The following is a 56,140-nucleotide window of genomic DNA, read 5'->3' as shown; positions in this document are numbered from 1 at the left end:
AAACCCTGCTGGCCATGCTGGCAGAAGCCGCCCAGGTGCGGCTGGAGAAAACCCGCCAGGGTTAACGGCTGCGCCATCATCCTTCGGCCAGAGCATCACGGATGCCTGCCTGTCATGGGAAGACACCGAGACCCTGCTCGCCATGCTGGCCGAAGCGGCCAAGGTACGTCTGGACAAGCTGGGCTGAACAGCGAATATAAAGCAAAGGGGCCAGTATTCCTGATACTGGCCCCTTATTCTTGCAGGCGGCCGATTACGCTTCGCTAATCGACCCTACAAACGCTATCTCTCCTCTGCGCCCCGTTCTCAAAGACTCGGCATAAACCAGGTGCGGCCGGCCGCCTCGATACGATCGGTACGGATCTGGAACACCCGCTCCAGCAGCGCCTCGTCGATGATCCCGACGTCCCCTTCCCCCACCACGCGGCCCTGTTGCAGGCAGAGCACGCGATCCGCCCAGTCGATGGCCAGATTGATGTCGTGGATGGCCACCACCACCAGCAGTCCCTGCGCGGCCAGTTGCTTGAGCAGCCGCAGCAGCGCCATCTGGTGATGCAGATCCAGCCCCGCCAGGGGTTCGTCCAGCAACAGCACCCGCCCGGTCGGATTGAGGCTTGGCCACAGTTGTAGCAGGGTGCGGGCGATCAGCACCCGCTGCTGCTCCCCCCCGGACAATCGGCTGAAGTCCCGTGCCAGCAGAGGCGCCAGTTCCAGGGCGTCGCACACATCCGCTACCGCCTGCGCCTGGGCATCGGGGCCCCCCTCCTCCAGCCCCAGGCTCAGCACCTGGAACACCGGGATGTGGAACAGCTGGGGCTGGCGCTGGGGCAGCATGGCGCGCCGCGTTGCAAGCTCGGGCCAGCTCAGGGTCGTGATGACCTCTCCTCCCAGCAAGACGGCGCCATCGGCGGGCAGCAGGCCCGCCAGGGCCCCGAGCAGGGAGGACTTGCCGCTGCCGTTGGGGCCGAGCAGGGCCACCAGCTGACCGCCGGACCAGGCGAGATCCAGGGGGGCGAGGCGATGGGGGATGGCCAGGGCGCGGGCCTCCAGCCGCCAGGGGGCGGGATCAGCGGGACACATCGGCATCTTGCCTCAGCAGCAGATAGATAAAGAGCGGGGCGCCCACCGAGGCGGTGATGACCCCGATGGGCAGTTCACCGGCGTGCAGCGCCGAGCGGGCCACCAGATCGGCCCCGAGCAGCAGGGCGCCACCCCCCAGCGCCGAGGCGGGCAGCAGGAAGCGCTGATCGCTGCCACCGCACAGGCGCAGCAGGTGAGGCACTACCAGGCCGACGAAACCGATGACGCCGCACAGGGAGACCGCCACCCCGGTGAGCAGGCAGACCGCCAGCACCAGGCGTACCCGCATGCTGTCCACGTTCAACCCCATGAGGCGGGCCTGGGTCTCCCCCAGCAGCAGTTGTTGCAGTGCCCGCCCCTGCCAGCAGAGCCAGCCGAGGGTGAGGGGCAGCACCAGCCACCACCAGGCGAGCTGCTGGCTGCCGTAGGCGAGGCTGCCCATCATCCAGAACATGAATTCCCGCAAGGCGCCGTCGTCGGCGAAATACATCAGCCAGGTCATGGCCGCATTGGTGAGGATGCCGATGGCGACCCCGAACAGCAGCAGCCGCCCATGGCCGAGCCGTGCCCGGCGTGCGAGACGGATGAGCAGCATGGTCACCACCAGGGCGCCGCCAAAGGCCGCCAGCGACAGCCCCCAGCCCGGCAGATAGAGCCCGAGCCCCTTGGCCACCGCCATCGCCACCATGGCGGCCAGTCCAGCGCCGCTCGAGACGCCGAGCAGGCCGGGTTCCGCCACCGGGTTGTGCAGCATCACCTGGAGCACGGCACCACCGCAGGCAAGGGAGGCCCCCGCCAGCAGGGCCAGCAGGGCGCGCGGCAGGCGCAGCTCCAGCAGGATGCGCAGCTCCAGATCCCCCAGCGGCTGCCAGGGCAGCAGCACGAACTCCCCGAGGGCGAGGGAGAGCAGGAACAGGGCCAGAGTCAGCAGCGACAGCAGGAGCAGCCAGCGGCGCTGCCAGCGCTGCTGGCGACGGATGAGAGCGAGATACACGGGATCCCCAAGAAGCGAGGCCCGCCGGGGGGCAGGCAGGAAAGCTGCATGATAACAGCGCGTTACCACCCAAGGTCAAGGCTGGTAGGGCTTGGCCAGCGCCGCTATCTCGCCGCTCTCCACCATGGCTTGCAACGCCTGCGCCAGCTTGGGGCCCAGCTCGTGGTGGGGTGAGTGCTTGCTCATCCCGAGGTAGAGCACCACCGGGTTGGGGGGCTGGAAGGGCGCCTTGACGAGGCCGGCGTCGTTGTGCTGGCTCAGGGCGTAATCCACCTGGCAGTCGGTCCCTATCATCAGGGGCAGGTGGCCCCGCTCCACCATGCGCTGCAACTGGTCTTCGGTAGGAACCCCGTGCTTGTCTAGCTGGGTGTCGCCATCGAAGGGGGGGAAGTAGGCGGAGTTGAGCACATAGCCTATCTCGCGGCCTCGCAGATCCTCGTAGCGCCTGAGACCTGCCACGGCGGCGGGCTTGCCATAGAAGGCAGGCCGGCACTGGTAATAGGACGGCTGCAGGTAGTCGATGAAGGCGGCCCGCTCCTCGGTGTGAGCCAGCCCTATCATCAGATCCACCTGACCGGTCTGCATCTGTTTGAGTGCCCGTCCCCAGGGCACCCGTTTGAGGGTGAGCACAATGCCGCTGCGTGCCTGCAACTGGCGCAGAATGTCGATATCCAGCCCCTGGAAGTCGTCGTTCTCTGCCAGCATGCGAAACGGCGGCCAGACATCGGTGGCCACCGTCAGGGTCGGCGCACCTTGCGCCCAGCAGGCAAACAACAGACAAAGCGCACCCCAGCTTGTCTTGCCCATCCAGCTTTCGCCTTCTTTTGTTACATCCTTGTGAGCTAAAAATACCCTCAAGCACCACTTATGAAAACCCATGGAGTCGAGATAAAATGCATTGATTTAAAAGGAGAACCTAATGAACCCCATCATGACCAGTATCGGCCTGCTCATCTGCAGCAACGTCTTCATGACGTTTGCCTGGTACGCCCATCTCAAGAGCATGAATCACAAACCCTGGATCATCGCCGCCCTGGTGAGCTGGGGGATAGCCCTGTTCGAATACCTGTTGCAGGTGCCCGCCAACCGCATCGGCCACACCGTGCTCTCCGTCGGCCAGCTCAAGATCCTGCAGGAGGTGATCACCCTCACCGTGTTCGTTCCCTTCTCCATCTTCTATCTGAAAGAAGATCTGAAGTGGGACTACCTCTGGGCGGGTCTGTGCATCCTGGGCGCGGTCTTTTTTGTGTTCCGCGAAAAACTGACCGGCGCCTGAGGCTGTACACTCAAGCCATTCATCATCCCCCAGCCCTTTGAGCGACGAGGCCCCTCATGGAATTGAGAGACATGCTGCAGATCCTGGCCAAACAGGATGGTTCCGATCTCTATCTCTCCACCGGCGCCCCCCCCTGCGCCAAGTTCAACGGCGCCCTGCGCCCCCTCACCCAAGAGCCCCTGGGGCCGGGCGAGGTGGCCCGCATCGCCTACGACATCATGGATCTCGAGCAGAAACAGCAGTTCGAGAAAGAGCTGGAGATGAACCTCGCCATCTCCCTGCCCCAGATAGGCCGTTTTCGGGTCAACATCTTCAAGCAGCGCAATGAAGTCTCCCTGGTGGCGCGCAACATCAAGACCGAGATCCCCCGCTTCGAGGATCTCAAACTCCCTCCGGTGCTCCTCGACACCATCATGGAGAAGCGGGGTCTGGTGCTCTTCGTCGGCGGCACGGGGTCCGGCAAGTCCACGTCGCTCGCGGCCCTCATCGATCATCGCAACCGCAACAGCGGCGGCCACATCATCACCATCGAGGATCCGGTGGAGTTCGTCCATCGCCACCAGAAGAGCATCATCAACCAGCGGGAGGTGGGGGTGGATACCCGCAGCTTCCACGCGGCCCTGAAGAACACCCTGCGCCAGGCACCGGACGTCATCCTCATCGGCGAAATCCGCGATCGGGAGACCATGGAGCATGCCCTCGCCTTCTCGGAAACCGGGCATCTGGCCATCTCCACCCTGCACGCCAACAACGCCAACCAGGCGTTGGATCGCATCATCAACTTCTTCCCCGAAGAGCGCAGACCCCAACTGCTCAACGACCTTGGCAACAACCTCAAGGCCTTTGTCTCCCAGCGGCTGGTGAAGACCACGGACGGCGGGCGCCGGGCGGCGGTGGAGGTGATGCTCGGAACCCACACGGTGCGCGATCTCATCAAGCGCGGCGAGTTTGGCGGCCTCAAGGAGATCATGGAAAAATCCAGGGCCCTTGGCATGGTGACCTTCGACAGCACTCTGTTCGATCTGGTGGTCGAGGGGGTGATCGACGAGGAGGAGGCGGTGAAGAACGCGGACTCCCAGAACAACCTGCGCCTCAAGATCAAACTCTGGCGGGAGAAGGGCCAGATTGGCAACAGCGCGGCGGCGAGCGGCTGGAGCCTGGAGCCCACCAAGGACGAGGGCGACCTCTTCTGAGACGGGCCCGGCGGCCACGAAAAAGGGAACCCTCGGATTCCCTTTTGCATATGGGCAGGCATCACCCCTTCTGGATCAGCCCTATCTGGCCGGGCTCGCACCACTCGAACGTCACCTCTTCGTGCTTGCCGCAGCAGGAGCCGCCACACAGGCGGCTCTCCCGCTTGGCGACGCGCCCCTTGCGCATCCAGACCCCGAGCATGGCCTCTACCGCATCCTCGGAGGTGTGAAAGTGGCGGGCCAGCGCCCGCCGGCTCACCTTCTTGTGAAGGGCCAGATAGTCCCCCAGTTCACGCAGGATCACAGAATACCCTCCCTCTCGGCGCACTCGCCCCTGACCATGAGCCCCTTCACAGGGTCACCACCTTGCGGGCGACGATGTCGCCGTGACGACGCCCCAGCCACCAGAGCAGCACCAGGGAGAACAGATAGCTCAGGCTCCAGACCAGGCTCTGCGCCGGGTGGGCGGCGAAGGTCGCCAGTTGATAGAAGAGAGTGGCGCACAGGAAGGCGACGTAGTTGCACCAGGCGGCGGTGAACAGGGCCCACTGGCGACCGGTCTCTCGCACCAGAGCCCCCATGGCGGCGGCGCAGGGCATGTAGAGCAGCACGAACAGCAGGTAGGCAAAGGCTCCGGCCACGCCGTCGAAGTGGGTCTGCATGTTGCCGTAGGTGGAGGTGTCCACCTCCTGGGCCTCGGCTGCCGCCTGCTTGTCCTCCAGATCCCCCACCTTGAGCCCCATGGGATCGGCGGGGTCGATGTCCGCCAGGTTGGCGGGAATGGTGGCCAGCGCCGCTTTCAGGCTGCCCAGCAGGGAGTATTCACTCTCCTCCTCATCACCGGCGCCGCCGGCGTAGAGGCTGTTGAGGGTAGCGACCACCGCCTCCTTGGCAAAGATGCCGGTGAGGATGCCCACCGTGGCCTGCCAGTTGTCGTCCCGCACGCCTATGGGATGCAGCACCGGGGTCACGGACTGGCTCAGCTTGCTCAGCACCGAGTTCTCCTGATCTTGGTTGCCGAAGCTGCCGTCGGTGCCCAGCGAATTGAGCACGCTCAGCACCGCCACCATCAGGACAATGGTCTTGCCCGCGCCGAAGATGAAGCCCTTGAGTTTCTGCCAGGTGCGCAGCCCCACGTCCACCGGACGGGGCCACTCGTAATCGGGCATCTCCATCACCATGGAGTCGCTCTTGCCCGGCAGCAGAGTGCTGCGCAGGAAGAGGCCGGTGAGCACCGCCACCAGGATGCCGAACAGATAGAGGCCAAACACCAGGTTCTGCCCCGACTCGGGGAAGAAGGCCACCGCGAACAGGGCGTAGACCGGCAGACGGGCACCGCAGGACATGAAGGGCGCCATGGCCGAGGTCATCAGCCGCTCGCGCTCCGACCCCAGGGTGCGAGTCGCCATCACCGCGGGCACGGTGCAGCCAAAGCCCATCAGCATGGGGACGAAGGCCTTGCCGGGCAGGCCGAGGCGACGCATCAGGGCGTCCACCACGAAGGCGGCGCGGGCCAGATAGCCGGAGCTCTCCAGCACCGCGAGGAAGAGAAAGAGACAGCCCACCACGGGGATGAAGGTCGCCACCGTCTGCAAACCGGCACCCACGCCGTCCGCGAGCACGGCTCCCAGCCAGTCGGGGGCATTCATCAGCCCCAGCAGGTGGTGCACCCCGTCCACGAACAGGGCCCCTCCGAGGATGTCGAAGAAATCGATGAAGGCGCTACCCACCTTGATGGCGAACATGAACATCAGGTACATCACCAGCAGGAAGAAGGGGATGCCCACCCAGCGGTTGAGCAGCACCCTGTCCAGCCGTTCGCTCTGGGCGACCGTGAGCTTGTCCTGATGGCGGCACGCCTGCTGGCACCAGTGGTGGATATGGCCGTAGCGCAAATCAGCGAGTTGCAGGTCGATGTCCTGGGCGTGGTGGGCGCGACTCACCACGTTGTCGGCCGCCGCCTGCTGCCCCGCCGCCAGGGTCTCCTGCATGGCGATGTCTTCTTCCAGCAGGCGCAGGGCGCGGCCACGGCGATGCAGATGATGGGGGGCGAGCAGGGTCTCCAGCTCGGCGATGTCCCCCTCGAGGGGCTGACCGTAGTCGAGCACGAGGGCGGGCTGGGACTGGCCGATAAACTGGTGGATCCCCTCTTTGAAGGCCGCCACCTGCTGGCGATTGTGGGCCGAGAGCGACACCACGGGGCACCCCAGCGCCTTGGCGAGCAAGGCCTCGTCGATGGTGATGCGCCGCTTTTGCAGCAGATCCATCTTGTTGAGCACCACCACCATGGGCAGCCCCAGCTCCCGCAGTTGCAGGGTGAGGTAGAGGGAGCGCTCCAGGTTGGCGGCATCGATGACGTTGAGCAGCAGATCCGGTTGCTGGCGCTGGACGAAGCGACTGGCGATCTGCTCGTCCAGGCTCGCCTCCTGGTTGGCCAGGGCATAGATGCCGGGCAGGTCCACCAGAGTGTATTCCTGCCCGCGGGCAGCAAAGGCCCCCATCTTCTTGTCGACGGTGACCCCGCTCCAGTTCCCCACCTGCTGGCGGGAGCCGGTCAGGGCGTTGAACAGGGAGGTCTTGCCGCTATTGGGATTGCCCACTGTGACCAGGTTGTAGCTCATACCGGCTCCACCTCGATTTGCTGGGCCAGACTCCGCTGCATGGAGAGGCAGATGCCCTGGCACTGGATCTGGAGCGGGTCCCCCAGGGGGGCGGCCCGCAGATAGAGGATCTCGGTCTGGGGCAGCAGCCCCATCACCATCAGCTTGCGCCGCAAGGCGCGGCCAAGGTGGTTCATATGCGTGATGCGAGCGCTCTGTCCCGGCGACAGCTCTGTGAGTACCATGACGGGCTCCTGAAGTTAAACAAGAATAATTCGCTTTTAATGGGGGGATTATAAGCTGTGCCCTCAACATTTATTTGCGTAAAATCAAACTCCGCTTAGCTAACCGACAAAGTATTGCCATGAGTCACGACAACAACAGCCGCCTGGTCTACAGCACGGACGGCGGCATGATCAAGGAATCCGCCCCCGCCCAGCACGCCTCCCCCTTCCCCGCCGACGGGGTCGTGCGCATCCGCCGCGAGACCAAGGGACGCAAGGGCGCCGGGGTCATCAGCATCCACGGCGTTCCCGTCGACCAGCAGAAGGCCCTCGCCACCCTGCTCAAGAAGAAGTGCGGTACCGGCGGCGGTCTCAAGGAGGGGATCATCGAGATCCAGGGGGACAAACGGGACCTTATCAAGGCCGAACTGGAGAAGGCCGGCTTTCAGGTCAAGCTGGTGGGGGGATAATTCCCCATCCCGCGCCTTGCCTCACCGGGGGTTTTTCCCTAGAATGCCCGCTCCCATCGAGGGGGAGTAGTCTCGCCACGGACCCGTTTCGTGCGCGCTCCTGATCAACATACTTGGTGCCAACTCACCATGGTCAGGGTGATCCGGGCAATGCCGGATTTGACAAGACCTTTGACGGGCCAGTGCCAAAACCGGGGACGGATGGCGCAGGCTTGTCTTTGGTTTATAACAATTCCGTCCCCCGGTCATTATTATGGAAGCCTTGTTAACCTCCACCATCAGCGTTGCCATCGCCGAGATCGGCGACAAGACACAGCTGCTGGCCCTGTTGCTCATCTGTCGTTTTCGCAAACCCTGGCCCATCATCGCCGGCATGCTGGCTGCCACCCTGCTCAACCACGCGGGTGCCGCCTGGATAGGGGAATTCATCAGTCGCTGGATGGATCCCAAGGTGATGACCTGGCTTGTCGCTGGCGCCTTCATCGCCATGGCCGCCTGGATCCTGGTGCCGGACAAGATGGACGATGAAGAGAGTTCCCTGGACAAGTACGGCCCCTTCATGGCCACCTTCGTGCTCTTCTTCATCGCCGAGATCGGTGACAAGACCCAGATAGCCACCGTGCTGCTGGCAGCCAAGTACGACTCCCTGATCCAGGTGATCACCGGCACCACCCTCGGCATGATGCTGGCCAACGTGCCCGTGGTGCTGCTCGGCAAGCTCGGGGCCGACAAGCTCCCCCTCAAGGGGATCCGCATTGCCTGCGCCATCCTCTTTGCGGGGCTTGGCATCTCCACCCTGATCTTCGCCTGACCTCCATAGAAGCCGGCGGGGGATCAGCGTGAGCACTGATCGCCACCGCCGCCCCGGACGTCCTTCAGGCCCCCTCCTCACGGCGGGGGCCTTTTTAGTGCAAAGACATGGCCCCGTGCCGCGACCTGTGTCGCAGCGCCGACGGCGCCCCTGCCCCGAGACGCGGCGCCGTGCCATAATGCCTTATCTTTCAGGCATCACGGCTTCAGGAGCCCCCATGCACCTCACCTCAAGACAGACCCTGCTCGACTGGGTCAGGCGCGGCCGCCTGCCACGGGCCTCGCTGCCTGCCGCCCTGGCCCTGTGCGATCTGCCCCCCGGCCCTGCCCGCTGGCAGTGGCTGTTCGACAGGCTGCTGCTCTGGCTCGGCTGCCTCTGCCTTGGCGCCGGCCTCGTCTTCTTCGTCGCCTTCAACTGGCAGGCCCTGGGGCGCCTCTCACGTCTCGCCCTGCTGGAGCTGCCGTTGCTCGCCATGCTCCTGGTGCTCTGGCGCAAACCCATGAGTGACACCCCGCGCCAGGCCCTGCTGCTCGCCCTGGCCCTCAACCTCGGCGCCCTGCTCGCCCTGGTGGGCCAAACTTACCAGACCGGCGCCGACCCCTGGCAGCTCTTCGCCACCTGGGCCCTGATGCTGCTGCCGCTGGCGGCCCTTGGCAGAAGCCCGCTGCTCTGGACCCTGGCCTGGCTGCTCGGTCAGCTCGCCCTGGTGCTCTACTGGCGGCTCGGTCTTCTCGATCTCTTCTTCTCCTTCAACGAGGAGGCCCTCGGCTGGTGCCTGACCCTGCTCAACGCCGCCCTCTGGGGTCTGCTCATCCTGGTGCCCGCCCGCTACGCCCTGATGCCCTCCTGGCTCGCGGGGCTGGCCGCGGGGCTCGGCATCACCCTGCTCACCCTGCTGGCCCTGTTCGATGCCGCCTCTCCCTGGGTCTGGCCTGCCTGGCTCGCCTGGCTCGGCGCCGCCTACCTGCGCTGGCACCACAGGTTCATCGCCGGGCTCGCCATGGGGTGCCTGAGCCTCATCGCCGTGATCCTCGCGGCCCTTGGCAAGTGGATGGAGCCGGACATGAACGGCTTTTTGCTGCTGGCCCTCATCGCCATCGGCCTGTCGGTGATGGCCAGCCGCTGGCTGCAACAACAACGGAGGCAGCATGTCTGATCTCACCCCCTGGGAGCGCCTGCGTGCAGCCCAACTTGTGGAAGGGGATGCCCCCCGGGATGAACAGCCCCACTGGTCGGGCCGTTTTCTGCTCGGCATGGTGGGCTGGATAGCCGCCCTCTTCCTGCTCTTCTTCCTCTTCATGGCCTTCGAGCAGCTGACCCGCGACCCCAACAACGCCCTCACCATGGGGATGGTGCTGATGGCCGCCGCCCTCGGTCTCAACCGCATGGCGACCCGCAGCGATCTCTGGGATCAGTTCGTGCTGGCGCTGGCGCTGGCGGCAGATGCCTGGCTGCTCTACGGCCTGCTGGACAGGCTGGATCTGAACGTCGCGTGGCTCTGGTTCGGTCTGACCGCCTTCTCCCTCGGGGTGGCCGCCCTGTTCGAGCACTGGCTGATCAGGCTGTTCCACAGCTTCGCCGCCGCCATCCTGCTCACCCTCGCCCTCGCCTGCCTCGGCCTGCACCTGCTGGCCCTGCCGCTGGTGATGGGCGCCGTCGCCCTGTGCTGGCTGCAGGCGGAGCGCGATCCCGCCCGCCATCTGCTCTATGAATCCCTCACCCTGGGGCTGGCACTCTCCCTGCTGGTGCTGGGACGGCTGCACCACCCCCTGTGGGAGGGAGGCACCAGCGTGCTCAATGAGCTCGGCAGCTCCCGCCTGCCCCTCTGGCTCAATCCCCTGCTCTGCGCCGCCCTGCTGCTCGCGGTCATGGTTCGCCTCAGGCTGCCGCTGCGCTACGGGCTGCCGCTGGTGGTGATCAGCGCCATCATTCCCGGCATGGGGGCTGGCGCCCTGGTGCTGGTGCTCGGCTTCTACGCCGGCAGCCTGGCCCTGATGACCCTGGCAGGCCTCCTGCTGCTCGGCTTTGGCTCCCTCTATTACTACGATCTGGGGCTGACCCTGATGACCAAGTCCTGGCTGCTGCTCGCCTCGGGGGCCCTGCTGCTCGGTACCCGTCAGTGGCTCAAGCACCTTCACCACAGGAGCCCCTCATGAGACGCCTCGCCTTTTTGCTGACCGGTCTTGCCCTGCTCGCCGGCATCAACGCCACCGTCTGGCGCTTCGAGCACGCCATGAGCCAGGGGGAGGTGGTGCTGATCGAGCTGGCACCGGTCGACCCCCGCTCCCTGATGCAGGGGGACTACATGCGCCTGAACTACGCCCTCGCCCGCCAGCTGGCGGTGCGCCAGGCCGCCGCCAGCCCCCACACCCTGGTCGTTCGCCTGGATGAACATCAGGTGGTGCACTGGGTGGAAGGGGGCAAGCCCGAGGCCCCGGGCCCGGGGGAGCGCCTGCTCAAGGTGCGCCAGCGCGACGGCCAGTGGTTTATCGGGCCTGACGCCTTCTTCTTCGAAGAGGGCACGGGAGATCAGTATGAGTCGGCCCGCTACGGCGAGTTTCGTCTGCAAGAGGATGGCAGCACCCTGCTGGTAGGGCTGAGGGACGAAGCGTTCACCCTCCTGGGTCACACCCGCCCGGCCTGGTAAAAAGAGGGCGCCGACCCGGTTGTGAGTGGCGAGATGATGACGGCCCCGACGGATAACGTCTGCGCCGGGTGGCGAAACGCCGTGACTTGGCAACACTTGAAACTGGGCACTCGGCAGCAGGACGGTCAGGATGAACATAGACATTGCAGTCCCCCTTCGCAGACTGGTCGCCTGCGCCGCCCTCGCGGCCATGGTCTGGGGCACTCCCGCGACCCAGGCCAGCCCGGCGCTCGCCAGCCTGCACTACCTCACCGAAGAGTACAAACCCTACAACTTCACCGGGGAGGATGGCGCCCCGACCGGCTTTGCCATCGACCTGCTGCACCTGGTGTGGCAAAAGACCGGCACCCCTGTCCAGCCCGTCAGCATCCTGCCCTGGGCCAGGGGTTACTACCTGCTGACCCAGAAACCCAATGTGGTGCTCTTCTCCACCGCCCGCACCGAGGCGCGCAATCCCCTGTTCAAGTGGGCCTGCCCCATCGGCTATGCCGAGATAGTGCTGATGGGGCTCGCCAGTCGCCCCCTGACCTTGACCCGCCTGGAAGATGCCCAGCGCTACACCATAGGCGCCGTGCGATCCGACGTGGGGGAGCAACTGCTGCTCAACGCAGGCTTCGACGAGCAGAAGATCATGACCGCCAACCGCCTCTCCCAGGCCCTGCGCATGCTCACCTCGGGCCGGGTCGATCTGGTCTCCAGCAACAAGTCCACCCTGCTGGATCTCATCAAGACCCAGCAGCTGGATCCTGCCCAGTTCGAGGTGCGCTGGATGTTGAGCTCCGAGCAGTACTGTTTCGCCTTCAGCCACCCGGTGGACGATGCCCTGGTCAGGGAGTTCCAGCTCGGCCTGACCCAGGTGCTGGCCAGCAGCGACTTCCAGCAGCTCCAGCACAAATACTTCCCCTCCCCCTGACCCCTTCCCCCGCCGGGGCCGCCAAGGCCCCGGCCCGCCTTTGAGCCAGCGCACGAAACCCGTTTAATGTTCGCCACTTGCAACGACAAGGGGTGACGCAGACCGCCTCGGGTCCGTAATATAGGGCGCAGGAGCCTGTTGGCCCCTTTTTCACGGCAAGGGGCAGGGCGCACGGTGGCAGCGACAGTCAGGGGCGGCAGCGTGCCCGCTGGCCGCCTTCATCGGGCAGCGCCGCGCTCACGCCCTTCCCCGCCATCTCTCCGATCTCTTGGGAACACACATGCACAACACAGCGAAATGGTTGATGAGTCTCTCGGTCTGCGCCCTTCTGATGGCCTGCGGCGGTGACAAGACCACCGGCAAGGCCTGTCTCGGGTCAAACAACGACACCCTGGTGGAGGGGATGCAGGACAAATGCAAGGCGGGGGACATTGTCGCCACCAAGCACCCGGCCTATTTCTGCGATTTCAACTACGCGGTCACCTTCAACAGCTACAACTCCGCGATTTGCGTCTACTCCGGCGGTCTGAAACCGGAGAGAACCACGGAAAAATCATAACTGGCGACCCATTTGCCCCGTCTGACACGAAGAGGGCGGCAGGATATGTGGTCAATGCCCGGGCGGCGGTGCCGCCCAGGCCATCCGGGGGCGGCTTCGCCCCTATTTCACCCGCATCAGACGGTGATGCTGCCCGGCGCACTCGAGCTGGAGCACCTGGGATCGGGCCATGGCTTCCACCCTGGCCAGCATCTCGGCGCTGTAGCCCTTGCGGCGCATCCATTGCAAGGGCTCCTCAAAGCCCCCTTCGTTGACCACGAAGGTATCTGTGTAGGACTCCTTGACGATGCTGACCACCCAGATGCGCTGCTGAAACTCGCAGAGTCCGGCCACCAGGGTGGCCGCCCGCCCGGCCAGGGCGCGCACACGGCGGGCAAGAAGATGAACCATGGTATGGGCTCCGAACTGATAAAGGGAAAACAGACTGGCACCCGGGTGGACGCGCCCCCCTGTGCCCTCTCAACCCGCCCCGCTCCTATCGCGGGGCAGACACCTGACTGGAAGGGGGCGGGTTACCGCCCTCCCCTGCGGCCCGGCGCTCGCGCTTGACCGCATACATGCTCGCATCGGCCCGGTTCAGCGCCTCCTCGACGCTGACCTCGGCCGGCATCACGGCCACCGCCCCCACGCTGGCACCGGGATAATGGATCACCTTGTCCCCCACCGGCAGTGACAGCACGCTGTGCTCGAACAGGCGCTGGCGAAACGCCGCCACCGCTACGTCCAGCGTGTCGGCGTCCGGGAAAGGCCCCATGCCCACGGCCACGAACTCGTCCCCCCCAAAGCGGGCCAGCAGATCGCCGCCGCGCAGGGTCTCGCTCAGTTGCCGCGCCATGGCGGTGAGCAGCCTGTCCCCCGCCTCGTGGCCATGCTCGTCGTTGATGGCCTTGAAGCCATCGAGATCCACAAAGGCGATGAGCACCGGATGCCCCGCCCGCTCCGACAGGGAGAACAAGCGGGTGAGCTCCAGCATCAGGGCGCGGCGGTTGGGGAGCCCGGTGAGGGGGTCGGAGAGGGCCAGGCGCGAGAGCTCGTCGTTGGCCTGCTGCAATTGCCGCAGCAGTTGCTCCCGCTCCACCTGTTCGGCAATCAGGTGCGCGAAGAAGGCGATGAGCTGCTGCGCCCCCGCCACCGCGGGCTTTTGTTCGGTACTGGCGCCGCACAGGGTGCCATAGAGGGAGCCGGTCGAGGTGCGCACCGGGCTGCTCAGATAGGAGCGAATGCCGAGCTCGCTGGCCGCCTGGGAGTCCCCCCACTGGGCGGCGACGTCGTCGGTGTAGCCAATCTCATCGTCGATGGCACGGCGACACAGGGTATCGCTCCACTCCACCGTCATCCCCTCGGGGATCTGCAGCCCGGCCGCATTGCGGGCAAACAGAACATGCTGGCTGCTTTGCCCGAGGTCAATCTCGGTGAGATAGGTCGACTCCAGCCCGGTCACAGACTCCAGCATCTCCAGCAAAGGGCGGGTCAGGCTCTCCAGATCCCGCGCCTTGATCACTTGCTCCGAGAGCGCCAGCAATAACTTGTCCATGCCTACCTCCACAACTGCGTGCATGTAATTGGCGACCACCTTAGCCAACTCGGGGCGGGCCCGACAAGCAGGAGACCGCGATTGACCGGGGGAAAGATCGATTTGTTCACATTTTGGCATAACCGGCCCCCAAGCGGCGTCGCCATGCGGAACACAGGGACACAACCCTGCCCTCGCCCCTGGGTGCCGGCTCGATTCCCGCCGCGTATTCGCCCACGGTAATCATCCCCTCGCCCCTTGAGGGGAAAGGGTCAGAGGTCACTCACCGTCATTGGGCATGGCTACGCCGTAGGGTCGGTAGGGTCGGTAGGGTCGGTAGGGTCGATTAGCGAAGCGTAATCGTCCGCGGTAACCATCCCCTCTCCCCTTGCGGGAGAGGGTCAGGGTGAGGGGGTCGGTAACGTCATTGCCTGGCGAATGCCGCCCCACGCCTCAATGGCACGGCTTCGCCATTCAGGACGCGAGGATGCCATCCTCGACGGGGTTTCGCCCGCCAACCTCGGCGACTTCGGTTTGATCCCCTCTCCCCTTGCGGGAGAGGGTTAGGGTGAGGGGTCGGTAACGTCATTGCCTGGCGAATGCCGCCCCACGCCTCAATGGCACGGCTTCGCCGCGCAGGACGCGAGGACGCCGTCCTCGATGGGGTTTCGCCCGCCAACCTCGGAGACTTCGGCTTGATCCCCCTCTCCCCTTGGGGGAGAGGGCTAGGGTGAGGGGTCGGTAACATCATTGCATGGCGAATGCCGCCCCACGCCTCAATGGCACGGCTTCGCCGTGCAGGACACGAGGACGCCGTCCTCGACGGGATTTCGCCCGCCAGCCTCGGAGACTTCGGTTTGATCCCCTCTCCCTTTCGAGAGAGGGCTAGGGTGAGGGGTGGGTAACGTCATTGCCTGGCGAATGCCGCCCCACGCCTCAATGGCACGGCTTCGCCGCGCAGGACGCGAGGACTCCGTCCTCGATGGGGTTTCGCCCGCGAGCCTCGGCGACTTCGGTTTGATCCCCTCTTCCCTTGGGGGAGAGGGTTAGGGTGAGGGGTCGGTAACGTCATTGCCTGGCGAATGCCGCCCCACGCCTCAATGGCACGGCTTCGCCGTGCAGGACACGAGGGTGCGGCCCTCGACGGGGTTTCGCCGCCGCTGCGCGGCTTGGCGAGTGACTTTTCTTTGCGTGGCCAAAGAAAAGTCACCAAAAGAAAGGCCACCCCCACTTGTTCGCCCTCCTGCGTCGGGTTCCCTCGGTTCCCCCGTTTGTCCCACGGCACGCGCCGATGGGCCATCCATGGCCCAGCGGCGCTCGCTCGGCGTCCTGCCTCGCGGCCTGGATAAACGGGCTCACCTCGGCGAACAACAGGGGGAAGTACCCAACCCGCAACACCGAGGCCAGTTAATTGACCATGGCCTTGTGTTTGCGGGGTCAGGGTCGGGAGGGCTGTTCTCTCAGAGCCAACCCCTCGCCCACCCCATGGCGAGACCAGATTGTCGCACCTATGCAACAGACATCATCGACATGGTTGCATAGGTGAAAGAATCATGGCGGGTACAGCTGCAAGCGGCAGATATTCCTATCGGGAAACGGCTTTATATTGAAGACCCGATAGTGAGAACTCCACCGTTATAACACCTTATTTCTCGAAGGTCCGATTACGCTTCTCTAAGCGAACCAACGGCCATAAAGAATTTGCAAAGACTTTACACTCAAAACTAACTCACACTACCAATTCATTATTTAGAGAATAACCATATTTAATATGTTAGTCATATGGGCTCAGAAAAAGAGAGGTCAAGTAACATGTCAACACATATACTTTACCCTCTCGATTTTACTCTTAGACATGATGTATAATAGACAATATTTATACTCATATGGCATGCAATCAGAGGGATAAATGCAAAACTATCATTCTATTTTTGATTCCACCAATGAAAAAACTCTGCTTGATTTTTCACTATCAGATATCAATATCGGCAAAGAAAATTATAGCTGCGACCAGCTGTTAGAAATGCTAGCAAACAACGAAATAAATCTTGACACGATTTTTCAAAGAAAAAAAGGACTTTGGTCGCCATCTCAAAAAGGCCGTTTTATAGAGTCAATGATGCTTAGGTTTCCGATTCCGCCACTGTACTTTAATGTCTTATATAAAGATGAAAAAAAAGAATTCCCTTTTTGGGAGGTAATCGATGGCTTACAGCGTCTTTCCACAATAGATGAATTTGTACACAAAGGCCTTGTACTTAAAGGACTTGAATTCTATCCAGAATTAAATGGTAAGAAATTTGAAGAGCTTCCTCGCCATTTAATAAGAACTTTTAAATCATGCCAACTACAATTACATCTTGTCTTTCCCAACACTCCAACTCAGGTAATTAGACGGATTTTTGAAAGAATAAATACTACAAACCTCAAGTTAACCGATCAAGAGGTTCGCAATGCGATATATCAAGGATATATAACAAAATTATTGAAAGATGATGCAATTTATTTATCAAATTTTAAAATACCAACTAATGATAATCGATGCAGTACGCAAGAGTTAGTTCTTAGATTTTATTCATTTTATTGCTTTGGCATAGAGAAATATACAGACACTGATCGCCTAGATGAGTTTTTAGATAAATCAATACGTGCTCTCAACGAATTTGAACGGGCGTCATTAGATATGATCTCTGAAAAATTTAAAGATGCCATAGATAAATCATATTTATTACTTGGCGATAGTGCATTTAGAGGCATAAAAAATAGATTTAACCGTTCTCTTTTCGAAGTAATCACGGTTTCAATCGCAAACCTAAGTGATGATGAGTATTCACAGGCAATACAAAAATCGGAAAAAATATCAAATGATTATATTCAGTTAGCAAGTGGAAAAAGCGATTCAAGATTCACCAAATCAATATCTAACGCAACATCTCGAGAAGACAATGTCAAGTATAGATATAGCACAATCAAAAAACTCATTAAAGGATCACTGTAATGATCAATCACATTAAAATTAATAATTTCAAATCATTCTCTTCCGAAAGCATTAATTTTGGCAAGATAACACTATTGACCGGTCTGAATAGTTCCGGTAAATCAACTGTTATTACATCACTCTTACTTCCAATGCAGATGGATGATAACGTCCTTAATATGAACTCTGATTATTTCCAGCTAGGAACTTTTGGGGATATATTACATCAGTGGGCAAATACTGATGAACTTAAAATTGAATACTCTACATCAGAAGGCGACTCATTCTTGCTATTCAAGTATAATAGCGTACTTGAAAATGAATCCCAAATTACTTGTGACGCATCCAGCAACTTAAATTTAATCACCTACCCAAACATCGTTTATATCTCAGCTCAAAGAATAGTTCCAACATTATATTATGAACGAAGCAATATAACCTCTAAAAACAATACATCCGACATTCATGGTTCAAACTCAATTTCATTGCTTGCTGCAAAAAAAAATAATCAAATAGAAAATAAACTAATGCTTCATAATGAGGCAGATAAATATACATCAGGAAAATTAAGCTTGATATCCAATATTAATGCGTGGATGAATAAAATATCTCCTGGTGTAACATTGAATGCGGAAACTCTATTTAGAGCAGGAATCTCGACATTAGAGTTTGGCTACAAAAATGAAAGCATAATGAGACCAGTAAGTTGCGTTAACGTTGGTTTTGGATTGACGCATGTTCTTCCAATAATATTAAATGGTTTGCTAACAAAACCTGGCGATATATTTATAGTAGAAAATCCAGAAGCGCACTTACATCCCGCAGGGCAAACTCATATGGGTTTATTCCTTTCAAAACTAGCATCTTCTGGTGTTCAAGTCATCATAGAAACTCATAGTGACCATATATTTAATGGCATTAGACTATCAATAAAAGATAAAATATTATCCCATGATGACGCGAAATTCATATTCTTCGATAAGCGTTCAGAAGGTGAGGGCTCAACACTTAACATTCAATCTAAAATGCATGAAGTGCTAGTTTCAGATAGTGGCAAGTTAATAAGTGCGCCTGTAGGTTTTTTTGATGAATGGGAAGAGTCTCTCTATAAACTACTATGATTAAAATATTCATTAACACAGACTCTATCACCGAAGACGCTGGTGATTTAAATGTAGATGAGATCTTGATAGATTTTGCCAAAAGAATGCGAGGATTAAGACTTATAGTTGGCGATTTTAATTTGGCAGGCTTTGTCGAAAATGTACATAACATTACTTTGAAAAATCATGTTTTGAAAGAGCACATAAAATCATGCCCCGATTACGAGGCAAGGGGTTTATTATTATCAAAAATTTTTAGCTTTGAAAGAATAGATAATACAGAACATATTGAAAATATACTTAACACCCCAATTTCATTGTCATTCCAGACACATGAAAAATACAATGAGTGTGACATAACAATTGATGGAACAGCATTTAAAAACTATCCATGTTACTATACAGGCACTCTTTCATCTCGAGTGACACGAGGTGAGATTCTATATGACTCTATAATATCTGGACACACTGACCCTGTAACCAGCAATAAAGAAAATTATTATTTGCAGTCTTCATTTGCATATTTACTATACAATGAAAGCTATCATACCGCATTCACTGAAGTTACTCGAACATCAAATCCTGAAAAACGCTCGTTAATAGCATCCACGGCTGATTTTATTGCCAGAATAAATGGATTCTCTAAAGATCAGACACTAATAAATAAGAACAGAGGGTATACGATATACTCTAAAAAACATACTGATTATTATTTATCCGTTGATTTTCTACATGGTTGCTTTGAAGTTTTAGGTATGAATGGAAAGCATATTTGTGAAATTAATTTCAAAGATGAGTTAACTTCTGAAAGAGATGAATCAGGAAGCCATGACATTCATACATAGACCAAATCATCTTCCCTAAAATAAATTTAATCTTTGAGCTGAAATTTTTATTTCTATTCCCAAACACTTTTTCACTCAGGCTAAAAAACTATTTCCCCAACCCCTTGCACTGTTTGTACAGATCTAGTTATCACCTGACACCGGCCTCAAACCGGTGTCTTGTTTACGCTACTTTAGTGCGCACTTCCTTCGGTATCAATTTCAGACCCTTTTTGAACATGCTGTAGGGAGTCTGTCCTTCCATCATCCTGCCTTGATGTGGCCGCTGGGTGTTGTAGTGATCCAGATAGCTGTCCAGGTCTGTCTGCATCTGCTCTACCGACTCATACCAGGTTGTCCTCCCCTTGATACGGAAGTGTTCATCCAGCAGGGTGCGATGTAGCCGCTCGATAAAGCCGTTGCTCTGCGGCCTGCGTACCTTGGTGGTCCGGTGCTCAATCCCCTCCAGTTGCAGGAACAGCTCGTAGGGATGATGGTCAGGGCGGCCGCAGAACTCGCGCCCGTTGTCCGACAGGATGGTATAGACCCGCGCCTCATGGGCTTCGAAGAACGGCAATACCGTTTCATTGAGCACATGAACCGAGGTCACCGGCAGCTTGCTGGTGTAGAGCCGTCCCCAGGCGTGGCGGCTGTAGCAGTCCAGTACGGTTTGCAGATACACCTTGCCCACCCCCTTGAGTGCGCCGACGAAGAAGGTGTCGACCGCCACCAGTTCCCCGGTGTAGTGGACCTCAATCTGGCGTTCGCGAAACTCGGGGCTGAAGCGTTCTAACAGGCGAATCTGCTCGTCATTGAGCTCAATGGTCTGCTCCCGGTGGGTTTTCTCGAGGCGCAACAAGCGGTCGTGTTTGGAGAGCAAGTCGTGACGTTGCCACACGCCACGCACACCACCCGCACTGACATTGATGCCTTGCAGAGCCAGTTCTTGGGCGACCCGCAGCGGGCCATGAGTTGGTCTGGTGAGGGAGTAATCGAGGATGGCCTGTTCAATCTCAGGAGCGACCCGATTGGGATGAGCCCCTTTACACCCGGGCAATTTGTCGAGCAATCCCTCGGCGCCATAGGTCTGGTAGTTACGGCGAATTTCGTAGAACTGCTGACGGCTGTAGCCGATGAGCTTGCAGGCTTTGCTGACATTATTGAGCTCTTTGGCGAGCTCGGCGTTTTTCAAGATAGTTGTCGCGCAAAGCTGTTTTAAGCAGCCTCTTTCTGCTCCGGCTCGGGTTTCTCGGGCCGCTCCGGATTTAGCATCACGGCACCGATAGGTGTCCAGTCTCGCGTCTTGCCACTCCACCTCGCTGGGTGTTGTGCTCGGGCGGCCTGGTACACAGCATCCCGTTTCGCCAGCAGGGCTTTATCGTCACCCCGATGCCGCTCGTTGGGTGTGACGAAGCGGATACGGCTATGCCGGTGCTCTTCGTTATACCAGGCCATAAAGTCGCGCACCCACTCCCTGGCCGCTTCCAGACTGGCAAAGCCGTCTGATGGCCACTGCGGACAGTACTTCAGCGTCCTGAACAATGACTCCGAGTACGGATTATCGTTGCTGACCCGAGGCCGTCCCCGCGAGGGCGTGACACCCAGGTCATGCATCTTGGTCAGCAGCGTGACTGACTTCATTGGCGCGCCGTTGTCCGAGTGCAAGACCAGCGGCTGCTTCCAGCACTGCTCGCGGATGATGCTCCGTTGCAGCAACGCCGCCGCCCGTTCACCGCACTCTTGCTCATGCACTTCCCAGCCCACCCCTTTGCGGCTGTAGATGTCCTCTATCAGATAGAGGTAGTAATACTGGCCGCGCACGAGTGACGGCAAGTAGGTGATATCCCAGGACCACACTTGATTGGGCCCAGTCGCGGTATGGCTGGTTGGTACCGGCACATGACGCGGTGGCTGGCTCCGGCCACGCCTGTGCTGCTGGTCAGCCGCCAGCAAGATGCGATAGAAGCTCGACTCACTGGCCAAGTAGCGCCCCTGGTCGGCCAGCCGTGGCACAATTTGACTCGGCGGCAACGAGGCGAACTCCTGGCTATTGCAGACGTCCAGCACGGCCTGCCGCTCCTCTGGGCTCAATGCATGAGCAGGTATGGAACGAACCGCATCCGGTCGCCTATCGGCACTCAGCTCAGGCCCGGCCAACCAGCGCTGGAGCGTGCGCAGACTCAGCCCCAACACCTCGGCCGCAGGATGCTTGCGGGCGCCAGCTTCAAGCGCTTCGCGCCACCATGCAACGTATTGCTGCCGCTCTGGCAACGAGGTCAGTTGTCCTCGTCGACGTTGCTCCAGTAGGCATCGAGCTTTTTTTGCAATATCAGCAGAGCTGCCGCCTCGGCCAGGGCCTTGTCTTTGCGCCGCAGCTCTTGCTCCAGTTGCCGGATACGCTTCTTGTCCGCTTTGGCCTGTGCCTTCTCCGCCTGTTGTAAGGTACGAGCGGATTGCTGGCCCAGAATACAGGCTTGGCGCCATTGCTGGACTTGCTCGGGATAGAGACCCTTACGGCGGCAGTACTCACTGAGTTCAATCTCGGAAAGCGCAGCGGTTTCCAGCACGACGGCGAACTTGGCCTCGGCGGGCCATTCATCGGTCAGTTTGTTGTCCCCGGGCACAGGAGACCCTCCGTCTTTGGCGTGTTTGCGCCAATTATACAGAGTGACCTCGCTGATGTTTTCCTGCCGAGCCAACTCGGCCACCGACATATTGATGGGCGGCAGCAGCTTCTTGAGCAAAGCAGCCTTGCGCTCACTTGAATAACGAGCCATTCGACACTCTTTATCCGCCCCCGGTCTTCACATTTAGATTATTCAGATTAGGCGACAACTATTCTGACACCGGGGGAGCTCTAGCAGGCTGAGTTTGCGACGTGCTACTTTCTCGTTGGTGGTCATACGGTGACTCCGGATAACACGGTAGGGGTACCGTTTTGTTATCCGGTTTGAAGCCGTATGACCACTCCCTTTTGTGGGCAACTGTCAGGTGAATACCATCTCCATACACACTGTTCTCCTCCTGCGGCGGGATAGGCGGTGAGCATGTCGTAGAGAGCGGCGCGCAGGCTGCCGGATTGGCAGAAATCGCAGTTGCCGCCAGCGTCGATATCGGTGATGCGGGTGCCTTGCGGCCCCTCCTTCATCAGATAGGTGCTGACAAAACGGTAGGTGCCGCTGGGGGCGTCGAGCGGGGTGCCCGGCTCGCCAAAGGTGAAACGCACCTTGACCTCGCTGCGATCCCGGCTACCGTCGATGGCGTGCGACGAGAGGATCTCAGAGCCCAGCAGGTGATCCCAGGCATTGGGCAGGAAGGGGTTGCCCTCGACGAAGGGGGGCTTCTCGTCCGGAGCTTCGCGGGTGGCTATCTCGCGCGCCTTGGAGGCAGCATTAAGCAGGCAGAGCAGCTCGGGGGAGACGATGCCTGGCAGTGCGCCGCCGAGATCGCTCTGATAGAGGCCGCTCGGTTTGACTTGGCGCTCCCAGACCAGAAACTCGGCCACCTTGGCCCGTACTTGGGCCTGCATATCGGGGGCAGTGGCGGCCACAGACAGCCCGGACACCAGCAGAGGCAGGGCCAGAAACGGCCCCCAGTTCAACTTCATGACGTCATCTCCTTGTTATTCTTGAAAAACAGAGCCGCCATCGGGCCGGTTTATGCCGTATATTGGCCCTCTCCCGACCACAAAGGAACTGCCTCTTGAGACCCTATCCCGCCCTGCTGCTCTTGCTAGCAACCACTGCCGTTCAGGCCGAACAGGATTGTACTGCGCCGGTGACACAAACCGACATGAACATCTGTGCGTTTCAGGATTACCAGCGAGCCGATGCCAAGCTCAATGCCGCCTATAAAAAGCGGGTTGCCTCCCTGGAGAAGGCACAGCTGGAGAGGCTGAGAACTGCGCAACGGGCCTGGATCGCCTTTCGCGATGCCCAGTGCCGTTAGATTGGCCCCTTGAAGATCCAGACACTTCGCCCCTCTTAATTTAAGAGGTAGTCTTGGAACTATGTTCAGTACTAGTCGCAACGAGAAAATGGTCGAAGTGTTAACAGGGGCTGAGCGCCGTCGACGCCGGACTCCGCAGGAAAAGATCTCCATCGTGCAGCAGACCTTTGAGCCCGGAATGACCGTATCTCATGTCGCTCGCTTGCACGACGTCAACGCCAACCAGCTTTTCAAATGGCGTAAACAATTCCAGGAAGGCTCTCTCACGGCGATCACCGCCGGTGAGGATGTTGTTCCAGCCTCCGAGTTGGCTGCTGCCATCAAGCAGATCCGAGAGCTCCAGCGTCTGCTCGGGAAGAAGACCATGGAGAACGAGATCCTCAAAGAAGCCGTGGAGTATGGTCGAGCAAAAAAATGGATTGCGCATGCGCCCTTGTTGCCGGGGGACGACGATTAAGTGCTGTGAGCCAGGCCCTTAATGTATCGCGTGCGCAGCTATCCGTTCGTGTTCATCGCAAACCAGGTTGGCAAGATGGTCGTCATCATCGCCAGCGTGATGATGCAGCCTTACTTGGCCGTATCATGGAGGCGATGGCAGAACTTCCCTCCTATGGCTATCGCCGGGTCTGGGCGCTGTTACGGCGTCAGTCAGAGGCAACAAGACAGCCTGTAGTAAACGCCAAACGGGTATATCGCGTCATGAGAGAGCATGGCCTGCTGCTGGAAAGAAAACCGGCTGCACCATTGGCCCAGCAGGCACATAAGGGGCGTGTTGCCGTCAAAGATAGCAATCGACGTTGGTGCTCGGATGGCTTCGAGTTTCGCTGCGATAACGGTGAAAAACTACGAGTCACGTTCGCCATGGACTGCTGCGATAGGGAGGCGTTGGACTGGGCTGCCAGCACCGGGGGTTACGACAGTGACACGGTGCAAGATGTCATGCTGAGATCTGTCGAACGACGCTTCGGGGATGCGTTGCCGGCATCACCGGTGGAGTGGCTGACTGATAATGGCTCGGCGTATCGAGCCCATGAGACCCGCGCGTTTGCACGAGAAATCGGGTTGGAGCCCAGAACGACGGCGGTGAGAAGCCCACAGAGCAACGGTATAGCGGAGAGCTTCGTGAAGACGATGAAGCGAGACTATATCGAGATGATGCCGAAACCAGATAGCCGAACAGCGGTAGGCAATTTGGCCATCGCGTTTGAGCATTATAACGAACACCACCCGCACAGCGCCTTGGGATACCGTTCACCTCGGGAATTTCTGCGCAGTCGGGTATCACAACCCTAAGCGGGAAAAAGTGTCTGGATCTATGGGGTCAAATCCAGCCGTTACGAGGCCGGCGTCTATGAAGGGGGATCAATGGCGCCCATGGTCCACAGTAGTTGTCTCACCCAGTTGACCGAGACGCGCACCAAAGACCTGAACACACTGCCGGACCAGCCATGATCAGAGGCGCCAACCAGGTCAGGTAGGAACTGGGGGCAAGCAACAGACGGCTTGCAGGCACTCCGGTGAGTCATGATGCGAGCCCCCCTCACCCTGACCCTCTCCCCCAAGGGGCGAGGGGATCAGACCGAAGGATGCCGAGGCTTAAGAGGTGTCGAGGGAAAAGCCACAAACAAAAACCGCAGCCCAAGGGCTGCGGTTTTTTTATTAGGTAAACCTGTTGGCACTAGGCACCAACAGGGCCACCGCCCTTAGGCACGGCGCCAGCTGGTTTTGCCGGCGCTGTCTTCCAGCACGATACCCATCTCGGTGAGACGGTTACGGGCGGCATCCGCCGCGGCCCAGTTCTTGTCGGCGCGGGCCTGATTGCGCTCGGCGATCAGGCGCTCAATCTCGGCGACCTCTTCATCCGCTTCATCACCCTTCAAGAACGCATCCGGATCCTGTTGCAGGATGCCGAGCACGGCACCGAGCTCGCGCAGACGGGCACCGAGGCCGGCGGCGACAGCGATGTCTTCGGCCTTCTGGCGGTTGATCTCGCGCACCAGGTCGAACAGGGCGGAGTAGGCTTCCGGGGTGTTGAAGTCGTCGTCCATGGCATCAACGAAGCGAGCCACCTGCTCGTCGCCACCGGCAGCGGCCGTCGTCGGCAGATCGCGCAATGCGGTGTACATGCGCTCCAGGGCGGCGCGGGCTTGCTTCAAGTTATCTTCCGAGTAGTTGAGCTGGCTGCGGTAGTGACCGGACATCAGGAAGTAACGGACGGTTTCGGCGTCGTAGTGGGCCAGCACATCGCGGATGGTGAAGAAGTTGCCAAGGGATTTGGACATCTTCTCTTTATCCACCATCACCATGCCGCTGTGCATCCAGGTGTTGACGTAGTCGCCGCCGTGGGCGCAGCAGGACTGGGCTATTTCGTTCTCGTGGTGGGGGAACTGCAGATCGGAGCCGCCGCCGTGGATGTCGAAGTGGTTGCCAAGGTGCTTGGAGTTCATGGCGGAGCACTCGATGTGCCAGCCAGGACGGCCCGGGCCCCAAGGGCTTTCCCAGGTCGGTTCGCCTGGCTTGGACATCTTCCACAGCACGAAGTCGAGCGGGTTGCGCTTGGCATCCACCACGTCGACACGGGCGCCGGCCTGCAACTGCTCCAGATCCTGGCCCGAGAGCTTGCCGTAGTCGGCGTAGGACTCGACGATGAACATCACATCGCCGTTGTCCGCCACGTAGGCGTGCCCTTTTTCCAGCAGGGTTTCAACCAGGGCGATGATCTCGCCGATGTGCTGGGTGGCGCGGGGTTCGATGTCCGGACGCACCATGCCGAGGGCGTCGAAATCCTGGTGCATGTCGCCGATGAGGCGCTCGGTGAGATCGTCACAGGTCACGTGCGTTTCGGCGGCGCGCTTGATGATCTTGTCGTCCACGTCGGTGACGTTGCGCACATAGGTGAGGTCGTATCCTGCATAACGCAGGTAGCGAGCGACGACGTCGAAGGCGACGAAGGTACGGCCATGGCCGATATGACAGTGATCATAGATAGTGACGCCACACACATACATGCCCACCTTGCCCGGGTGGATAGGTTTGAATTCTTCTTTTTGACGAGTGAGTGTGTTGTATATCTTCAGCATCTTATAACCACTGCCTGTGAGTAAAATGGCCTGCCATTCTAACCGCATCCGGTATAGAAAACGAGGCAGAAAAAGCCCCCTCTCCCCCCTGCCATCTATGCCGCAGGGCCTTGATGGGCTAGAATTGCCACCACTTTATGCCATACACCTGCGGGCACCTTGCTGCCCGCGTCAAAATGAAAGGACAACTCATGGTTACTCTGCACACCAACCACGGCGACATCACCCTGACCCTGAACGCGGAAAAAGCCCCGGAAACCGTGGCCAACTTCCTGCAATACTGCCGTGACGGTCACTACGACAACACCATCTTCCACCGCGTCATCGACGGCTTCATGATCCAGGGCGGCGGCTATGCCCCGGGCTTCGAAGAGAAAGAGACCCGCGCTCCCATCAAGAACGAGGCGGCCAATGGTCTGTCCAACAAGGTCGGCACCATCGCCATGGCCCGCACCATGGAGCCGCACTCCGCCAGCGCCCAGTTCTTCATCAACGTGAACAACAACGACTTCCTGGACTTCAAGTCCGCCACCACCCAGGGCTTCGGCTACTGCGTGTTCGGTGAAGTGACCGCCGGCATGGACGTGGTCAACAAGATCAAGGGCGTGAAGACCGGCAACTACGGCCGCATGCACCAGGACGTTCCGACCGAAGACGTCGTCATCACCAAGGTGACCCTTGCCGAGTAATCCCTGCCGGCCAGGCTCTGATACCACTGCGGCCCCGGCCGCAGTTTTTCCATCTGCCGCCCCCAACTGGCGCCGCCTCGACTATCTGGCCCAGGGCAACGAGCGTCAGCGCTCGGCCCACGCCCTGCTGAGCGGCGGCCTGTGGGATGAGCTTGGCCCCCTGTGCAACGATCTGGCTCTGGTGAGCACGATCGCCATCGGGCTGGATAGGCCCGGCAGCGATCTCGACATCCTCTGCCAGCATCCGGCCCCGGCCTTCCTTGCCGCGACACTGGCAGCACAAGGCTGGCAGGTGCGAAGCAAGGGCGAGCAGGTCTGGATCGCCGAGCAGCGACGCCACGGGCCAGATGGCCAGTGCTGGCCAGTCGAGCTCTACCTCACCCCTGATCCCCTCGAGGCGTGTCATGGCTGGCGCCACCTCAGCCTGATGGCCGCCCTGCTTGAGCGCTTTGGCGCCCCCTTCCACCGGGAAGTGCTGCGCCTGCGTGTTGATGAAGGGCTCAAGGGGGAAGCGGCCATGTGCCGCCTGCTGGGTCTGTCCGGCGACCCTTACGAGGCGTTGCTGACCCTGGAGGGCGTCAACCTTGCGGGGCTCTGCTGCCCTTCCCTCCCCCACCCGCTCGACGAGCAAGGTCACAGGCCTTGTCCGCACCCAGGCGGGACTCTCTTACCATGATGCCCAGGAACTCATGAGCACCCTCTTTATCAGTGACATTCACCTCAGCCAAGGCAGGCCCGACATGACGGCGGCCCTGGTGCGCTTTCTGGCCGAAGACGCGCCCGGTGCCGACGCCCTCTATGTGCTGGGGGATCTGTTCGAATTCTGGATTGGGGACGACGACCCCAACCCGCTCCACCGCGAGGTGGCCGATGCCTTTCTCGCCCTGAGCCAGCAGGGGGTGCCCCTCTATTTCATTCACGGCAACCGCGACTTCCTCTTGGGGCGCCAGTTTGCCAAACGGGCCGGCATGACCCTGCTTGGCGACCCCTGTGTCATCGAGCTGTACGGCGAGCGGGTGCTGCTGAGCCACGGGGATCTGCTCTGCACCCGGGATGAGGGCTACCAGAAGTTTCGCCGCATCACCCAACAGAAGTGGCTGCGCTGGCTCTTCCTGCGCCTGCCGCTCTCGCGCCGCCAGGCCATCGCCCACAAGATGCGCGGCCAGAGCCAGATGGAGAATGCCCACAAGAGCCAGATCATCATGGACGTGACCCCGGAGGCGGTAGACGAGATGCTGCGCCAGCACGGCTGCCGCCTGATGATCCACGGCCACACCCACAGGCCCGCCATCCACGACTTCACCCTGGATGGGCGTGCGGCGCGGCGCATCGTGCTGGGGGACTGGTTCGAGCAGGGGTCGGTGCTGGTGTGCTCCCCCGCCGGGCAGCGCCTCGACACCCGCGCGCTCGGCTGAGGCCCTCTGCCTGCCATGGTCATGAGCGAGTCTCATATGACCGTTTCTGACTCACGCCGTGCTGTGGCGGGATACAAGCAGGATCCCTGCATATACTCTGGTTCTCTGCACATAACGAGGAGATGACCATGGGATTTCTTACTTGGGTGGTACTGGGGCTGATCGTCGGCATCCTGGCTAAATGGATCATGCCGGGCAAGGATGGCGGCGGTTTCTTCATGACAGTGATCCTGGGGGTGGTCGGTGCCATGGTGGGGGGCTATGTCAGCACCCTGCTTGGGATGGGAACGGTCACCGGCTTCAACCTGCCGAGCATCATCATCGCCACCGTTGGCGCCCTGATCGTGCTGTTTGTCTACAACAAGCTGCGCAGTTGAGACCCAGCCACCCATCGATGCGAGGGCGCCTGTGGCGCCCTCGCTGTTTTCTGCCCCGCTGGCTCCATCTTGCCGCGACCACCCGATCTCATCCCCCGAGCCTTAGCCCGGCGCCGGGCTTGCATCATTTCTAGTAGAGGCGTCTAATAACCCCCATGCCAACCAGCGACGCTCTGCCCCGCCGCCCTCGCGGCCGCCCTGCCCAGCACGGGCACACCTATGCCGACACCCGGGATCTGTTGATCCGCCGGGGCATGGAGCTGCTGACCGAACAGGGCATCGCCGCCACCTCCATCGAGCGGGTGTTGCAGTCGACCGGGATCCCCAAGGGCTCCTTCTATCACTACTTCGCCACCAAGCACGACTTCACCCTGGCGGTCATGGATGCCTATCACCACTACTTCTGCCGCAAGCTGACGCGCTATCTGGAGGATGAGAGCCTGCCCCCCCTGGCCCGCCTTGTCGCCTTCGTCGACAGCGCCTGCCGGGGCATGACCCGGTTTGCGTTCCAGCGGGGCTGTCTCGTGGGTAACCTGGGTCAGGAGGTGGTGCAACTGTCCCCCGAGCTGCGCTTGCGCCTCGAGCAGATCCTCCTCGACTGGGAGGCGCTGCTCGCCCGCTGCCTGAGGGATGCCGTGACGGCGGGGGAGCTGCCCCCTGAATGTGACTGCCCTGCCCTCGCCCATCAGTTCTGGATCGGCTGGGAAGGCGCCGTACTGCGCGCACGCCTGGTGGGCGATACCGAGCCCATGCTCTCTTTTCTCCGCTTTTTCATGACCTTGGCCAAATAGATTTTTTACGAAGATTAATAGTCAGCCAGTCCAATTAATGGGAGTAGACAAGATGTTCAACGGTATTCTGATCGAGAAAGACGAGGCGGGTTATCGCGCCAGCTACCAGAGCCTCTCCGAGGAGATATTGCCTGCCGGGGATGTGACCGTGGCGGTACAGTGGTCTTCCCTCAACTACAAGGATGGCCTGGCCCTCACCGGCGCCTCCCCCGTGGTACGCCGCTTCCCTCTGATCCCCGGCATCGACTTTGCCGGTACCGTGCTGGAGAGCCAGCATCCCGACTGGCACCCCGGCGACAAGGTGGTGCTCAACGGATGGGGCGTGGGCGAGACCCACAGTGGCGGGCTGGCAGAGCGGGCACGGGTCCGGGGCGACTGGCTGGTCGCCCTGCCTGAGCGCTTCCAGCCCCGGGACGCCATGGCCATCGGCACCGCAGGGTACACCGCCATGCTCTGCGTGATGGCGTTGGAGAAACACGGCATCACCCCCGGTGACGGTGACATTCTGGTGACGGGCGCCAACGGCGGTGTGGGCAGCGTGGCGATCACCCTCCTGGCCAAGCTGGGCTATCGGGTCGTGGCCGCCACCGGGCGGCTGCACGAGGCCGACTATCTGACGTCCCTCGGCGCCGCCGAGGTGATCGATCGCGCCGAACTGGCCACGCCGGGACGCCCGCTGGGCAAGGAAAGCTGGGCCGGCGTCATCGACACCGTCGGCAGCCACACCCTGGCCAATGCCTGCGCCACTACCCGCTACGGCGGCGCCGTGGCCGCCTGCGGTCTGGCGGGAGGGATGGACTTCCCCTCCACCGTCATGCCCTTCATCCTGCGCGGCGTCACCCTCTATGGCATCGACAGCGTGATGGCACCGCGCCCGCTGCGTCAGCAGGCCTGGGCCCGACTGGCCGAGGATCTCGACCTGACCCGCCTCCATCTCCTCACCCGGGAAGTGCCCCTCTCCCAGGTCGTGACCCTGGGGGATGCCTTCCTGGCAGGCCAGGTGCGCGGCCGGATCCTGGTCAATGTCCAGAGGTGATGACTGACGCGATATGAGCCGGCTCGCCTGACTAGGTCAGGCGAGCCTCTTTGTGTCCCCCTATTCAGGTCATGGAACTGAGCCGGGATGCAAACCCCATCAGCAGAACGCCTGCCCCGGGGCAGACGTTCGTGAAGGTCAAAACATCAGAAGGCCGCTTCATCAGTGCATAAGGCGCTCAGCTAACCGATCACCGAACAACATGATGACGAGCCCGGTCAGCATGACCAGCATTCCACCCAGCTTTATCAAAGATACCGGACGCTGGATGGTGCCAAGCAGACCAAAATGGTCGATGACCTGGGATGAGAGCAACTGTCCGACGATGGCCAACCCAAGCAGGGCTGAAAACCCGATTTTCGGTGCGAGCACGACATAGCTGAACAGCGCGCAAGCACCGATCAGGCCGCCAGCCAGACTCCACAGAGGCTGTGATGGAATGGCCGCAAGCGAGGTGAATAATCCGCCACGCAGCAGCGAGAAGACCCCGAGGCTGAATGCACCGGCCGCGAAGGAGAACAATGCGGCGGTGACCGAATCGCCCCCGAGTCCTCGTGCCAGCTGGCTATTCAGAGTTGTCTGCAGCGTGATCCCGAGACCTGCGGCAAAAGCAATGACGTAATACAGTGTGCTCATGGGTTGCATACCTGTCAGTGTGCCTGTGCCAGCGGCAGGAAGGCGTCAGCAAAAATGTCAGGCTCATACCCGGCGGCGGCAAACAGATGCTCACGGGACTCATCAATGGCGGCGCGAAGGCGCGTGCTGTCTACGCCAAGCACCTTGCCATGCTGCTTGACGATGCGCCCGCCAATAATGACGGTATCAATGTTGCTGCGCTCTGTCGCATGCACCACGGTGCCAAAGGCATTGCCGGACGGGTAGAGGTTGATGTCGCCAACATTGATCAGAATGAGATCCGCCTGTTTTCCTGGCGTCAGGCTCCCTACCTTGTCCAGCAGCCCTGCACAGGCAGCACCATCGACAGTCGCCGATTTGAGAAGTTGGGCAGCCGGCAGCGTGGTCAGCGAGTGGTCGGAGCCGCAGCAGTGCTGCTGATGCATGCCCATCACCCGTTGCAGGTAAAATGCCACGCGCATTTCCATAAACATATCAGTGCTGTAAGAGGTTTCATTGTCGACGCTGAGGCCAGGGTTGATGCCATGACGCTGCGCCGCCTGGATGGCAAACATACCGTCCTCGATGCCATAGTGCGCATCGGAGCGCGGGCAGACATTCACCCGGACACCGGCTTCTCGCAGGATCTTCCATCCCTCATCTGGCAGTGACGTACAGTGATTGAAAATATTGTCCGGGCCGAGCAGACCGCGCCGATGCAGTGACTCCAGCTCAGACGCCATAAAAGAACCAAAGAATTCCGTGACGATCGGCAGTTCCAGCCTGCGAGCCTCGGCCCACAATGCAGGCTCCAGCTGGGCCATGACAGCAAGGGAAACCAGGCTCTCTGGGTTGTCCTTGAAATATTTCTCTTGCAGGCGTTGCCAGTTACCCGGCCAATGAGCCTTGTCCCATTCCCCCGATACCGGTGCGCCGGAGGCGTGTATGGCACGGATCCCTGCATCCAGCAGGGCCTCGACGGCGGCGTCCGAATGGGCTGCGGTGCGGCTGTTATGAGAATTGTCAATGACGGTGGTGATGCCTGCATCAATGCAGCCCAGTGCCGTCAGCAGGTTGCCGATATACATATCGGCAGGGCGATAGTACTTGGCGAAAGAGAAGTGCGTGGCGTTGCTGTAGTCTTCCAGACAAGTGGCATTCGGATTGATGCGGCGCAGTTGTCCCTCCCAGGAGTGGCGATGAGAATCCACCATCCCAGGCATGGCGATCATGTTCGTAGCATTGATGATACGGGCACCATTCGCCTCCAGATCCTCGCCTATGGCCGTAATGGTTGATCCACTGATCAGAATGTCTCCACGTTCAATGTTACCCACGCTCTCATCCATGCTGAGGATCGTGGCCCCCTTGATCAAGATTGAATCTGGTATTACATCTTGATTATTAACAATATTTCTAACGTATCCGGTCATTTCAAGAGCCTCTTTTCTAGCCAATGGCAAAAAGATACGGCACTCTATTACCCTGAAAAAGATGACCAAACTGTTTTCATAATTCATGATTTTCGAATAATCATGGGAACTATCGGTAGAGTTATCGTCTCAAGGGAGAAGGGCTGTGGATCGTATTCAGGCTATGCAGATCTTTATGCGGGTTGCTGAGACCGGAAGCTTCGTGCAGGCAGCAGAGACCCTCTCACTGCCTTCCTCGACAGTCAGCAGTACGATTAAAAACCTCGAAAAATACCTGCAGGTGCGCCTGCTGAACAGAACAACGAGGCGGGTGAACCTCACCCCTGAAGGCCTGCAGTATCTTGGCCAGTGCAGGGAAATACTCTCATTGATTGAACATGCCGAGTCCAGCCTGACGGAGGCTATCAAGCGGCCACAGGGGCGTTTGCGGGTTGATATGCCGAGCGGGATAGCACATTCCATCGTCATGCCGGATCTCAGAGACTTTCACCAACGTTATCCAGATATCTACCTGATGATAGGTGTGAGTGACCGGCAGGTTGATCTTGTTCAGGAAGGTGTGGACTGCGTGATCAGAACAGGAGAGCTGAATAACTCCACCCTTGTTGCTCGTCCCCTTGGCCGGTTTCGGTGGGTAACCTGCGCCTCGCCTGAATACCTTCACGAAAACGGTGTTCCCCAGTCCCCTGAAGAACTGTCTGTGCACCAGGCGGTCCACTACTTTTCGGGCCTCGCCAGGCATGCAAACGAAATGCGCTTTGTCCGCGGTAAAGAGACTCTATCGGTTACTGTGAGCGGCACCGCAGCCGTCAATGACACGGGGCTTTATATCAAGATGTGCCTCGATGGCTTTGGCCTCATCCAGCTTGCCGAGAATGTTGTACTGGAGCACCTGCAGGCAGGAAGGCTCATCGAGGTGCTAGCAGATTGGCAACCGCCATCGGTGCCAGTCACATTGCTTTATCCCCATCAGCGTTTTCTGTCTCCTGCCGTGCGTGCATTTGCTGACTGGATTGCCGAACTTGTCCACAAGACCAGCCCGGGAAAATGAATACAACCATAGGATTCAAATCTGTTTGCTGGCCAACGAAACGCGCGGCCCAGGCGCCATAACAAGCCGCGCTAGCTTCAGTACCAAAGACCATCCCTAGACAACCTCGGCGCAGTGTCAAGGCACATCTGCTTGCCTATGTCGGAGCACTCAGCCAGCCGATTACAGCAAATCACAGGGAGCAACAAGTCACCTGGACAGGAAATGGCCAATTCAGCAAAAGTGGGAAAGAAATTCTGGGGGGGTAAAACAAAAACGACGCAATGAAGCGTCGTATCTGTTTAATCTGTAAGGCTTTTTCTTCAATTTTAATGGTGCCTGAGGCCGGAATCGAACCGGCACGACGCGAACGTCGAGGGATTTTAAATCAAAGGGCCTCGTTTGCATCTTATTGCATAAAATAGCAAGTAGATGGAGCGAGTGACACTGCTAATTCGCAACGAATGTAGTGGTCAACTAAATCCGGACACACAGTTAAGCCGATTTTCGGCCTCTGCTGGCGGTATCCCATCATTGTGTTGATGCGGGCGCCGCCAGTTGTAGTAATCCATCAGGTAGTAGCTGATATCCCGCTTGGCTTCCCGCAGGCTCATGTACCTCGTGGTCGGAAGCCATTCCGTCTTGAGGCTCCTGAACAGCCGCTCCATCGGCGCGTTATCCCAGCAGTTGCCACGCCGACTCATGCTCTGGGTCATGCGATAGCGCCACAGCCGTTGCCGAAATACCCGGCTGCCGTATTGGCTGCCCTGGTCGGAGTGAAACAGCACGCCAGACGGGCAGCCCCGTTGCTGATACGCCATGTCGAGCGCTTTCACGGCCAACTCAGCATCAGGCCTGCCGGACATCGCCCAGCCCACGACCCGTCGGGTGTGGAGATCGAGCACCGCGGCCAGGTAATGCCAGCGGCCACCTGCCCATACGTAAGTGATGTCGCCGCACCACACCTGATTGGGTTGCTGGACATCAAATTCACGCGCCAGAAGATTAGGAATATCCGGTCGTTCAGACCGCGCGACCTGATAACGATGAGCTCCCGGTTGTTTGGAGACCAGCCCGGCCTCCTTCATCAGGCGACGCACCTTGAACCGACCAATCTGATGCCCCAGTGCCCGCATCATTGACATCAAGGCCCGGCTGCCAGCTGAGCCTCTACTCTCTTTGAACAAACACCGTAACTCACTTCTCTGCTGCACCCGTTCACGGTTAATTGTGCGCCTGCGAGCCAGATAGTCGTAAAAACAGGCGGTTGGTATACCGAAAGCGCAACAGACCAGGGTGGTGGGGGCTTGCTCCCTTAATCGGTCTATCAGCGCGTACGTTCGAGTTCGTCCGCCATCAAGAGAGCAGTAGCCTTTTTTAGAATGGCCTTTTCGCGTTCAAGCCGGTTGATGCGGGCTTCCAACTCCTGAATTTTTTGCTGCTCAGGGGTCAGCGCCCGGTTAGCAGGTGTAGCGCCACTTCGTTCTGATTGAAGTTGCTGAACCCATCGACGCAGCACGGTTTCGCCGACATCCAGTGAACGGCTGGCTTCGGGGACTGAATAGCCTTGGTCGAGCACCAGGGATGCGGCTTCCAGCTTGAACTCGGCAGTAAATGAGCGACGTAATCTTGTCATTGAACACCTCAAATAATGGTGGCGACTGTACCACCTAAAACGGTGTCCGGGATGATTAGACCACTACAGTTTGTTTTTTTAATCATAAAGGCCGAAGTGATGACATTGAGCCGCAAGACCCCTTTAATCGTTTTTTGGGGATGGTGTATGTCACGCGATTTCTGGCGCCTCACGCCGTAATACGGCTTCGGCTATCTGGCCGAAGAACTGACGAGTTAACGAAAAAAATGGGCTGAGTTGCTGGTGCGCATTGGGCACCAAATCAAACCGTAATAACTGGTTAATATCCCAGCCGTTAGCAAGATGTTGCTCTTCGAGCTGCTCTAGCTCGTTCCACAAGTGTTGGCGCAAATTGACAAGGTAGGCGCTATTTAGGTTCAGCAAATCGATGCTGTACTGCGCACGATCCCGTTCCGGTTCGTTCAAGTGCACCGATGGCACCACTCGGCCATCCGACAGATAGGCAAAGTAACGGGCGCAATCTGCTTGATGGCAGTGAACAAACCGCGCCATATCCACACCCGCTTGCTTGCCTACGGCATGACCGCCAAAAACATCGGCCTTTTCCAGCATAGGGACCCGATTTGAGCTCAATACGCTAGCGGCAAGATTGCTTTCATCAAAGGTACGCTTGGGCACTTGGCTTTTGTTTTCTACATGCTCGATGTGATAATCAAGCCCCAGCAGATCGGCGCGCACCTCGCTGTAGCAACAAAGATGATATTGCTGCTTGAGTAAACGAGACTGCAGTTCATCTTTATGACCAAAAGAAGACCAGCGACTGGTCGCTTGTTCCTTGGTCTGTGGTGGTGTTTGATTGGCTATGGACAAAGCATGCACATAGAGCGTTGATTGCGTGACTACTTTCATTGCTGCTCACTCAACCCTGCCAGTCGTTGTTGACGGGCGATACTGCGCTGCAATCGTTGTAGTTGCGGGTGCTCGCTCCCTAAAGCCACCAGCAATTGCGCCATGAGAATTTTTGCTTCGTCTGTATCACCCAACCCTTGATCTACCCATTCCGTTAGCCGCAGCAAATCCGCTTTTTCATTAATGGGCGGCTGCGGATCCACCTGCATCACTGTGCGCAATACACTATTGCTCTGCTCGCCGTAGGTGTGGGCCAATGGCATTGCTGCAACCTGATTGCCATTGACATCCAGACCCAGAACCCGAATCGAAGCTGTATGCACTGTGCTAATCACCTGCGGGCTATGAGTCGTGACAATAAACTGGGTGTTTGGAAAAGTCCGGATGAGATCACCCAGCACTTGCTGCTGCCACTTCGGATGCAGATGCAGATCAATTTCATCGATAAGCACAATGGCAGGCAACTCTAATGGACTGGATATGCCAGGCTTTGTCTGTGTAGTTGGGTTTGCTTCAACCATTCGTCGGGCCAGATCCATCACCAACCCCAGCACTATTTTATAGCCATCACTTAGCTGACTAATGCGCAATGTTTGACGAGAGCCATCCTCATTTACTTTATCAATAACAAAGCGCAGCGGCCTGACCAAGGTTCTCGGCTCAACCAAACCGCCATTGAGCATCTGTTCAATGGCTTTTCTCACCCATTGCAGCTCAGGCATGCGATAATCAAAATCACGCTTGGTTTGCTGCTCTCGCCGTTCCAGATCCTCCATTGCATTAAACCATTCAAAGGCAGACCTGAAACTCGAATCAGGCTCAAGCGTACCCACCAAGGCGTCAAAGCGTGAAAATTTCTGTTTAAACCCTCTGCGCCTTTGTACCTCATCACGAATTGCTCTGTTAGTGCCGTAATAAGCTACCAATGGCAAGAAAGCTGATTCTCCTTCGGCTTCACGTTTCACGATATTCAACGCGAAAGCATCCAGGTCTTTAGCTCCCTTCTTGAGTAACTCTTGATACTCCTGTTCCAACATGCTTTGGATCTGAGCAACAGAGATAGAACTATCTCGCTTGCGTCCACTCGACCAATGGATGTCAATTCCCTCGGCCTCGACTTGCCAGCCCAACATCATAAATGGGGCTTGTTTTTCAAGCGAATTAACCCGAAGGTCGGTAGCTTTCATTGCTCTGCCTGCGACCCCCGGCAGCTTAGTCAGATAACGACCAAAACCAAGCGCGATAGCATCCAGAATCGCTGTTTTACCTGCCCCATTCTCTGCGACGATAACCGTTAGCTTATCCTCAAATTCTATTGATAACTCTTTGAAACAGCGAAAGTTATAAATGTGGATTTGTTTTAACTTCATAACGTTGCCTCGGCAGTTACTGCACGTGAGAGCAAATCAGCCAGATCATAATTGATGCTTGTAACGCACATTTCCGGCTCTTTGGTAAAAAACTGGCGAATGTAGTACGGGCCTTTTGTCTTGCCAGCAGGGCTTGCTCACCAATAGGCTCAACGGTCACCACTTGCCTTTCAACAATGTCTCGCACCTGTGCATTCTCTTGCGAGGAGTTCTCCTTGCAAGCCACTGTCACAGCTGTAACGAAAAGTCATTGAGTTGAGAACTATCTTCATTGGGGCCGTAAAAGTTTGCCGTCCCATTCGATGAGGGTGTACTTGATACCTTGTGTGGCCTGACGGAATACCTCCTCTGCCTCATCGAAAGAGGCTGCGACGATGCTCTGCAGGCTTGTCTCGCTAGCCAATTGCTTGAGGAGCGCATGCTGACTATCGACCGCCATTGAATGCTGACCTGGCTCGTCAAACATCAATAGTCCTGGGTGATTACCCAGCGATGTGAGCGTAGCCGATGTCTGATGCAGGGCAAGCAGATAGCTCCATATAAGCCTAACGAAGTCGCTAGCGCTAGAATCCGATTTGATATCGGTACGAATCTCCCGCAGCTCCATCTGTGCAAGGCATGGAACCAGCGTGTCCTTACCGATTTCAACCTCGCGAATCGGAGCACTTTCATATCCGAATGACCCCGCATTGGCCCTGAAGTTCAGCTGGAAGCGATTGATGCGCTCGATGTCTGCCGTACTGTAGGCCTCCTTCGGTATACCTCGTCTCGCAGCCTGGTTGGCGCTCATGCGTACCGCAATCTGACCAAGCCGTGTGAATAGCTCCGAAGCCTTTGCCTGGAGCTTCTCAAGTGCCTCCACCTCAACTTCAATCTGAACCTGCCGGCGCACGATTGCCTTCGACTCAGATGCGCCGGACGTCACGTCACTACGCATCGCTCTCAGCAGATCGCGCTTGTTAGCGATACGGGCTGCCAGCTCGTTGACCCGAACTTCAGACGCCTGCAAACCAGCCTTCAAGCCAGCAATCTGACGTATGAGCATGCGACGCTGACTCTCCAGATAGGCAATATTCGTTGCCAAATCCATTTGGGGACCAGACACGGCCCCAGCCAAGAGCGTGTCATCAACCGACTGATTGCACGTAGGGCACTTGCCAACTGCAGTGGCCACATCGTGCTTTGCACCGAGATCACGGAGTTTCGCTGCCGTCCTGTTCCGCTCTAGGTCTTCGTTAGCTTCTGCGAGTAGCCTCTCGTAGTCTTTCAGGGACACCCGCTGCTCAGCGTTGAGGGCAATTGCACGTTCATGCAACACACTAAGACTCTGCAGCTCTTCCATCGCAGCCGTGACGCTGTGAATTGCCTCTGCCCCTGATACCTTGTGGTACTGCTCGGCCTGCCTTTGCAAGTCCGCATACTCGCCCCGCAACTGGCTGATGTGCTCGGCCAAGGGCACAGACGAGCTTCCGGCCAGCTTTCTGATGCTTGCCTCACTCTCTTTGAAGAGCGCCGACGGTGTGGATGATGCCCCGTCGATTACAGCGCCAAGTGGATTAGTCTCTCGTCGCAGCTCTTCGATTACCTTGCGCCAGTCAGTGTCAATCTCAACCGATTCGGCGTTGAGCCGATTGCGGGCTGCATTCGTCTCAAATACATCTAGGCCAAGCAGGAACTCGACTACTTTGGTACGCGCGTCCCTAATGCCGTAGAACGGAATATTGGCAATGTAGTCCGTCCACCCGCGCTTCTGCTCGACTGCCAAAGCGGCAAAGACCGCCTGCAGGTAGAGCTTGGTCTCACCACCGTTTGTAGTCGGTACTCTTGGTAGGTTCAGTCCCAGGAAGGATTCAAGAAACCGATGGAACCCCTCGGGGCGTTTGGCCCCGCCGCCATCGTGCACATAGGTAGGACGGGCTTCCCCAAGCTCTTGGCGTTCGGTCACATGAGCGCCCGCGAACACCTCTATGAGCTTTGGATCCCTCACCGAGTCCCGAATTGCGCGACGAAGAGTAACGACTTCTCCCGAGCGACTTTCTATCTCAAGCAGCACCTCTGAAGCCGTGACCAATATGCGTCGCCCGTCGCACTCGATGTGCTCCTTGAGGGCGTATGGGAGGACCTTCTCGTTCTTACCCCCAACGAGTTCTTCCATGCCGAGACCATAGAGCAAACTGTTAAATAGCGTGCTCTTTCCGCTCGAGTTCTTGGCCCGAACAATAGTCAGGGTTCGCGCAAATTTGAAACTAAACCCATATTCCCCTTCATTGGTCGTTGCCCTAAGCCTTACACCGCGAATAATCACTTTGCCTCCCAGCCGCTGGCGGTTGCTTCGACCATTCCCTCTGTCAGCCCTTTTCCGACGGCAGACAGAATCGAACGCTCGCGCCCGAACAAATCGGCATCTTTCAGAATTTCTTTGACAAAGAACTCGCCAGCCGTCGAAATCTCGTAGCCGGTGGAGTTTTCAGCAATCAAGCCTTCCGCAATAGCAAGTCGTACCGCAATAGCCAATGCTGGGTCGAAGCCCCATGCGGGAACCTGTAAAATCTTTTCGCCAACAGCAAGAAGCAGCTGTTTCTGCCGCGTGGCCGACTTCATCGCCCAATTGAACAGTTGCAGGCGCGGTAGGCTCGACCTTCCTCCGCGCGACGCCAAGTGCAGGATGAGCAGAACCAGCCCAATCTTATACATAGGCCGGTGTTCAGCTAAGATTGGTGATGGCCGGCGCTCAAAGCGAAGTTGGTTCCCACCCTCTATCTCAGCCATAATCCAACTCGCAAACTGCCAACCATCGAGCGGTCATGTAACGAGCCACCTTCATGGCATTGGTCTTGTCAAACTCAGGAGCAAGTTCTTCGGAGACTAGCTTTGCCAGTCCATCTCGAACTTGGACTGTCAAATCTTCCGCTGTGCCAGACCAAGTAGCAGAAGTCTCGATGACATACTGTTCGTATTCATTGACGAGACGAATGAGTTTTACATACGTCATCGGCGAAGCCGATGCTATACGCCGAAAGAAACCATCGGCCTCAAGGAATTGCTCGATGGTGCGCTGGCTAAGCTGCTGAACCCGAGCCTGAAAGTCCGGTTTCTGCGCTTTTTCGGCGAGTCGATGCTCCGACTTACGATGGACATTCTGCTCGTACTGCTCTTGCTCGCCTGTAAGAGTAGCGAGGGCCGGAGCTGCCTCATCGAAAACCAACGCTTCCCCTGCTGCTGCGCGGACTTCATTGATTTCGATCAAATAGTGATCACCATCGTGGAGTAACACGGTGAAGTCCTCCGTCAGGATTGGTAGGTTCCACCCCCGCACCTCCGCCTCTTTGGACTTCGCATGTTTTAGAAGTGCGTTCCGGTCAACTTCGGGAGTGACGAAAACCCAGCGACAAATCTTCGTGCTTCCCAGTCGCGCCTGAAGATCAGTTACGTTATCCCTTAGCTTCCGGAGATCAACGGTAATCTTGTCGCGCTGATTCTCGTACAGTTCAGTACGCTCGTAGTGTTTCTCCGGGCAATAACACTGGAATGCCCAACCTGAGACCGAGGTATAGCCCTCGATGCCGAAGTCTCCGGGGGAAGCTGGCATCTGCTGATAGCACTCAGTCTGATACTTTCTCTTGAAGACCTGCTGACACAGGCCCTCCCAGGTAGAGCCGTTGAATGGCCCGAACTTGGTAGTGAACATTAGTGGCCTAGTCCTAGACTGAAGCGCTGCCGCAGCGCGAAAAAACAAGCTATTTGGCTTCGGAAAAAGGCTTGCCACGCAACCAAATCAACAGATGTGTTCTTCATAAACAACCTTATCATCTCAGTGGCTACGTCTTTCCCAAAAACACCCTTGGACCAAATATAGAGTTGGGACTTAAACTTCCGTGTATTCCATTTTTCATTATACGTTGTACGTTGTAAAGGAATTACACAGACTTATCAGATGGTTATATTAACTATTCCACTACAGTTTATTAGCTCGCGGGGCTTGAATCGTGGGGATCCTGTTTTCTCGACAATCGCAGCCACATTGCGCAGCATATAGGCCCAGCACAACTGACGCGGCTAACTGTTGATGAACCGGTAGCCGGCATACTGGTCGGACACCAGCGCCATCTCCAACTCAGTGCCGAGCAACCGCTTTGCCGCCTCCTGGCCACGGCCGTGGTCAATCATCCTCGGGATGGCGTTTGCGGCGCGGACCTCAGTACCAGAGACAGACCCCGGAAAGGCCCGGAGCGCAGGCTAACCACGTACCCTTGGCTATGTTGGGACGAAGCGCAGGTTGTTCGCAACGAGTCGCAGGAAGTAGTAAGTCGCTTAGACAAGAAATGGACAAGAAAGGAAAAGCGAGAGAGGGAAAACGCTGGGGAGCAAAAACAAAAACGACGCAATGAAGCGTCGTATCTGTTTAATCTGTAAGGCTTTTTTCTTCAATTTTAATGGTGCCTGAGGCCGGAATCGAACCGGCACGACGCGAACGTCGAGGGATTTTAAATCCCTTGTGTCTACCGATTTCACCACTCAGGCACCGCAATCGGTATCAAGTCCGCGGGCGGGCTTGTCAATATGGAGGCACGTTCCGGAGTCGAACCGGACTAAACGGATTTGCAATCCGCTGCATAACCGCTTTGCTAACGCGCCATGCAAAAGAGAGAGAAACTCTCTATTGTCTGAATTTGGAGCGGGAAACGAGACTCGAACTCGCGACCCCGACCTTGGCAAGGTCGTGCTCTACCAACTGAGCTATTCCCGCATCGGTCTGGCTGACTGCCTGACTGTGAGAACGCATTCTAGCGATGTTCCCAGCCCAGTCAACCAAAAACATTTAATACGCTGATCGTTCGAGTGTTTTTTACCCTTTTCCCACACTTTTGCAGCTCATGGCCGTTTCTCGGCGCCAGTGGCAGAGAAACGGCCATCTTCCCGTTTGGACTAGAACCGGGAGTGGTAGCTCAGATCGCCCCAGGCGGCCTTCATGTACTGGAACATGGACCAGAAGGTGAGCACGGTGGCCACGTAGAGCAGCACATAAGCGAGCCACACCATCCAGATGTCGTATTGCCAGATGAGGCCGGTGAGCGACACCATCTGGATCATGGTCTTCCATTTGCCAATCCAGCTGACCGCCACCGAGGAGCGCTTGCCAAGCTCGGCCATCCATTCACGCAGGGCGGAGATGATGATCTCCCGGCCAATCATGGTCATGGCGGGGATGGTGACCCAGACGGTGTTGTAGTGCTCGACGATGACCACCAGGGCCGCCGCCACCATGATCTTGTCGGCCACCGGATCGAGGAAGGCGCCAAAGGCGGTGGATTGGTTCAGCTTGCGGGCAAGATAGCCGTCAAACCAGTCGGTTGCGGCCGCCAGGATAAAGACGATGGCCGCCGCCATGTAGGACCACTGATAGGGAAGGTAGAACAGGATGACGAAGACGGGGATGAGCAAAATCCGAAAGAACGTCAGCAGGTTAGGAATATTTGTCATTATTTTCAGCCACTTCTTGTATGCCGCTACATGGTAGCCCCAAGCCGATCGCGGATGCAACCGAACTGGCGCCCGCCTTGGTCCATTAATCCATCAATAACCTCAGGATGCCGGTCATTATGGCATTTGGGAGCCCCCTGCGTCACGGCTCTTGTGCGCAGGCGGCACGCCCTGATGCCCCCTGGCGTGACCTCCTTCACACCAAAGGCAGCGCTAGAGCGAGTGCAATGCGTCGTGGATGGACTGGGCCAGCTCCTGGCTGATGCCGGGCACCTTGGCGAGCTCGTCCACCCCGGCCTTTTTCACCTCCTGCAAACCCCCCAGGTATTTGAGCAGCGCCTGTCGCCGTTTCGGCCCCACCCCGGGAATCTCTTCCAGGGTACTGGTGGTGCGGGCCTTTGCCCGCCTGGCCCGGTGGCCCGTGATGGCAAAGCGGTGGGATTCGTCGCGAATGTGCTGAATGAGGTGCAAGGCGGGCATATCTGCCGGCAGGTGCAGCTCTTCGTGGCTGTCCCCCAGGATCAGGGTTTCCAACCCCGCCTTGCGGGTCACCCCCTTGGCGATGCCCACCAGCAGCGGATATTTGCCACCGAGAAACTCCAGCTGGCGCGCCAGGATCTCCTCGGCGCGGCGCAACTGGCCGAGGCCGCCGTCGATGAACAGCACATCCGGCACCTTGTCCGGCTCCTGCTGCTTGCCAAAGCGACGCTCAAGCGCCTGCTCCATGGCGGCGTAGTCATCCCCGCCGGTGATGCCGTCGATGTTGAAGCGGCGGTATTCCGAGGAGAGCGGCCCCTCCCGGTTGAACACCACGCAGGAGGCCACGGTGCGCTCCCCCATGGTGTGGGAGATATCGAAACATTCCATGCGGGCGATGGGGGTCTCGAGCTCCAGCAGCTCCTCCAGCTGATCATAACGGGCGGTGATGGTGCTCTTGTGGGCGAGGCGCGAGCGCAGCGCGGTCTGGGCATTGATGGAGGCGAGCTTGATGAAGCGGGCCCGTTCGCTGCGCGTCCGGCTCACCACCCGCACCTTGTAGCCGGCGGTCTGGCTCAGGGTGTCGGCGATGACGCTCTCATCCTCCAGCGCCACGTCCAGCAGCACCTCGCTCGGGATCTGCCGTCCCCCCTGCCCCGACAGATAGAACTGCAGCAGGAAGGATTGCACCACCTCGTCAAGCGGGGTATCGGCCGGCACTTTCGGGAAGTAGCTGCGCGATCCCAGCACCTTGCCCTGGCGGATGAAGAGCACGTGGATGCAGGCGGTCCCCTGCTCGAAGGCCACCCCCACCACGTCGAGCTCGTCCAGCACGTTGCCGCTCACCGACTGCTGCTCGGTGACCCGGCGCAGGGCCTGGATCTGATCCCGGTAGCGGGCCGCCTCCTCGAAGCGCAGATCGCCGCTTGCGGACTCCATCTTGCCCACCAGTTCGCCGATCACCTGCTGGTTCTTGCCCGCGAGGAACAGCTTGGCCAGCGCCACCTGCTGGGCATACTCGGCCTCGCTCACCAGCCCCGCCACGCAGGGGCCGGCGCAGCGCTTGAGCTGGTAGAGCAGGCAGGGGCGGGTACGGTTGGCATAGACCGCATCCTCGCACTGACGCACCGGGAAGATCTTCTGCATCAGGTGCAGGCTCTCGCGTACCGCGCCGCCGGAGGGGTAAGGGCCGAAATACTCCCCCTTCACCTTGCGGGCGCCGCGATGGACGCCGATGCGCGGGTGCCGATGGTCGGTGATGATGATCCAGGGGTAGGACTTGTCATCCCGCAGCAGCACGTTGTAGCGGGGCTGGTACTGCTTGATGAGGTTGTGCTCGAGGATCAGCGCCTCGGTCTCGGTGTGGGTGACCGTTACCTGCACATCGGCAATCTGGCGCACCAGGGTGCGGGTCTTGATGCTGTCGACATTGGCCCGAAAGTAGGAGGCGAGCCGTTTCTTGAGATCCTTGGCCTTGCCCACGTAGATGACGGTGCCGCCGCTGTCGTACATGCGGTAGACACCGCTCTGGTGGGTGACGGCGCTCAGAAATGCCTTGCTGTCAAAATGGGGCTCGGGAGAGAGGGTCATCGGCAACTCGACTCAACGGATGAATGCAAAAAGACGGGGAGAGCATACTGCCCACAGCCTGCAAAAAGCAAAAGGCGGCCGGTGCCGCCTTTGGTGTCCACACGCCCCCGTTACAGGGTATCGGCATCCAGCATGCCATAACGAATGGCCAGATGGGTCAGCTCCACGTCACCGTTGATCCCCAGCTTGCTGAACAGGCGGTAGCGGTAGCTGTTGACCGTCTTCGGGCTCAGGTTGAGTTGCTCGGAGATGTCGGTCACCTTCTGCCCCTTGGTGATCATCATCATGATCTGCAGCTCCCGCTCTGAGAGGGACTTGAAGGGGTTCTCGTCGGCGGAGGCGAACTGGCTCAGGGCCATCTGCTGGGCGATCTCCGGGGAGATGTAGCGCTGACCGGAGTGAACCAGGCGAATGGCGTGGATCATCTCGTCCGGCGCGGCCCCCTTGGTGAGGTACCCGGCGGCGCCCGCCTGCATCACCTTGGTGGGGAACGGATTTTCTGAATGAATGGTCAGCACTATGATGCGTACATCGGGGCGGATCCGCAGGATCTTGCGGGTCGCTTCCAGACCGCCGATGCCCGGCATGTTCATGTCCATCAGGATCACATCGGGGTGATGTTGCCGACAGAAGGCCACCGCGGTTTCCCCGCTCTGCGCCTCGCCCACCACCTTGATCCCGCGGACGTCTTCCAAAATGCGTCTTATCCCTGTACGCACCAACTCATGATCATCGACCAGGAATACATTAATCACCCAAACACCCCGTTTTTTATCTCGTTATATGCCAGTTAGGGTTAACACGGCGTCTTGCATCATAACCAAACTCGATGATTTGGCAAACCATGGGCGGGAAAAGTTTGAAATTGCTCGTAAAATCCGTTTTAAATCAAATTATTATACAAAGAATCAATTAAAAAACGGCGCCCTGGGGCGCCGTGTTGCATCAAAGCCGTTCCGCCAGCCTCAACCGGCCAGCAGCGCTCGCACCTTGTCGAGATCGGCCTGGGTGTCCACCCCCACCGGCGGGGCTTGCAGCGCCTGGGCCACGTGGATCGTCTCCCCGTACCAGAGCACCCGCAGCTGCTCCAGGGCTTCGACCTGCTCGAGCACACTCGGTGCCCAGTCCACGTAACGCTGGATGAAGTCGGCGCGATAGGCGTAGATGCCGATGTGGCGTTGGTAGTGATCGCCAATCTGCTCGCGGCTCCCCGCAACGCGATCGCTGGCCGCAAAGCGGTCCCGATCCCAGGGGATGCTGGCGCGACTGAAATAGAGGGCGTAACCATCCTTGTCGGTCACCACCTTGACGGCATTGGGATTGAACGCCTCTTCGGCATCCCTGATCGGCACCGACAGCGTCGCCATGGGCGCGCTGGCCGCGGCCAGGTTGTCCGCCACCTGGCGGATGATGACGGGAGGAATGAGGGGCTCGTCCCCCTGCACATTGACGATGATGGTGTCGGCGGCAAAGCCGTAGTGACGGCACACCTCGGCCAGACGCTCGGTGCCGGACTGGTGATCCGGTGAGGTCATGCACACCTCGAACCCGGCAGCGGCGGCAAAGGGAGCCAGAGCCTGCTGCACCCGCTCGTCATCGGTGGCGACGATCACCCGATCGGCGCCCGATTGCAGGGCCTTCTCCACCACGTGCTGCACCATGGGCTTGCCGTGAATGTCGGCCAGCGGCTTGCCCGGCAGCCGGGTGGAGGCGTAACGGGCAGGAATGACGACGACGAAACTCATGGCTTCAGCTCTTCCAGCGCTAGGTGACGGGCCCGGTTCTCCAGCAGCACCGGGATCCCCTCCTCCAGGGGATAGGCCAGTCTGTCGAAACGGCAGATGAGCTCCTGAGGGCCCTCGGCGTGCGCTTGATAGTGCAGTTTCCCCTTGCAGACCGGGCAGGCGATGATGTCGAGCAGTTTAATATCCAGTGCCACAACGAAACTCCTTTAACGATTTCCCACAGGCGATCTTGCCTGGCATGTCAATGTGCAGGGCCAGCTCCCGAGTCCGGGCGCTGGCCGTCTGTTCCAATCCGGTGGCGCCCGTCAGGGCGCCTGGTGCTTGTCCCCCCCGGGCTGCGGGCCCAGGGTGCGCAGCAGCGCCTCCCCCAGGGCATCGGGCAGCTCGGCGCTGACCGGCAGATACCACCAGTTGTCCGGGGCGAAGGGGCGGCACTTGACCGCATCCTTCTCGGTCATCAGCAAGGGGCGCTGGCCGAAGCGGGCCAGCAGCTCGGCGGCGTCGAACGCCTGGTGATCCCCGTAGCCGACGCTCTGCACCAGCTCGTAACCAAGGGCGGTCAGGGTGGCGAAGAAACGGGGGGGATGGCCAATGCCCGCCAGGGCATCCACCGGCCCCGAGAGGGGGGCCGTGAGAGGCGCATCGTCGCACACCCGGCGCAGGGTATCCGGCACCAGGCGCATGGCGTACTCGCCACGGGCGGGTTCGCCGCCGTTGCAGATGATGGCGTCCACCCGCTTGAGGCGGGTCGTGGGCTCGCGCAGTGGCCCCATGGGCAGCAGACAGCCATTGCCAAAGCGGCGCGCACCGTCCACCACCACCAGTTCGATGTCACGGGCCAGGGCATAGTGCTGCAGGCCGTCGTCGGTCACGATGATGTCCACCTCACCGCTTTGCTCCAGCAACCGCACCGCATCGGCCCGTCTGGGGGCCACCGCCACGGGGCAGCCGCAGCGCCTTGCGATGAGCACGGGCTCATCCCCGGCCTCGGCCGGGGTGCTGCTCTCATCCAGTCGATAGGGGTAATGGGGCGCCTTGCCGCCATAGCCGCGGCTCACCACGCCGGGGCGCCAGCCCCGGGCCAGGAGTTGTTCCACCAGCCAGACCACCACCGGGGTCTTGCCGTTGCCCCCCACCGAGAGATTGCCCACCACCACCACCGGCAGGGTGGCCCGATAGGCGCTGAGCCAGCCCCGGCGATACCCCAGACGGCGGACGCCGCTGATCAGGGCAAACAGCAGGGCGAAGGGGGCCAGCCCCCAGCGCCAGAGGCTGTTCCCGTACCAGAGTCTGGCCAGCATCAGCCCTTGTTACCCGTGGCTGTATTACCAAACTGAATGGCCCGCAGCTGGGCATAAGTACCATGCATGTCCATCAGGGTTTGGTGGTTGCCGCGCTCGACGATGTGTCCCTCGTCGATCACCAGGATCTCGTCCGCCTTCTCGATGGTGGAGAGGCGGTGGGCGATCACGAGGGAAGTGCGCGCCTTGCACAGCTCGTCGATGGCCGCCTGGATGTGACGCTCGGACTCGGTGTCCAGGGCCGAGGTAGCTTCGTCCAGCAGCAGCACCGGAGAGTCCCGCAACAGGGCGCGGGCGATGGCGATGCGCTGGCGCTGGCCGCCGGAGAGGGAGGCGCCGTTCTCGCCGATGACGGTGTCATAGCCTTCCGGCATCTTGCTGACGAAGTCGTCCGCATGGGCGATGCGGGCCGCCTGCTTGATCTCGTCGCGGCTGTACTTCTCTTCCGCCGCGTAGGCGATGTTGTTGGCCACGGAGTCGTTGAAGAGGTGCACGTGCTGGGAGACCAGGGCGTATTGCTTGCGCAGCTCGCTCAGGCGGTATTCGCGGATGTTGACGCCATCCAGCAGAATTTCCCCCTCTTCGATGTCATAGAAGCGGGTCAGAAGGCTCGCGATGGTGCTCTTGCCGGAGCCGGAACGACCCACCAGGGCCACCGATTTGCCCGCCTCCACCTTGAAGCTGATGTTGCGCAGCGCCGGTGTCTCCTTGGTCGGGTAGGTGAAGGTGACGTTGCGAAACTCGATTTCACCTCGGGCACGTTCCAGAGTGCGCGTGCCGGTGTCCTGCTCCGGGGTGGAGTCCAGCAGACCGAACAGGCTCTGGCAGGCGGTGATGCCGCGCTGGAACTGGTTGTTCACGTCGGTCAGGCTTTTCAGCGGCTTGAGCAGCATCATCATGGAAGTGACCATGACGGTGAAGGTGCCCGCGGTCAGGGTCGCCTTGACGCTGTCGATGGTGGCGACATAGAGGAAGACCGCAAGGGCCACGGAGGCCACCATCTGGACGATGGGGCTGCCGATGGCGTCGGCGGCGACCATCTTCATGGTCTGCTGGCGCATCCGGTTGCTCACCTGGTAGAAGCGCTTGTCCTCCACCTCCTGACCCCCGAACATCAGCACCTCTTTGTGCCCCTTGAGCATCTGCTCGGTGGAGGTGGTGATGTCACCCACCGCCTGCTGGATGTGGCGGCTTATCTTGCGAAAACGTCGGCTGATGATGCTGATGAGGATCCCGACCAGGGGCCCCACCACCAGGAAGATCACCGACAACTGCCAGGAGTGCCAGAACATCAGGCCCAGCAGGCCGATGACGGTGGCCCCTTCCCGCACCAGGGAGACCAGGGTCGAGCTCGCGGCGGACGACACCTGACCGGCGTCATAGGTCACCTTGGAGAGCAGGTTGCCGGTGTTCTGGCGGTCGAAGAAGCTCATGGGCATGGCCATCAGGTGGCTGAACACCTGCTGCTGCAGGCGCATCACCACGTGGTTGCCGACCCAGGCCATGCAGTAGTTGGAGAGGAAGGCGGCGCAGCCGCGCAGAGCCACGATGCCGAGGACGAAGAAGGGCATCCACTTGAGCACGCTGCTGTCGTTGCCGTTGAGCCCCTGATCGATGAGCGGTTTGATGGAGTAGACGAAGGTGGTATCCACGGCCGCGTAACCCAGCATGCCAATGATGCCGCCCACCAGACCCAGCTTGCGATCCCGGACATAACCGAGCAGGCGCTTGAAGACGGTCCAGCTCTCTTGTGAGGTTTCTTGTTGCATGAATAGCCGTTAATAAGGGAAATGACGGGCTATTCTAGCCAAACCTTGGAGCTACACCAAGCGCCGCTGGCGCGATGGCTACAACCCGGGTCATAAATGAAGGCCGCCCCTTGCCGGGCAGGCTCACCGGATCCTCACTCCCTTCCCCATACCTGCGGCTGCCACCAGGGGCCGCCACGCCGGTACCAGGGCCCCTGCTCCCGCTCGGCCCGGATCCTGAGCCCCGCGTCCCCCGGCTCGATCAGGATGGCGCCATCCTGCCCCGTGACCAACTGCCGCACCCCCTGGTATCGCGCCACCACCTCGGGGCGGGGAAAGCCCCACTGGTTCATGAAGCCTGCACTGTGCACCACGAAGGCAGGTTTCACCGCCGCCACGAAGGGGGCCGTGGAGGAGGTGCGACTGCCATGATGCGGGCTCACCAGCAGGGTGCTGACCAGCCCCGCGCCCTCCACCTCCTCCAGCGCCAGTGCCAGCAGGCGGCGCTCCGCCTGCTGCTCGATGTCGCCGCTCAGCAGCAGCCGATGGCGCCCGTCGTCCAGCTGCACCACGCAACTGTCGTTGTTGCGCCCCGCCCCGGCTGCCAGGGGCCAGAGCACCCGCACATCCAGTCCCTGCCAATGCCACTGCTGACCTCGGCGGCAGGCCTGGGTAGCCGGTCCAAAGGGGAAGGAGGAGAGCTCCCGGCGCACCGCCATGCTCTGCAGCAGAGCCTGCCGGTTGCCCGCGTGATCCCTGTCTCTGTGGCTGATGATCAGGGTGTCGATCACCCGGATGCCGAGCCGGTTGAGCAGGGGCAGGATGGCCGCATCCGCCATGTTGTAGCCCCCGGGGTAGCGATCCCCGGTATCAAACAGGATGGCCCGCTCGCCCCGGGTGACGAGCACCGATAGCCCCTGCCCCACGTCCAGCACCCGCACCTGCCAGGAAGCGGGAGCAGGCCAGAGGGCGAGCAGCAGGGCCGCCGCCACCGGCCCCCCCAGGGCGCGCCCTCCCGGCAGGTGCCATCCCATCAACAGCAGGATCAGCAGGGCGCTGGCGGGCATCAGCCAGCCGGGCACCGGCCACCAGAGCTGCAGGCGATCCGCCAGCTGCGTGAGCCCCCACAGCACCCACTCCAGGCCGAAGGCGGAGACCCAGAGCAGGCCGTGGGCCAGCAACGTGGAGAGGGGCGCCACCAGTACGCCGACGAGCGCCAGGGGAATGATGACAAGGCAGAACAGCGGCAGTGCCAGCAGATTGAGCAGAAACGCCAGGGGCGCCATCCCCTCAAACAGCAGCAGTTGCAGGGGCAGCAATCCGAGCAGCAGCAGAAGTTGCAGCCGCACCAGGCCGGGGCGATCGTGCAGCAGGCTCGCCAGCAACAGCAGGGCCACCGCCAGAAAAGAGAGCCAGAACCCCGCAGAATAGAGGGCGAAAGGGTCCCACAATGTCAGCACCACGAAGGCCCACAGCCAGATCCGGTGGCTCGGCCAGTCCCGCTTTAGCCAGCGCAGAAGGCTCCACACCAGCACCATGATGAGGGCACGCTCGGTGGCCACCGCAAACCCCGCCAGCCAGCTGTAGGTGGCCGCGAACAGGAGTGACACGCAGATAGCCCCGCGCAGCCCGAACAGCCGCCCGAGCCACCAGCCGAGCACCGCCACCAGAGCGATATGCTGGCCCGAGATGGCGATGATGTGGGTCAGGCCGCTGCCGCGAAAGAGTTCCCACTGGGCATCCGTGATCCCCCCCTGTTCCCCGAAGGTGAGGGCTGCCAGCAGGGGGGCCTGCGCCATCCCCTCCCAGGCGCGACTCGCCGCCGCCAGCCAGCGATCGCGCACACCCGGGGGCACGGCATCCAGGGCGATGACCCGGCGCAGGTTGCCGGTGGCGGTGATCCCCTTGCCAAGGAGCAGGCGCCGCCCATCCATCCCCGCTTCGTTGGCCAGGCCATGGGCCGGCTTGAGAGAGGTCACCAGGGTGACGCGGCTGCCGGCAGGCAACGGCGGCAACACCTGATAGGCATTGACCCGCACCAGGGGTGGCACGATGAGGGGGCGATCGTCCAGGGTGTCGAGGCGCAGCAGCAGGCGCGCAAATTTATCCCCCTCTTTCTCTCCCGAAGACTCCGTACTTTGCACGTGTGCGGTTATGATGTGGCTCGTTTTTTTGCCAAGTTGATCCAGCCAGGCAAGCCGGTAGTGCAAATTCACCTGCATCCAGAGGATGCCGAGCAGCAGAAACAGCAGCCGCCAGCAACGACCACCGGCGAGAGGAAGCGCGAGCAGCAGCATCAGGCCACCCCATTCCCATGAAGGCAGCCATGGCCAAAGCAGTGAGGAGCTTGCCCCCAGGGCAAACGACAACAGACGCAGATCCATGGAGCAAGTATTTAGCAAGGTTCAGAACATGCCCAAACGAATCATACAGCGCTGGCTACCCGACCCGGCGACCCTCAAGGAACACAAGCACTTGCGACTCTTTGGCAAGCTGCTGCTGGATACCAATCTCTGGCATCTCAACCGGCGCTCCGCCGCCGGTGCCTGTGCGGTCGGCCTCTTCATGGCCTGGGTGCCCCTCCCCTGCCAGATGCTGCTGGCCGCTGGCGGCGCCATCGCCTGCCGGGTCAACCTGCCCCTCTCGGTGGCCCTGGTCTGGCTCTCCAACCCCCTGACCATGCCACCGCTGTTTTATGGCGCCTATCTGGTGGGCTGCCAGTTGCTGGGGCACCCCTCCCAGCACATCGAGATCACCTTCACCTGGGCCTGGCTGGTGTCGGTGTTCGAGACGGTGGCCCCGCCGCTCTTGCTGGGCTCCCTGGTGCTTGCCCTGCTGAGCGCCCTCGTCGGCTATGTCCTGGTTCGCGCGGGCTGGCGCCTGAGCACGGTGCGCCAGTGGCAAAAACGCAAGGTGGCGCGCCCATGCTGAATCGCTGGTTGGCCCGCTTCAAGATTGACCCCGATACCCTGCGTCAACAGAAGTGGTTCGCCCTCTTTGGCGAGCGACTGCTGACCCCCGCCCTCTGGCAAGGGGGAACACGGGCCCTCTGTGGCGCCGTGGCGGCCGGGCTGTTCGCCAGCTGGGTCCCCATGCCCATGCACTCCCTGGTGGCCGTCGCCCTGGTGCTGGCCTTCAGCTTCAACCTGCCGCTGGCCCTCTTGGCGGTCTGGTTCAACAACCCGCTGACACTCCCCTTCATGTACCTCTACGCCTATCGTACCGGTTGCCTGGTGCTGAACGAGACGCCAGCCCCCTTCCATCTCACCTGGTCCCTGCACTGGCTGGAGCAGGAAGCGGCTATCCTGGTGCCCCCCTTCCTGCTCGGCAGCCTGCTGCTGGCGGTGCTGAGCGCTGCCGCCGGCGCCTTGCTCACCCTGCTGCTGTTGCAACTGGGCAAGCTGACCCGCCCCCGCTAGGTTGCCAGCACGCCGTCCTTGTCTCGGGCGGCGTGCCTTGCCATCGTCTGCCTCTGCCACCACACTCCTTGTAACCCGTTGTTTTTCGACCCCCATTCGAAACAAGGAGCCCACCATGGCCAAACCGCTCACGCTGGCCCATGCCAATGGCAACCCCCTCTCCCTGCTCCCCGCCATGGCCAATCGCCACGACCTTATCACCGGGGCCACCGGCACCGGCAAGACAGTCACCCTGCAGGTGCTGGCGGAGGGGTTTTCCCGCCTCGGCGTGCCGGTCTTTCTGGCAGACGTGAAGGGGGATCTGAGCGGCCTGGGCGCCGCCGGCACCCCCTCTGCCAAGCTGGATGCCCGTCTGGCCCAGCTTGGCCTTCAGGCACCCGACTTTGCCGCCAGCCCCACCCTGTTCTGGGATCTCTTCGCCGAAGAGGGCCACCCGGTGCGGGCCACCGTCTCCGACATGGGGCCCCTGCTGCTTGCACGCCTGCTCAGCCTCAACGACACCCAGAGCGGGGTGCTGGAGCTGGTGTTCAAGGTGGCGGACGACGAGGGGTTGCTGCTGCTCGATCTCAAAGACCTGCGGGCCATGGTGCAGTTTGCGGGGGAGCACGCCAAGACCCTCACCACCCGCTACGGCAATGTGTCGACCGCCTCCATCGGCGCCATCCTGCGCAACCTCCTCACCCTGGAGAGCGCGGGCGGCGATCACTTCTTCGGCGAGCCCATGCTGGACATTCAGGATCTGATGCAGACCGACGAGGCGGGCCACGGCCATATCAATGTGCTGGCCGCCGGCAAGCTCACCCAGTCCAGCCGCCTCTATGCCTGCTTCCTGCTCTGGCTGCTCTCCGAGCTGTTTGAACAGTTGCCCGAGGTGGGGGATCCGGAAAAGCCCGTGCTGGTGTTCTTCTTCGACGAGGCCCACCTGCTGTTCAAGGATGCGCCCAGGGCACTGCTGGAGAAAATTGAGCTGGTGGTGCGCCTCATCCGCTCCAAAGGGGTGGGCGTCTATTTCGTGACCCAGAGCCCGGCCGACATCCCCGACAGCGTGCTGGGGCAGCTTGGCAACCGGGTGCAACACGCCCTGCGCGCCTTCACCCCGAGCGATCAGAAGGCGGTACGCATCGCCGCCAACACCCTGCGGGCTAACCCGGCCTTCGACGCCGCCGGAGCCATCACTGAACTGGGGGTCGGGGAGGCGCTCATCTCCCTGCTCGACGAGAAGGGGCGGCCCAGCGTGGTGGAGCGCGCCTTCATCGCGCCCCCGGCCAGCCGCATCGGCCCCCTGAGCGCGGCCGAGCGTCAGGCGCTTATTCAGGGCTCATTGCTCTACGGCAGATACGACACCCAGGAGGACAGGGAGTCCGCGTTCGAGCGGCTTCAGGAGGCATCGCCCGCCGCCGGTGACGAGACTGCTTCCCCACAAACCGACCAGGGCGGCGGTCTGCTGGATGCCTTGAATGGCATCCTGTTCGGTCGCACCGGCCCCCGTGGTGGCCAGCATGACGGGGTGGTGCAGACCGCCGCCAAGAGCGTGGCCCGCACCCTCGGCAACGAGGTGGGACGCCAGCTGATGCGCGGGGTGCTCGGCTCCCTGCTGGGGAGCAGCAAGCGGCGCCGCTGATGCCGGAAAATGAAAAAGCCCGCCGTGTCGGCGGGCTTTTTATGGCTGAAGCAAGGCGCTTGGCGCAGATGCTTCTCTCTTACAACACCTTGGCGATGGCGTCGCAGAGGGGATCAATGTTGGCGCGGGTGATGCCTGCCACGCTGATCCGGCCGGAGCCGACGATGTAGATGGCGAATTCGCTCTTGAGGCGCTCCACCTGATCCTTGGAGAGACCGGAGAAGGAGAACATGCCGTTCTGTTCGCGGATGAAACTGAAATCCTGGTTCACCCCCCGCTCGGCCAGCTTCTCCACCAGCAGCTCGCGCATCTCGCGAATGCGCACCCGCATGGCGGCCACTTCTTCCACCCACTCCGCATAGAGGGCCGGGTCGCTCACCACGGTGGTGACAACGGCGGCGCCGTGTGACGGCGGGTTGGAGTAGTTGGCACGAATGACGGTCTTCACCTGGGTGAAGGCGACGTCGGCCACCGCCTTGGTCGCGCAGACCAGGGTGAAGGCGCCGACCCGCTCGTTGTAGAGGCCGAAGTTCTTGGAGAAGGAGCTCGCCACCAGCAGCTCGTCGTGGCACTCGGCGAAGATGCGAAGGCCTTCGGCATCCTCTTCGATACCGCGGGCAAAGCCCTGATAGGCGAAGTCAAAGAGCGGCAGCCAGCCAGCGGCAGCACTCTGCCTGGCCAGGGCGCGCCACTGCTCGGTGGTGGGGTCGATACCGGTCGGGTTGTGGCAGCAGCCGTGCAGCAGCACCAGATCCCCCGCCTGCGCGTCAGACAGGGAGGCCTGCATGGCGGCGAAGTCGAGTCCCTTGGTGGCGGCGTCGTAGTACTTGTACCACTTGACGGTCAAACCGGCCGCCTGGAACACGCTGACGTGGTTCGCCCAGGTGGGATCGGAGATCCAGATGGTCTTGGCGAGATTGTTGCGTACCACGAACTCGGCGGCGATGCGCAGGGCACCGGTACCGCCCGGCGCCTGCGCCGTCTTGGCGCGGCCGCTGGTCACCAGGGCGGCATCACGGCCGAACAGCAGTTGCTGCACGATGCGGCCGTATTCGATATTGCCTTCGATACCGAGGTAGTTCTTGGTCTTCTCGTCGGTCAAGAGCTTCTGCTCGGCTTGCTTGACGCAGTGAAGGATAGGAGTGGCACCGGTCTCATCCTTGTAGATACCGACCCCCAGATTGATCTTGTGGCTGCGAGTGTCGGCACGGAAGGCTTCGGTCAGGCCCAGGATCGGATCCGCTGGGGCGGCAACAACCTTTTCAAACATGGTATTCCCTGTAG

55 protein-coding genes, 3 tRNA genes and 1 pseudogene (1 of these 59 running past the window's edge) are annotated in these 56,140 nt (G+C 59.7%); 26 read left to right on the top strand and 33 right to left on the bottom strand.

The genetic code is table 11. The features are described from left to right. Positions 1-65: the end of a 3-deoxy-7-phosphoheptulonate synthase gene (locus C2U30_RS00525; RefSeq protein WP_103242928.1), read on the top strand. Its footprint begins 1,003 nt before the window's first position; 65 of the gene's 1,068 nt are visible here — the last part of the coding sequence; its start codon lies beyond the left edge, outside the window; the stop codon is at positions 63-65. Between the two features lie 241 nt (positions 66-306). Here the strand turns inward: C2U30_RS00525 and C2U30_RS00515 are convergent, their stop codons facing one another. The 3 genes from C2U30_RS00515 to C2U30_RS00505 all read right to left on the bottom strand — a co-directional run bounded on the left by C2U30_RS00515 (position 307) and on the right by C2U30_RS00505 (position 2,881). Next, positions 307-1,080 (bottom strand): ATP-binding cassette domain-containing protein, encoded by a 774-nt coding sequence (locus C2U30_RS00515; protein WP_042014689.1) that lies wholly within the window; start codon positions 1,078-1,080, stop codon positions 307-309. Continuing rightward, on the bottom strand, positions 1,067-2,074 hold the full coding sequence (gene btuC, locus C2U30_RS00510; RefSeq protein ID WP_039041213.1) for a vitamin B12 ABC transporter permease BtuC: 1,008 nt from the start codon (positions 2,072-2,074) through the stop codon (positions 1,067-1,069). The genes C2U30_RS00515 and btuC overlap by 14 nt, the downstream gene beginning before the upstream one ends. Before the next feature lie 75 nt (positions 2,075-2,149). Then, complete coding sequence (locus tag C2U30_RS00505) at positions 2,150-2,881, bottom strand: substrate-binding periplasmic protein (protein ID WP_103242927.1); 732 nt, start codon at positions 2,879-2,881, stop codon at positions 2,150-2,152. A gap of 112 nt (positions 2,882-2,993) precedes the next feature. Between C2U30_RS00505 and C2U30_RS00500 the strand changes: the two genes are divergently transcribed. Together C2U30_RS00500 and tapW are read left to right on the top strand one after the other, a co-directional pair. Then, a complete protein-coding gene (locus C2U30_RS00500) occupies positions 2,994-3,350 on the top strand; it encodes a DMT family protein (RefSeq protein WP_010675200.1) in 357 nt (118 codons plus the stop codon). Between the two features lie 56 nt (positions 3,351-3,406). After that, complete coding sequence (gene tapW, locus C2U30_RS00495; RefSeq protein WP_029314740.1) at positions 3,407-4,543, top strand: type IVa pilus ATPase TapW; 1,137 nt, start codon at positions 3,407-3,409, stop codon at positions 4,541-4,543. 61 nt (positions 4,544-4,604) lie between these two features. Here the strand turns inward: tapW and C2U30_RS00490 are convergent, their stop codons facing one another. The 3 genes from C2U30_RS00490 to C2U30_RS00480 are packed head-to-tail and all read right to left on the bottom strand — an operon-like array spanning position 4,605 to position 7,388. Further along, positions 4,605-4,847, bottom strand: a complete 243-nt coding sequence (locus C2U30_RS00490) for a FeoC-like transcriptional regulator (protein ID WP_010675202.1) — start codon at positions 4,845-4,847, stop codon at positions 4,605-4,607. Positions 4,848-4,893: 46 nt separating this feature from the next. Further along, positions 4,894-7,164 carry a Fe(2+) transporter permease subunit FeoB gene (gene feoB, locus C2U30_RS00485; RefSeq protein WP_103242926.1) on the bottom strand — a complete coding sequence of 757 codons (2,271 nt, stop codon included), beginning with the start codon at positions 7,162-7,164 and terminating at the stop codon, positions 4,894-4,896. Further along, on the bottom strand, positions 7,161-7,388 hold the full coding sequence (locus C2U30_RS00480) for a FeoA family protein (RefSeq protein ID WP_010675204.1): 228 nt from the start codon (positions 7,386-7,388) through the stop codon (positions 7,161-7,163). Before C2U30_RS00480 ends, feoB begins: the two co-directional genes overlap by 4 nt. 119 nt (positions 7,389-7,507) lie before the next feature. On the opposite strand from C2U30_RS00480, the gene C2U30_RS00475 reads away from it, so the two are divergent. The 7 genes from C2U30_RS00475 to C2U30_RS00445 all read left to right on the top strand — a co-directional run bounded on the left by C2U30_RS00475 (position 7,508) and on the right by C2U30_RS00445 (position 12,767). Beyond that, complete coding sequence (locus C2U30_RS00475) at positions 7,508-7,837, top strand: translation initiation factor (RefSeq protein ID WP_010675205.1); 330 nt, start codon at positions 7,508-7,510, stop codon at positions 7,835-7,837. Positions 7,838-8,090: 253 nt separating this feature from the next. Then, entirely contained in the window at positions 8,091-8,648 is a 558-nt protein-coding gene (locus C2U30_RS00470; RefSeq protein ID WP_010675206.1) for a TMEM165/GDT1 family protein, read from the top strand. A gap of 217 nt (positions 8,649-8,865) precedes the next feature. After that, positions 8,866-9,804: a DUF2157 domain-containing protein gene (locus C2U30_RS00465; RefSeq protein WP_042014993.1), complete on the top strand. Its 939-nt coding sequence runs from the start codon at positions 8,866-8,868 to the stop codon at positions 9,802-9,804. Next, entirely contained in the window at positions 9,797-10,804 is a 1,008-nt protein-coding gene (locus C2U30_RS00460; RefSeq protein WP_103242925.1) for a DUF4401 domain-containing protein, read from the top strand. The genes C2U30_RS00465 and C2U30_RS00460 overlap by 8 nt, the downstream gene beginning before the upstream one ends. Next, positions 10,801-11,295, top strand: a complete 495-nt coding sequence (locus C2U30_RS00455) for a GDYXXLXY domain-containing protein (RefSeq protein WP_103242924.1) — start codon at positions 10,801-10,803, stop codon at positions 11,293-11,295. The genes C2U30_RS00460 and C2U30_RS00455 overlap by 4 nt, the downstream gene beginning before the upstream one ends. Positions 11,296-11,485: 190 nt before the next feature. Beyond that, positions 11,486-12,208: a substrate-binding periplasmic protein gene (locus tag C2U30_RS00450; protein ID WP_041215870.1), complete on the top strand. Its 723-nt coding sequence runs from the start codon at positions 11,486-11,488 to the stop codon at positions 12,206-12,208. A 280-nt stretch (positions 12,209-12,488) separates the two neighbouring features. Further along, positions 12,489-12,767 carry a hypothetical protein gene (locus C2U30_RS00445; protein ID WP_029314742.1) on the top strand — a complete coding sequence of 93 codons (279 nt, stop codon included), beginning with the start codon at positions 12,489-12,491 and terminating at the stop codon, positions 12,765-12,767. Between the two features lie 102 nt (positions 12,768-12,869). Here C2U30_RS00445 and C2U30_RS00440 read toward each other — a convergent pair whose 3' ends face one another. Beyond that, the gene (locus tag C2U30_RS00440) at positions 12,870-13,157 is read right to left on the bottom strand and encodes a hypothetical protein (protein WP_039041204.1); all 288 of its coding nucleotides are present in this window, start codon (positions 13,155-13,157) and stop codon (positions 12,870-12,872) included. 85 nt (positions 13,158-13,242) lie between these two features. Then, positions 13,243-14,301: a sensor domain-containing diguanylate cyclase gene (locus tag C2U30_RS00435; RefSeq protein ID WP_103242923.1), complete on the bottom strand. Its 1,059-nt coding sequence runs from the start codon at positions 14,299-14,301 to the stop codon at positions 13,243-13,245. 1,888 nt (positions 14,302-16,189) lie between these two features. Between C2U30_RS00435 and C2U30_RS00430 the strand changes: the two genes are divergently transcribed. The 3 genes from C2U30_RS00430 to C2U30_RS22555 are packed head-to-tail and all read left to right on the top strand — an operon-like array spanning position 16,190 to position 19,205. Further along, entirely contained in the window at positions 16,190-17,278 is a 1,089-nt protein-coding gene (locus tag C2U30_RS00430; protein WP_103242922.1) for a DUF262 domain-containing protein, read from the top strand. Then, positions 17,278-18,378, top strand: coding sequence for an AAA family ATPase (locus C2U30_RS00425; RefSeq protein ID WP_103242921.1), 1,101 nt, complete (start codon positions 17,278-17,280; stop codon positions 18,376-18,378). The genes C2U30_RS00430 and C2U30_RS00425 overlap by 1 nt, the downstream gene beginning before the upstream one ends. Continuing rightward, positions 18,375-19,205: a hypothetical protein gene (locus C2U30_RS22555; protein ID WP_158654764.1), complete on the top strand. Its 831-nt coding sequence runs from the start codon at positions 18,375-18,377 to the stop codon at positions 19,203-19,205. Before C2U30_RS00425 ends, C2U30_RS22555 begins: the two co-directional genes overlap by 4 nt. A gap of 163 nt (positions 19,206-19,368) precedes the next feature. Here C2U30_RS22555 and C2U30_RS00420 read toward each other — a convergent pair whose 3' ends face one another. From C2U30_RS00420 to C2U30_RS00410, 3 genes are all read right to left on the bottom strand, one after another. Further along, positions 19,369-20,376, bottom strand: a complete 1,008-nt coding sequence (locus C2U30_RS00420) for an IS481-like element ISAs19 family transposase (protein WP_233721021.1) — start codon at positions 20,374-20,376, stop codon at positions 19,369-19,371. 23 nt (positions 20,377-20,399) lie between these two features. Then, positions 20,400-21,961 (bottom strand): IS3-like element ISAs20 family transposase gene (locus C2U30_RS00415; protein ID WP_103242920.1). Its coding sequence is split into 2 segments (ribosomal slippage): positions 20,400-21,499 and positions 21,499-21,961, totalling 1,563 coding nucleotides; the frame shifts between segments, so codons are not numbered across the junction. 164 nt (positions 21,962-22,125) lie between these two features. Then, a complete protein-coding gene (locus C2U30_RS00410) occupies positions 22,126-22,791 on the bottom strand; it encodes a hypothetical protein (protein ID WP_233721019.1) in 666 nt (221 codons plus the stop codon). A 95-nt stretch (positions 22,792-22,886) separates the two neighbouring features. Here C2U30_RS00410 and C2U30_RS00405 point away from each other — a divergent pair, with 95 nt between their 5' ends. The 3 genes from C2U30_RS00405 (at position 22,887) to C2U30_RS00395 (ending at position 24,584) form a co-directional block, all read left to right on the top strand. Further along, a complete protein-coding gene (locus C2U30_RS00405; RefSeq protein WP_103242919.1) occupies positions 22,887-23,132 on the top strand; it encodes a lysozyme inhibitor LprI family protein in 246 nt (81 codons plus the stop codon). A gap of 88 nt (positions 23,133-23,220) precedes the next feature. After that, positions 23,221-24,425, top strand: a protein-coding gene (locus tag C2U30_RS00400; protein ID WP_103243716.1) for an IS3 family transposase whose coding sequence is annotated in 2 segments (ribosomal slippage) — positions 23,221-23,539 and positions 23,539-24,425 — 1,206 coding nt in all. Because the reading frame shifts where the segments join, the coding sequence is not laid out codon by codon here. Between the two features lie 72 nt (positions 24,426-24,497). Beyond that, on the top strand, positions 24,498-24,584 hold the full coding sequence (locus C2U30_RS00395; protein ID WP_324761771.1) for a hypothetical protein: 87 nt from the start codon (positions 24,498-24,500) through the stop codon (positions 24,582-24,584). A 251-nt stretch (positions 24,585-24,835) separates the two neighbouring features. Here C2U30_RS00395 and cysS read toward each other — a convergent pair whose 3' ends face one another. Beyond that, positions 24,836-26,212: a cysteine--tRNA ligase gene (gene cysS / locus C2U30_RS00390; RefSeq protein WP_103242918.1), complete on the bottom strand. Its 1,377-nt coding sequence runs from the start codon at positions 26,210-26,212 to the stop codon at positions 24,836-24,838. 191 nt (positions 26,213-26,403) lie between these two features. On the opposite strand from cysS, the gene C2U30_RS00385 reads away from it, so the two are divergent. The 6 genes from C2U30_RS00385 to acuI all read left to right on the top strand — a co-directional run bounded on the left by C2U30_RS00385 (position 26,404) and on the right by acuI (position 30,520). Continuing rightward, the gene (locus tag C2U30_RS00385; RefSeq protein WP_010675220.1) at positions 26,404-26,901 is read left to right on the top strand and encodes a peptidylprolyl isomerase; all 498 of its coding nucleotides are present in this window, start codon (positions 26,404-26,406) and stop codon (positions 26,899-26,901) included. Then, on the top strand, positions 26,891-27,577 hold the full coding sequence (locus tag C2U30_RS00380; RefSeq protein WP_103242917.1) for a DUF4269 domain-containing protein: 687 nt from the start codon (positions 26,891-26,893) through the stop codon (positions 27,575-27,577). The genes C2U30_RS00385 and C2U30_RS00380 overlap by 11 nt, the downstream gene beginning before the upstream one ends. A 13-nt stretch (positions 27,578-27,590) precedes the next feature. Then, a complete protein-coding gene (gene lpxH, locus C2U30_RS00375) occupies positions 27,591-28,316 on the top strand; it encodes a UDP-2,3-diacylglucosamine diphosphatase (protein WP_103242916.1) in 726 nt (241 codons plus the stop codon). 128 nt (positions 28,317-28,444) lie between these two features. Beyond that, entirely contained in the window at positions 28,445-28,693 is a 249-nt protein-coding gene (locus C2U30_RS00370) for a GlsB/YeaQ/YmgE family stress response membrane protein (RefSeq protein ID WP_010675223.1), read from the top strand. Positions 28,694-28,848: 155 nt separating this feature from the next. After that, complete coding sequence (gene acuR, locus C2U30_RS00365) at positions 28,849-29,484, top strand: acrylate utilization transcriptional regulator AcuR (RefSeq protein ID WP_103242915.1); 636 nt, start codon at positions 28,849-28,851, stop codon at positions 29,482-29,484. Between the two features lie 52 nt (positions 29,485-29,536). Next, positions 29,537-30,520 carry an acrylyl-CoA reductase (NADPH) gene (acuI, locus tag C2U30_RS00360; RefSeq protein WP_103242914.1) on the top strand — a complete coding sequence of 328 codons (984 nt, stop codon included), beginning with the start codon at positions 29,537-29,539 and terminating at the stop codon, positions 30,518-30,520. A 162-nt stretch (positions 30,521-30,682) separates the two neighbouring features. Here the strand turns inward: acuI and C2U30_RS00355 are convergent, their stop codons facing one another. Both C2U30_RS00355 and C2U30_RS00350 read right to left on the bottom strand, forming a co-directional pair. Then, positions 30,683-31,156, bottom strand: coding sequence for a DMT family transporter (locus tag C2U30_RS00355; protein WP_103242913.1), 474 nt, complete (start codon positions 31,154-31,156; stop codon positions 30,683-30,685). 14 nt (positions 31,157-31,170) lie between these two features. Next, the gene (locus C2U30_RS00350) at positions 31,171-32,655 is read right to left on the bottom strand and encodes an amidohydrolase family protein (RefSeq protein WP_233721017.1); all 1,485 of its coding nucleotides are present in this window, start codon (positions 32,653-32,655) and stop codon (positions 31,171-31,173) included. A 58-nt stretch (positions 32,656-32,713) separates the two neighbouring features. Here C2U30_RS00350 and C2U30_RS00345 point away from each other — a divergent pair, with 58 nt between their 5' ends. Beyond that, a complete protein-coding gene (locus tag C2U30_RS00345) occupies positions 32,714-33,619 on the top strand; it encodes a LysR family transcriptional regulator (protein ID WP_103242911.1) in 906 nt (301 codons plus the stop codon). Positions 33,620-34,071: 452 nt separating this feature from the next. Here C2U30_RS00345 and C2U30_RS00340 read toward each other — a convergent pair. From C2U30_RS00340 to C2U30_RS00260, 18 genes and pseudogenes are all read right to left on the bottom strand, one after another. Continuing rightward, a protein-coding gene (locus C2U30_RS00340; RefSeq protein WP_103242910.1) for an IS3 family transposase occupies positions 34,072-35,234 on the bottom strand; the annotation gives its coding sequence in 2 pieces (ribosomal slippage) (positions 34,072-34,979 and positions 34,979-35,234; 1,164 coding nt in all). A 150-nt stretch (positions 35,235-35,384) separates the two neighbouring features. After that, the gene (locus C2U30_RS00335) at positions 35,385-36,104 is read right to left on the bottom strand and encodes a retron system putative HNH endonuclease (protein WP_103242909.1); all 720 of its coding nucleotides are present in this window, start codon (positions 36,102-36,104) and stop codon (positions 35,385-35,387) included. Next, entirely contained in the window at positions 36,101-37,474 is a 1,374-nt protein-coding gene (locus tag C2U30_RS00330) for an AAA family ATPase (RefSeq protein WP_103242908.1), read from the bottom strand. The genes C2U30_RS00335 and C2U30_RS00330 overlap by 4 nt, the downstream gene beginning before the upstream one ends. Positions 37,475-37,742: 268 nt before the next feature. Continuing rightward, positions 37,743-39,779, bottom strand: coding sequence for a hypothetical protein (locus tag C2U30_RS00325; protein ID WP_158654763.1), 2,037 nt, complete (start codon positions 39,777-39,779; stop codon positions 37,743-37,745). Beyond that, positions 39,776-40,243, bottom strand: a complete 468-nt coding sequence (locus C2U30_RS00320) for a hypothetical protein (protein WP_103242906.1) — start codon at positions 40,241-40,243, stop codon at positions 39,776-39,778. The genes C2U30_RS00325 and C2U30_RS00320 overlap by 4 nt, the downstream gene beginning before the upstream one ends. Then, positions 40,236-41,162, bottom strand: a complete 927-nt coding sequence (locus C2U30_RS00315) for a hypothetical protein (RefSeq protein ID WP_103242905.1) — start codon at positions 41,160-41,162, stop codon at positions 40,236-40,238. Before C2U30_RS00315 ends, C2U30_RS00320 begins: the two co-directional genes overlap by 8 nt. 308 nt (positions 41,163-41,470) lie before the next feature. After that, positions 41,471-41,653, bottom strand: a pseudogene (locus C2U30_RS23140) (IS66 family transposase); the annotation flags it as partial. A 255-nt stretch (positions 41,654-41,908) separates the two neighbouring features. Continuing rightward, positions 41,909-41,995 (bottom strand) — tRNA-Leu (locus C2U30_RS00310). 40 nt (positions 41,996-42,035) lie between these two features. Next, positions 42,036-42,109 (bottom strand) — tRNA-Cys (locus tag C2U30_RS00305). A 36-nt stretch (positions 42,110-42,145) separates the two neighbouring features. Then, positions 42,146-42,221: transfer RNA gene (locus C2U30_RS00300), tRNA-Gly, on the bottom strand. 179 nt (positions 42,222-42,400) lie between these two features. Further along, positions 42,401-42,955, bottom strand: a complete 555-nt coding sequence (gene pgsA / locus C2U30_RS00295) for a CDP-diacylglycerol--glycerol-3-phosphate 3-phosphatidyltransferase (RefSeq protein WP_010675229.1) — start codon at positions 42,953-42,955, stop codon at positions 42,401-42,403. A 213-nt stretch (positions 42,956-43,168) separates the two neighbouring features. Next, positions 43,169-45,022, bottom strand: coding sequence for an excinuclease ABC subunit UvrC (gene uvrC, locus C2U30_RS00290; RefSeq protein ID WP_029314745.1), 1,854 nt, complete (start codon positions 45,020-45,022; stop codon positions 43,169-43,171). A 110-nt stretch (positions 45,023-45,132) separates the two neighbouring features. Then, the gene (gene uvrY, locus C2U30_RS00285) at positions 45,133-45,777 is read right to left on the bottom strand and encodes a UvrY/SirA/GacA family response regulator transcription factor (protein ID WP_010675231.1); all 645 of its coding nucleotides are present in this window, start codon (positions 45,775-45,777) and stop codon (positions 45,133-45,135) included. 210 nt (positions 45,778-45,987) lie between these two features. Continuing rightward, positions 45,988-46,767: a 3-deoxy-manno-octulosonate cytidylyltransferase gene (gene kdsB, locus C2U30_RS00280; protein WP_103242904.1), complete on the bottom strand. Its 780-nt coding sequence runs from the start codon at positions 46,765-46,767 to the stop codon at positions 45,988-45,990. Then, positions 46,764-46,961, bottom strand: a complete 198-nt coding sequence (locus tag C2U30_RS00275; RefSeq protein WP_010675233.1) for a Trm112 family protein — start codon at positions 46,959-46,961, stop codon at positions 46,764-46,766. Before C2U30_RS00275 ends, kdsB begins: the two co-directional genes overlap by 4 nt. Before the next feature lie 111 nt (positions 46,962-47,072). After that, positions 47,073-48,068 carry a tetraacyldisaccharide 4'-kinase gene (gene lpxK, locus C2U30_RS00270; RefSeq protein ID WP_045524187.1) on the bottom strand — a complete coding sequence of 332 codons (996 nt, stop codon included), beginning with the start codon at positions 48,066-48,068 and terminating at the stop codon, positions 47,073-47,075. Next, positions 48,068-49,837 (bottom strand): lipid A ABC transporter ATP-binding protein/permease MsbA, encoded by a 1,770-nt coding sequence (msbA, locus tag C2U30_RS00265; RefSeq protein ID WP_010675235.1) that lies wholly within the window; start codon positions 49,835-49,837, stop codon positions 48,068-48,070. Before msbA ends, lpxK begins: the two co-directional genes overlap by 1 nt. A 134-nt stretch (positions 49,838-49,971) precedes the next feature. Then, positions 49,972-52,113: a DNA internalization-related competence protein ComEC/Rec2 gene (locus C2U30_RS00260; RefSeq protein WP_233721015.1), complete on the bottom strand. Its 2,142-nt coding sequence runs from the start codon at positions 52,111-52,113 to the stop codon at positions 49,972-49,974. Between the two features lie 115 nt (positions 52,114-52,228). Between C2U30_RS00260 and C2U30_RS00255 the strand changes: the two genes are divergently transcribed. The 3 genes from C2U30_RS00255 (at position 52,229) to C2U30_RS00245 (ending at position 54,856) form a co-directional block, all read left to right on the top strand. Beyond that, on the top strand, positions 52,229-52,747 hold the full coding sequence (locus tag C2U30_RS00255) for a DUF2062 domain-containing protein (RefSeq protein ID WP_103242902.1): 519 nt from the start codon (positions 52,229-52,231) through the stop codon (positions 52,745-52,747). After that, positions 52,741-53,235, top strand: coding sequence for a DUF2062 domain-containing protein (locus tag C2U30_RS00250; protein ID WP_042017571.1), 495 nt, complete (start codon positions 52,741-52,743; stop codon positions 53,233-53,235). Before C2U30_RS00255 ends, C2U30_RS00250 begins: the two co-directional genes overlap by 7 nt. 115 nt (positions 53,236-53,350) lie before the next feature. Further along, positions 53,351-54,856, top strand: coding sequence for a helicase HerA-like domain-containing protein (locus C2U30_RS00245; RefSeq protein ID WP_103242901.1), 1,506 nt, complete (start codon positions 53,351-53,353; stop codon positions 54,854-54,856). Between the two features lie 79 nt (positions 54,857-54,935). On the opposite strand, the gene C2U30_RS00240 is transcribed toward C2U30_RS00245, so the two are convergent. Then, positions 54,936-56,126, bottom strand: coding sequence for an amino acid aminotransferase (locus tag C2U30_RS00240; RefSeq protein WP_010675240.1), 1,191 nt, complete (start codon positions 56,124-56,126; stop codon positions 54,936-54,938). Positions 56,127-56,140 lie beyond the last annotated feature (14 nt).

This window comes from Aeromonas sp. ASNIH5 (assembly GCF_002902865.1).
GTDB lineage: Bacteria > Pseudomonadota > Gammaproteobacteria > Enterobacterales > Aeromonadaceae > Aeromonas > Aeromonas caviae.
This window is presented reverse-complemented; position numbering and strand designations above follow the sequence as displayed.

Excerpts from the sequence above, each read along its gene's own strand:
- C2U30_RS00515 (WP_042014689.1), bottom strand. The coding sequence starts at position 1,080 with ATGTGTCCCGCTGATCCCGCCCCCTGGCGGCTGGAGGCCCGCGCCCTG.
- C2U30_RS00505 (WP_103242927.1), bottom strand. The coding sequence starts at position 2,881 with ATGGGCAAGACAAGCTGGGGTGCGCTTTGTCTGTTGTTTGCCTGCTGG.
- C2U30_RS00500 (WP_010675200.1), top strand. The coding sequence starts at position 2,994 with ATGAACCCCATCATGACCAGTATCGGCCTGCTCATCTGCAGCAACGTC.
- tapW (WP_029314740.1), top strand. The coding sequence starts at position 3,407 with ATGGAATTGAGAGACATGCTGCAGATCCTGGCCAAACAGGATGGTTCC.
- feoB (WP_103242926.1), bottom strand. The coding sequence starts at position 7,164 with ATGAGCTACAACCTGGTCACAGTGGGCAATCCCAATAGCGGCAAGACC.
- C2U30_RS00480 (WP_010675204.1), bottom strand. The coding sequence starts at position 7,388 with ATGGTACTCACAGAGCTGTCGCCGGGACAGAGCGCTCGCATCACGCAT.
- C2U30_RS00475 (WP_010675205.1), top strand. The coding sequence starts at position 7,508 with ATGAGTCACGACAACAACAGCCGCCTGGTCTACAGCACGGACGGCGGC.
- C2U30_RS00470 (WP_010675206.1), top strand. The coding sequence starts at position 8,091 with ATGGAAGCCTTGTTAACCTCCACCATCAGCGTTGCCATCGCCGAGATC.
- C2U30_RS00465 (WP_042014993.1), top strand. The coding sequence starts at position 8,866 with ATGCACCTCACCTCAAGACAGACCCTGCTCGACTGGGTCAGGCGCGGC.
- C2U30_RS00460 (WP_103242925.1), top strand. The coding sequence starts at position 9,797 with ATGTCTGATCTCACCCCCTGGGAGCGCCTGCGTGCAGCCCAACTTGTG.
- C2U30_RS00455 (WP_103242924.1), top strand. The coding sequence starts at position 10,801 with ATGAGACGCCTCGCCTTTTTGCTGACCGGTCTTGCCCTGCTCGCCGGC.
- C2U30_RS00450 (WP_041215870.1), top strand. The coding sequence starts at position 11,486 with ATGGTCTGGGGCACTCCCGCGACCCAGGCCAGCCCGGCGCTCGCCAGC.
- C2U30_RS00445 (WP_029314742.1), top strand. The coding sequence starts at position 12,489 with ATGCACAACACAGCGAAATGGTTGATGAGTCTCTCGGTCTGCGCCCTT.
- C2U30_RS00440 (WP_039041204.1), bottom strand. The coding sequence starts at position 13,157 with ATGGTTCATCTTCTTGCCCGCCGTGTGCGCGCCCTGGCCGGGCGGGCG.
- C2U30_RS00435 (WP_103242923.1), bottom strand. The coding sequence starts at position 14,301 with ATGGACAAGTTATTGCTGGCGCTCTCGGAGCAAGTGATCAAGGCGCGG.
- C2U30_RS00430 (WP_103242922.1), top strand. The coding sequence starts at position 16,190 with ATGCAAAACTATCATTCTATTTTTGATTCCACCAATGAAAAAACTCTG.
- C2U30_RS00425 (WP_103242921.1), top strand. The coding sequence starts at position 17,278 with ATGATCAATCACATTAAAATTAATAATTTCAAATCATTCTCTTCCGAA.
- C2U30_RS22555 (WP_158654764.1), top strand. The coding sequence starts at position 18,375 with ATGATTAAAATATTCATTAACACAGACTCTATCACCGAAGACGCTGGT.
- C2U30_RS00410 (WP_233721019.1), bottom strand. The coding sequence starts at position 22,791 with ATGAAGTTGAACTGGGGGCCGTTTCTGGCCCTGCCTCTGCTGGTGTCC.
- C2U30_RS00395 (WP_324761771.1), top strand. The coding sequence starts at position 24,498 with ATGGCGCCCATGGTCCACAGTAGTTGTCTCACCCAGTTGACCGAGACG.
- cysS (WP_103242918.1), bottom strand. The coding sequence starts at position 26,212 with ATGCTGAAGATATACAACACACTCACTCGTCAAAAAGAAGAATTCAAA.
- C2U30_RS00385 (WP_010675220.1), top strand. The coding sequence starts at position 26,404 with ATGGTTACTCTGCACACCAACCACGGCGACATCACCCTGACCCTGAAC.
- lpxH (WP_103242916.1), top strand. The coding sequence starts at position 27,591 with ATGAGCACCCTCTTTATCAGTGACATTCACCTCAGCCAAGGCAGGCCC.
- C2U30_RS00370 (WP_010675223.1), top strand. The coding sequence starts at position 28,445 with ATGGGATTTCTTACTTGGGTGGTACTGGGGCTGATCGTCGGCATCCTG.
- acuR (WP_103242915.1), top strand. The coding sequence starts at position 28,849 with ATGCCAACCAGCGACGCTCTGCCCCGCCGCCCTCGCGGCCGCCCTGCC.
- acuI (WP_103242914.1), top strand. The coding sequence starts at position 29,537 with ATGTTCAACGGTATTCTGATCGAGAAAGACGAGGCGGGTTATCGCGCC.
- C2U30_RS00355 (WP_103242913.1), bottom strand. The coding sequence starts at position 31,156 with ATGAGCACACTGTATTACGTCATTGCTTTTGCCGCAGGTCTCGGGATC.
- C2U30_RS00350 (WP_233721017.1), bottom strand. The coding sequence starts at position 32,655 with ATGAATTATGAAAACAGTTTGGTCATCTTTTTCAGGGTAATAGAGTGC.
- C2U30_RS00335 (WP_103242909.1), bottom strand. The coding sequence starts at position 36,104 with ATGAAAGTAGTCACGCAATCAACGCTCTATGTGCATGCTTTGTCCATA.
- C2U30_RS00330 (WP_103242908.1), bottom strand. The coding sequence starts at position 37,474 with ATGAAGTTAAAACAAATCCACATTTATAACTTTCGCTGTTTCAAAGAG.
- C2U30_RS00320 (WP_103242906.1), bottom strand. The coding sequence starts at position 40,243 with ATGGCTGAGATAGAGGGTGGGAACCAACTTCGCTTTGAGCGCCGGCCA.
- C2U30_RS00315 (WP_103242905.1), bottom strand. The coding sequence starts at position 41,162 with ATGTTCACTACCAAGTTCGGGCCATTCAACGGCTCTACCTGGGAGGGC.
- pgsA (WP_010675229.1), bottom strand. The coding sequence starts at position 42,955 with ATGACAAATATTCCTAACCTGCTGACGTTCTTTCGGATTTTGCTCATC.
- uvrC (WP_029314745.1), bottom strand. The coding sequence starts at position 45,022 with ATGACCCTCTCTCCCGAGCCCCATTTTGACAGCAAGGCATTTCTGAGC.
- kdsB (WP_103242904.1), bottom strand. The coding sequence starts at position 46,767 with ATGAGTTTCGTCGTCGTCATTCCTGCCCGTTACGCCTCCACCCGGCTG.
- lpxK (WP_045524187.1), bottom strand. The coding sequence starts at position 48,068 with ATGCTGGCCAGACTCTGGTACGGGAACAGCCTCTGGCGCTGGGGGCTG.
- msbA (WP_010675235.1), bottom strand. The coding sequence starts at position 49,837 with ATGCAACAAGAAACCTCACAAGAGAGCTGGACCGTCTTCAAGCGCCTG.
- C2U30_RS00260 (WP_233721015.1), bottom strand. The coding sequence starts at position 52,113 with ATGCTGCTGCTCGCGCTTCCTCTCGCCGGTGGTCGTTGCTGGCGGCTG.
- C2U30_RS00255 (WP_103242902.1), top strand. The coding sequence starts at position 52,229 with ATGCCCAAACGAATCATACAGCGCTGGCTACCCGACCCGGCGACCCTC.
- C2U30_RS00250 (WP_042017571.1), top strand. The coding sequence starts at position 52,741 with ATGCTGAATCGCTGGTTGGCCCGCTTCAAGATTGACCCCGATACCCTG.
- C2U30_RS00245 (WP_103242901.1), top strand. The coding sequence starts at position 53,351 with ATGGCCAAACCGCTCACGCTGGCCCATGCCAATGGCAACCCCCTCTCC.
- C2U30_RS00240 (WP_010675240.1), bottom strand. The coding sequence starts at position 56,126 with ATGTTTGAAAAGGTTGTTGCCGCCCCAGCGGATCCGATCCTGGGCCTG.